48 protein-coding genes and 1 riboswitch (2 of these 49 cut by a window edge) are annotated in these 57,671 nt (G+C 42.5%); of the genes, 21 read left to right on the top strand and 27 right to left on the bottom strand.

Translation table 11 applies throughout. The annotated features are described in order from the left end of the window. Window positions 1–573 carry the start of a TonB-dependent receptor gene (locus DBR43_RS16385; RefSeq protein ID WP_124582696.1) on the bottom strand. It extends 1,488 nt beyond the left edge of the window, so 573 of the gene's 2,061 nt are visible here — the first part of the coding sequence; it begins with the start codon at window positions 571–573; the stop codon falls past the left edge of the window. A gap of 97 nt (window positions 574–670) precedes the next feature. After that, window positions 671–876, bottom strand: a riboswitch (cobalamin riboswitch). Between the two features lie 114 nt (window positions 877–990). Here DBR43_RS16385 and DBR43_RS16390 point away from each other — a divergent pair. Further along, window positions 991–2,244 (top strand): serine hydrolase, encoded by a 1,254-nt coding sequence (locus tag DBR43_RS16390; protein WP_233603004.1) that lies wholly within the window; start codon window positions 991–993, stop codon window positions 2,242–2,244. Window positions 2,245–2,587: 343 nt separating this feature from the next. On the opposite strand, the gene DBR43_RS16395 is transcribed toward DBR43_RS16390, so the two are convergent. Then, a complete protein-coding gene (locus tag DBR43_RS16395) occupies window positions 2,588–3,466 on the bottom strand; it encodes a polyphosphate kinase 2 family protein (protein ID WP_124582698.1) in 879 nt (292 codons plus the stop codon). A 188-nt stretch (window positions 3,467–3,654) separates the two neighbouring features. Continuing rightward, entirely contained in the window at window positions 3,655–3,846 is a 192-nt protein-coding gene (locus DBR43_RS16400) for a hypothetical protein (RefSeq protein ID WP_124582700.1), read from the bottom strand. Window positions 3,847–4,128: 282 nt separating this feature from the next. On the opposite strand from DBR43_RS16400, the gene DBR43_RS16405 reads away from it, so the two are divergent. Together DBR43_RS16405 and DBR43_RS16410 are read left to right on the top strand one after the other, a co-directional pair. Beyond that, window positions 4,129–6,597, top strand: coding sequence for a transglycosylase domain-containing protein (locus DBR43_RS16405; RefSeq protein WP_124582702.1), 2,469 nt, complete (start codon window positions 4,129–4,131; stop codon window positions 6,595–6,597). A 191-nt stretch (window positions 6,598–6,788) separates the two neighbouring features. Then, window positions 6,789–9,977: a basic secretory protein-like protein gene (locus tag DBR43_RS16410; RefSeq protein ID WP_124582703.1), complete on the top strand. Its 3,189-nt coding sequence runs from the start codon at window positions 6,789–6,791 to the stop codon at window positions 9,975–9,977. A 53-nt stretch (window positions 9,978–10,030) separates the two neighbouring features. Here DBR43_RS16410 and DBR43_RS16415 read toward each other — a convergent pair whose 3' ends face one another. Continuing rightward, window positions 10,031–10,378, bottom strand: coding sequence for a GIY-YIG nuclease family protein (locus DBR43_RS16415; protein WP_124582705.1), 348 nt, complete (start codon window positions 10,376–10,378; stop codon window positions 10,031–10,033). A 134-nt stretch (window positions 10,379–10,512) separates the two neighbouring features. Between DBR43_RS16415 and DBR43_RS16420 the strand changes: the two genes are divergently transcribed. From DBR43_RS16420 to bioD, 3 genes are all read left to right on the top strand, one after another. Next, window positions 10,513–11,289 carry an XRE family transcriptional regulator gene (locus tag DBR43_RS16420; RefSeq protein WP_124582707.1) on the top strand — a complete coding sequence of 259 codons (777 nt, stop codon included), beginning with the start codon at window positions 10,513–10,515 and terminating at the stop codon, window positions 11,287–11,289. Window positions 11,290–11,387: 98 nt separating this feature from the next. Then, on the top strand, window positions 11,388–12,521 hold the full coding sequence (locus DBR43_RS16425; protein ID WP_124582710.1) for an aminotransferase class I/II-fold pyridoxal phosphate-dependent enzyme: 1,134 nt from the start codon (window positions 11,388–11,390) through the stop codon (window positions 12,519–12,521). Beyond that, complete coding sequence (gene bioD / locus DBR43_RS16430; protein ID WP_124582711.1) at window positions 12,514–13,125, top strand: dethiobiotin synthase; 612 nt, start codon at window positions 12,514–12,516, stop codon at window positions 13,123–13,125. The genes DBR43_RS16425 and bioD overlap by 8 nt, the downstream gene beginning before the upstream one ends. A gap of 68 nt (window positions 13,126–13,193) precedes the next feature. Here bioD and rplT read toward each other — a convergent pair whose 3' ends face one another. The 8 genes from rplT to DBR43_RS16470 form a co-directional block, all read right to left on the bottom strand. Beyond that, on the bottom strand, window positions 13,194–13,538 hold the full coding sequence (rplT, locus tag DBR43_RS16435) for a 50S ribosomal protein L20 (protein WP_073229174.1): 345 nt from the start codon (window positions 13,536–13,538) through the stop codon (window positions 13,194–13,196). A 74-nt stretch (window positions 13,539–13,612) separates the two neighbouring features. Next, the gene (rpmI, locus tag DBR43_RS16440; protein ID WP_041887185.1) at window positions 13,613–13,813 is read right to left on the bottom strand and encodes a 50S ribosomal protein L35; all 201 of its coding nucleotides are present in this window, start codon (window positions 13,811–13,813) and stop codon (window positions 13,613–13,615) included. Between the two features lie 26 nt (window positions 13,814–13,839). Beyond that, window positions 13,840–14,409 (bottom strand): translation initiation factor IF-3, encoded by a 570-nt coding sequence (gene infC, locus DBR43_RS16445; RefSeq protein ID WP_008238148.1) that lies wholly within the window; start codon window positions 14,407–14,409, stop codon window positions 13,840–13,842. A gap of 13 nt (window positions 14,410–14,422) precedes the next feature. Then, on the bottom strand, window positions 14,423–16,348 hold the full coding sequence (gene thrS / locus DBR43_RS16450) for a threonine--tRNA ligase (RefSeq protein ID WP_124582714.1): 1,926 nt from the start codon (window positions 16,346–16,348) through the stop codon (window positions 14,423–14,425). A gap of 173 nt (window positions 16,349–16,521) precedes the next feature. Beyond that, a complete protein-coding gene (locus DBR43_RS16455) occupies window positions 16,522–17,250 on the bottom strand; it encodes a (Fe-S)-binding protein (protein ID WP_124582716.1) in 729 nt (242 codons plus the stop codon). Between the two features lie 34 nt (window positions 17,251–17,284). Next, entirely contained in the window at window positions 17,285–18,589 is a 1,305-nt protein-coding gene (locus DBR43_RS16460; protein ID WP_124582718.1) for an MFS transporter, read from the bottom strand. Between the two features lie 45 nt (window positions 18,590–18,634). After that, window positions 18,635–19,345 carry a head GIN domain-containing protein gene (locus DBR43_RS16465; RefSeq protein WP_124582720.1) on the bottom strand — a complete coding sequence of 237 codons (711 nt, stop codon included), beginning with the start codon at window positions 19,343–19,345 and terminating at the stop codon, window positions 18,635–18,637. A gap of 22 nt (window positions 19,346–19,367) precedes the next feature. Then, window positions 19,368–21,260: an ATP-dependent DNA helicase RecQ gene (locus DBR43_RS16470; RefSeq protein ID WP_124584863.1), complete on the bottom strand. Its 1,893-nt coding sequence runs from the start codon at window positions 21,258–21,260 to the stop codon at window positions 19,368–19,370. Window positions 21,261–21,336: 76 nt separating this feature from the next. Here DBR43_RS16470 and DBR43_RS16475 point away from each other — a divergent pair, with 76 nt between their 5' ends. Next, complete coding sequence (locus tag DBR43_RS16475) at window positions 21,337–24,591, top strand: amidohydrolase family protein (RefSeq protein WP_124582722.1); 3,255 nt, start codon at window positions 21,337–21,339, stop codon at window positions 24,589–24,591. 400 nt (window positions 24,592–24,991) lie between these two features. On the opposite strand, the gene DBR43_RS16480 is transcribed toward DBR43_RS16475, so the two are convergent. Together DBR43_RS16480 and DBR43_RS16485 are read right to left on the bottom strand one after the other, a co-directional pair. Next, window positions 24,992–25,612: a hypothetical protein gene (locus DBR43_RS16480; protein WP_124582724.1), complete on the bottom strand. Its 621-nt coding sequence runs from the start codon at window positions 25,610–25,612 to the stop codon at window positions 24,992–24,994. A 24-nt stretch (window positions 25,613–25,636) separates the two neighbouring features. Continuing rightward, the gene (locus tag DBR43_RS16485) at window positions 25,637–26,866 is read right to left on the bottom strand and encodes an NAD(P)/FAD-dependent oxidoreductase (protein WP_233603007.1); all 1,230 of its coding nucleotides are present in this window, start codon (window positions 26,864–26,866) and stop codon (window positions 25,637–25,639) included. Window positions 26,867–26,883: 17 nt separating this feature from the next. On the opposite strand from DBR43_RS16485, the gene DBR43_RS16490 reads away from it, so the two are divergent. Then, window positions 26,884–28,023, top strand: coding sequence for a 5-(carboxyamino)imidazole ribonucleotide synthase (locus DBR43_RS16490; protein ID WP_124582726.1), 1,140 nt, complete (start codon window positions 26,884–26,886; stop codon window positions 28,021–28,023). Further along, window positions 28,023–28,514 carry a 5-(carboxyamino)imidazole ribonucleotide mutase gene (gene purE, locus DBR43_RS16495; RefSeq protein WP_073229193.1) on the top strand — a complete coding sequence of 164 codons (492 nt, stop codon included), beginning with the start codon at window positions 28,023–28,025 and terminating at the stop codon, window positions 28,512–28,514. The genes DBR43_RS16490 and purE overlap by 1 nt, the downstream gene beginning before the upstream one ends. Here purE and DBR43_RS16500 read toward each other — a convergent pair. Further along, window positions 28,511–29,017 carry a YqgE/AlgH family protein gene (locus tag DBR43_RS16500; protein WP_233603009.1) on the bottom strand — a complete coding sequence of 169 codons (507 nt, stop codon included), beginning with the start codon at window positions 29,015–29,017 and terminating at the stop codon, window positions 28,511–28,513. The two genes, purE and DBR43_RS16500, sit on opposite strands and share 4 nt — an antisense overlap. A gap of 106 nt (window positions 29,018–29,123) precedes the next feature. On the opposite strand from DBR43_RS16500, the gene pdxH reads away from it, so the two are divergent. Genes pdxH through DBR43_RS16520 form a run of 4 tightly spaced genes read left to right on the top strand, consistent with a single transcriptional unit; the run spans window position 29,124 to window position 33,311 of the window. Continuing rightward, window positions 29,124–29,774 carry a pyridoxamine 5'-phosphate oxidase gene (gene pdxH, locus DBR43_RS16505; protein WP_124582730.1) on the top strand — a complete coding sequence of 217 codons (651 nt, stop codon included), beginning with the start codon at window positions 29,124–29,126 and terminating at the stop codon, window positions 29,772–29,774. A 26-nt stretch (window positions 29,775–29,800) separates the two neighbouring features. After that, window positions 29,801–30,691 carry a 3-hydroxybutyryl-CoA dehydrogenase gene (locus tag DBR43_RS16510; RefSeq protein WP_124582732.1) on the top strand — a complete coding sequence of 297 codons (891 nt, stop codon included), beginning with the start codon at window positions 29,801–29,803 and terminating at the stop codon, window positions 30,689–30,691. A 35-nt stretch (window positions 30,692–30,726) separates the two neighbouring features. Beyond that, complete coding sequence (ruvB, locus tag DBR43_RS16515) at window positions 30,727–31,749, top strand: Holliday junction branch migration DNA helicase RuvB (RefSeq protein ID WP_073229203.1); 1,023 nt, start codon at window positions 30,727–30,729, stop codon at window positions 31,747–31,749. A gap of 53 nt (window positions 31,750–31,802) precedes the next feature. After that, a complete protein-coding gene (locus DBR43_RS16520) occupies window positions 31,803–33,311 on the top strand; it encodes a bifunctional GNAT family N-acetyltransferase/carbon-nitrogen hydrolase family protein (RefSeq protein ID WP_124582734.1) in 1,509 nt (502 codons plus the stop codon). Between the two features lie 56 nt (window positions 33,312–33,367). Here the strand turns inward: DBR43_RS16520 and DBR43_RS16525 are convergent, their stop codons facing one another. Continuing rightward, window positions 33,368–33,580 carry a hypothetical protein gene (locus DBR43_RS16525; protein ID WP_124582735.1) on the bottom strand — a complete coding sequence of 71 codons (213 nt, stop codon included), beginning with the start codon at window positions 33,578–33,580 and terminating at the stop codon, window positions 33,368–33,370. An 81-nt stretch (window positions 33,581–33,661) separates the two neighbouring features. Here DBR43_RS16525 and queG point away from each other — a divergent pair, with 81 nt between their 5' ends. Next, window positions 33,662–34,603, top strand: a complete 942-nt coding sequence (gene queG / locus DBR43_RS16530; protein WP_124582737.1) for a tRNA epoxyqueuosine(34) reductase QueG — start codon at window positions 33,662–33,664, stop codon at window positions 34,601–34,603. A 48-nt stretch (window positions 34,604–34,651) separates the two neighbouring features. Here the strand turns inward: queG and DBR43_RS16535 are convergent, their stop codons facing one another. The 4 genes from DBR43_RS16535 to DBR43_RS16550 form a co-directional block, all read right to left on the bottom strand. Beyond that, the gene (locus DBR43_RS16535) at window positions 34,652–35,215 is read right to left on the bottom strand and encodes a TlpA family protein disulfide reductase (protein WP_233603011.1); all 564 of its coding nucleotides are present in this window, start codon (window positions 35,213–35,215) and stop codon (window positions 34,652–34,654) included. A 147-nt stretch (window positions 35,216–35,362) separates the two neighbouring features. Then, window positions 35,363–35,767, bottom strand: coding sequence for a hypothetical protein (locus tag DBR43_RS16540; protein WP_124582741.1), 405 nt, complete (start codon window positions 35,765–35,767; stop codon window positions 35,363–35,365). Between the two features lie 216 nt (window positions 35,768–35,983). Continuing rightward, complete coding sequence (locus tag DBR43_RS16545) at window positions 35,984–37,846, bottom strand: M1 family metallopeptidase (RefSeq protein ID WP_124582743.1); 1,863 nt, start codon at window positions 37,844–37,846, stop codon at window positions 35,984–35,986. A gap of 80 nt (window positions 37,847–37,926) precedes the next feature. After that, window positions 37,927–38,907: a 3'-5' exonuclease gene (locus DBR43_RS16550; protein WP_124582745.1), complete on the bottom strand. Its 981-nt coding sequence runs from the start codon at window positions 38,905–38,907 to the stop codon at window positions 37,927–37,929. 187 nt (window positions 38,908–39,094) lie between these two features. On the opposite strand from DBR43_RS16550, the gene DBR43_RS16555 reads away from it, so the two are divergent. Further along, window positions 39,095–41,068 carry a DUF3857 domain-containing protein gene (locus DBR43_RS16555; RefSeq protein ID WP_124582747.1) on the top strand — a complete coding sequence of 658 codons (1,974 nt, stop codon included), beginning with the start codon at window positions 39,095–39,097 and terminating at the stop codon, window positions 41,066–41,068. Between the two features lie 2 nt (window positions 41,069–41,070). After that, window positions 41,071–42,972 (top strand): DUF3857 domain-containing protein, encoded by a 1,902-nt coding sequence (locus tag DBR43_RS16560; protein WP_124582749.1) that lies wholly within the window; start codon window positions 41,071–41,073, stop codon window positions 42,970–42,972. Here the strand turns inward: DBR43_RS16560 and DBR43_RS33430 are convergent. The 6 genes from DBR43_RS33430 to mqnE all read right to left on the bottom strand — a co-directional run bounded on the left by DBR43_RS33430 (window position 42,969) and on the right by mqnE (window position 48,844). Beyond that, window positions 42,969–43,091 (bottom strand): hypothetical protein, encoded by a 123-nt coding sequence (locus DBR43_RS33430; RefSeq protein ID WP_255420971.1) that lies wholly within the window; start codon window positions 43,089–43,091, stop codon window positions 42,969–42,971. The genes DBR43_RS16560 and DBR43_RS33430 overlap by 4 nt on opposite strands. Window positions 43,092–43,094: 3 nt before the next feature. Then, a complete protein-coding gene (locus DBR43_RS16565) occupies window positions 43,095–43,616 on the bottom strand; it encodes a C40 family peptidase (RefSeq protein ID WP_233603013.1) in 522 nt (173 codons plus the stop codon). Continuing rightward, window positions 43,616–46,225: a DNA mismatch repair protein MutS gene (gene mutS / locus DBR43_RS16570; protein WP_124582751.1), complete on the bottom strand. Its 2,610-nt coding sequence runs from the start codon at window positions 46,223–46,225 to the stop codon at window positions 43,616–43,618. The genes DBR43_RS16565 and mutS overlap by 1 nt, the downstream gene beginning before the upstream one ends. Window positions 46,226–46,306: 81 nt before the next feature. Next, entirely contained in the window at window positions 46,307–47,032 is a 726-nt protein-coding gene (locus DBR43_RS16575; protein ID WP_124582753.1) for a menaquinone biosynthetic enzyme MqnA/MqnD family protein, read from the bottom strand. 7 nt (window positions 47,033–47,039) lie between these two features. Beyond that, window positions 47,040–47,651: a histidine phosphatase family protein gene (locus tag DBR43_RS16580; RefSeq protein ID WP_124582755.1), complete on the bottom strand. Its 612-nt coding sequence runs from the start codon at window positions 47,649–47,651 to the stop codon at window positions 47,040–47,042. After that, the gene (mqnE, locus tag DBR43_RS16585; RefSeq protein WP_124582757.1) at window positions 47,651–48,844 is read right to left on the bottom strand and encodes an aminofutalosine synthase MqnE; all 1,194 of its coding nucleotides are present in this window, start codon (window positions 48,842–48,844) and stop codon (window positions 47,651–47,653) included. Before mqnE ends, DBR43_RS16580 begins: the two co-directional genes overlap by 1 nt. Before the next feature lie 186 nt (window positions 48,845–49,030). On the opposite strand from mqnE, the gene DBR43_RS16590 reads away from it, so the two are divergent. Continuing rightward, window positions 49,031–49,639 carry a YdeI/OmpD-associated family protein gene (locus tag DBR43_RS16590; protein ID WP_124582759.1) on the top strand — a complete coding sequence of 203 codons (609 nt, stop codon included), beginning with the start codon at window positions 49,031–49,033 and terminating at the stop codon, window positions 49,637–49,639. Here DBR43_RS16590 and DBR43_RS16595 read toward each other — a convergent pair. Next, window positions 49,636–51,816: a S41 family peptidase gene (locus DBR43_RS16595; RefSeq protein WP_124582761.1), complete on the bottom strand. Its 2,181-nt coding sequence runs from the start codon at window positions 51,814–51,816 to the stop codon at window positions 49,636–49,638. The two genes, DBR43_RS16590 and DBR43_RS16595, sit on opposite strands and share 4 nt — an antisense overlap. 194 nt (window positions 51,817–52,010) lie before the next feature. Here DBR43_RS16595 and DBR43_RS16600 point away from each other — a divergent pair, with 194 nt between their 5' ends. The 4 genes from DBR43_RS16600 to DBR43_RS16615 all read left to right on the top strand — a co-directional run. Next, window positions 52,011–52,589 carry an RNA polymerase sigma-70 factor gene (locus DBR43_RS16600; protein WP_124582763.1) on the top strand — a complete coding sequence of 193 codons (579 nt, stop codon included), beginning with the start codon at window positions 52,011–52,013 and terminating at the stop codon, window positions 52,587–52,589. Between the two features lie 95 nt (window positions 52,590–52,684). After that, window positions 52,685–53,857, top strand: coding sequence for a FecR family protein (locus DBR43_RS16605; RefSeq protein WP_124582765.1), 1,173 nt, complete (start codon window positions 52,685–52,687; stop codon window positions 53,855–53,857). A gap of 217 nt (window positions 53,858–54,074) precedes the next feature. Beyond that, a complete protein-coding gene (locus tag DBR43_RS16610) occupies window positions 54,075–57,449 on the top strand; it encodes a TonB-dependent receptor (protein ID WP_124582767.1) in 3,375 nt (1,124 codons plus the stop codon). A gap of 25 nt (window positions 57,450–57,474) precedes the next feature. Next, a protein-coding gene (locus tag DBR43_RS16615; RefSeq protein ID WP_124582769.1) for a RagB/SusD family nutrient uptake outer membrane protein crosses the window boundary here: on the top strand, window positions 57,475–57,671 show its beginning. Its footprint extends 1,441 nt past the window's final position; 197 of the gene's 1,638 nt are visible here — the first part of the coding sequence; the start codon lies at window positions 57,475–57,477; its stop codon lies beyond the right edge, outside the window.

A 57,671-nucleotide genomic window follows, 5' to 3' on the forward strand; every position in this document is an offset into this window, starting at 1 on the left:
ATTGGTCCGTCCATCCTCAAAACTTGGTTGTCTGGATTTCAGGTATAAGGAACTTGCCGATGCAAAGCCCTTTGCAGGTTGAAAGATTGTGCTTTTCTGTCCATTATATAATTCGATCTCTTCGATATTGTCCAAAGAAAATTTCCCAAGATCGACCTGTCCGTTCTGTGCATTTCCAAGATGTACCCCGTCGTAAAATACGGCTGTATGGTTACTGCCCATACTACGGACATTGATCGTTTTCAAGCCGCCAATCCCTCCATAGTCCTTAAGCTGTACTCCAGAAAAGAAACGCACCGCATCTGCAACAGAAAGACTGTTCAGCTTTTCGAGTTCTGCACCGGAAAGAATTTGTAAGGGTGTTGAGGAAGTTTGCCTTCTGGTGATTTTTATGGTCCTGATCTGTACTTCTTTCAGTTCGTTGATCTTATTCAGTGAATCCTTTCTGGATAACTTTACCGTATCGGTCTGTGCCTTTAAATTTAAAGGCATAATTCCCCCAAGCCAGCTGATGGCCAGAAAAGTAAAAAAACAAGGGTTTATACCTTTAATGGTAAAATTGTTTCTTCTCATTTTTGTTGTGAGTTATTTACCCACAGCAAACAGTTAGATCAAGGAAATGAAATACAAAAAACAAGCACTCACTCCAAGCTTCAATCCCCGAAAGCTATGAAATATTACACTTATTGGCAGGTCTTCTGACTTACTCCCGGATATCCTACCTTCCCAATCCATCACCGGAAATTCCAGATCAGACAAGTGGCTTCGATTTGAATACCGTTATGGAGCTTACAGCTGCGGGACAGTTACGGAATCACGCCGTATTCCCTTTTAATCCCGGTGCTACCACCAGGAACCAAAAAGCGAGGCAAAGGTACTCAAATATCCAGCTAACAACAAACTTTTACAATTGATATACTATTTAGCATTTCCTTGCTATCTTAGGACTACCATTCTTTTAACAATAAGACAATTAACGATACGACAACGATGAAGACGAAAATCCCTACCCTACTCATCCTGATGTTCAGCCTCAATACCATGGCCCAACAAACAGACACTGTCCTCATTGAACAATTGATGCGCAACAATCCAGAACTCTTCTCCAAGATCCTCAACCACCCCCAGAAAAATCAAGTACAACTGTTATATACACAGGTAAACAGAAACAATAAGAACATCCCCAGCTTCAAAACCTATAGCTACAACCTCGACAACCACAGGTACTTCTACCCTGCCAGTACCGTAAAACTCGCCGCAGTGATCTTTGCCCTGGAGAAAATTAATGAACTGAAGCTAAAAGTAAAAGACCTGAGTTCCAAAAACACCATGCTTACAGATTCGGCCTATGCCGGACAAACAAAAGTAGCCAAAGACAGTACTTCCGCAGATGGCCTTCCTTCTGTAGAACATTATATTAAAAAGATCCTGTTGACCAGCGATAATGATGCGTTTAACCGCCTTTTTGAATTTATTGGCCGCGCAGAAATCAATGCAAAACTAAAAAAGTATGGCTTCAATGACAGCAGGATCCTAAACAGACTGGCCATCGGCGATTCAGGAGAACCTGCAAAGCACACCAACCCGATCAGGTTCTACCATAAAAACGCACTGATTTACACCCAGCAAGAACAATACGATCCTAAAGAATATCCCCTTCAGCTCACAAATACCATCATGGGGAAAGGTTATCTCGACAGCGCCGATAAACTGGTCAATAAACCTTTCAGTCTGGAAAACAAAAATGCCTTTAGCATCTCTGATCAGCAGGCCATGATGAGGAAACTGATCAGTCCCGAAGCATTCCCGGAAAATGAAAGGTTTAACCTAAGCCCTGAAGATTATAAACTCATCTACACCCAAATGAGTAAATTACCTACAGAAAGTATTTATCCTTCTTACAATCCTGTTGAATTCTGGCCATCCTATGCAAAAATGTTGTATTATGGCCGGGAAAAGGATGCGGTCATCGAACCCAACATCCGGATCTTTAACAAATATGGAGATTCTTATGGCTTCATCATTGACAATGCCTATATCGTAGACCTGAAAAACAAAGTAGAGTTCTTCCTCACTGCAGTGATCCATTCTAATGATGATGGCATTTATAATGACAATAAATATGAGTACGAAACTGTATGCTATCCTTTCATGGGAAATATAGGACGCATCATCTATCAATATGAACTGGAAAGGAAACGTGAGCGAAGTCCGGATTTGAGCAAATTCAAACTTGTTTACTAGTTCGTCTGTTAAGGGAAAAAGAAGCATTTTATTCAAAGGCTGAAATCTTCGCCCTGAAGGGGACAAATCTTTCTATGCCTTTTCATAATACGCATCTTTTTCCTGAAAACCCACAAGCTACCTGCCAAATGTTTAAAAAACTATGGCGATTAGCTAAACCAGGTATATTGTAACGCTTTTAACTGCCTGCTGCCAATAGCTTGTTGTATTTCCAATTGGCGGGTAAGCGTCATGCTATTCAGGAAAAAGATGCGGTCTGTGAGAGGGCATAGAAAGATTTGCCCCCTTCAGGGCGAAGATTTCAGCCATCGAACAGATTGCTTCTTTTTCCGTTTTTCTGTTTTTACGTTTTTAAAAGTTCTTCTTTGATTTCCTCCAGTTTTTTCATCTCTGCTTCCTCAAGAACCGGGAACTTAAGCTCCAACCGGTTAAAGTGTTCTTCCAGAATCTGGCTGATCGCCAATCTTGCGTGCCATTTTTTATCGGCAGGGATAATATACCATGGTGCCTGTTCCGTAGAAGTTTCTTCTATTGCCGTTTCATAGGCTTCCATATATTCCTTCCATCTACCCCGCTCTGTGATATCTGCGGATGAAAACTTCCAGTTTTTTGCAGGGTCATTGATGCGATCCAGGAAACGGGCCTTTTGTTCATCTTTGGAAACGTTTAAGAAAATTTTGATGATGGCAGTTCCATTGTCAGAGATGTGTTTCTCAAAGTTACGGATGCTTTCATATCTGCGTTTCCAGAATTTGTCGTCTATATTCCTGACGTCCTGATAGCCTGGAATATTTTCCTTCAGCACATACTCCGGATGAACTTTACAAACAAGTACATTTTCGTAGTGTGACCTGTTATGAATACCGATCCGGCCTCTTTCCGGTAATGCTTTATAATGACGCCATAAAAAATCATGCTCGTATTCTTCGGAAGTCGGGGTTTTGAAACTGTATACCTGGCATCCTTGTGGATTCAATCCAGACATTACATGCGAGATTGCGCTGTCTTTTCCTGCAGCATCCATTGCCTGAAAAAGAATAAGAACAGAATATGCATTTGCAGCGTAGAGCGTTTCCTGTAGTTTACTTAGCCTTTCCTTAATTTCTTCCAGCTCCTGCTTCCCATCTTCTTTTTCCTGATCGCCATCGTAACTGGTTTGGTAGTCTTTTAATACAACTTTCTTGCCCGGAACAGCCAGGTATTTTTCGATTTCTTTTTTCATTGTTTAAAGTTTATTGGTGCCGGAATGATATTGGAACACATTATAGCATATACCATTCCAATAATCCGTTAAGGATTATTGGAATGGTATATGCTATAATGTGTTCCAATAATCCGTTAAGGATTATTTAAAGATCAGTAATTATGGGAAATCAATCTACCATGCCAGGCAGAGCGGCATTGCTGCCATTAATAAATATTAGCATTTCCCAACCAGTCTTTAGGTGCAGATTCCGGATGATAACGATAGATAAGGATGACTACCAATAATAAAGCAGAAACAACAATTACCCCTAGCAGGGCATTTCCAGTTGATCTCTTTGATTTTGGCTGCGTAAAATTCAACAGCAGTTCTAAGATTACCCAAAGTAAATTCGCCATATCCAGTTATATTATTTGCACTAAAATAGTTAAGCTAAATCAATATTCCAATTTTGTTTCCCCATCAAATATTCTTCATCATTAAGGGTTACCACTTAATTTTTAGGCAGTTGTCAAGCTCCTTTACACCCTTTCTTTACGAGCCTGAACTTCTGCTTTATTCTCCGGGTCCTTTAATTTAAATATAGAATAAAATTTAAGTAAATTAATTACGTTAATTTGTACTGCAAGTTTTAACACAATTTAACACTAACTGTTTTACGTTTTTTTGATCTTTATCCCATGTTTAAAGAAATTCGCAATAAGTATATCCGTTACCCAAGCATATTCCTGTTTTGCATTATCATCTTCTTTTGCGCGTTACAGCTCAATTTCTTATGGTTATTTGGTTACTCCCCATCGTATAAAGACATAAAAGCCCCTACCCTTCGTGTGGGTTCTGAGCTGTATACTTCTGATGGAAAACTCATCGGCCGCTATTATAAAGAAAACCGGACTCCGGTAAGTTTCAATGAGATTGCACCCAGCGTCATCAAAGCATTGGTAGCCACCGAAGACGTTCGTTTCTATAGCCATATGGGGATAGATTTCCGTTCTTTGCTTTCCAGCGGACTCTCTACTGCTACCGGCGACAAGCGCGGAGCGAGTACCATTACACAGCAGCTTGCCAAAAACCTTTACCGTACCAGGTACAACAAATCACAAGGATTCATCAAACATATTCCTGTAGTCCGCACCATTGTTTCCAAGTTAAAGGAATGGATGACTGCCGTGAAGTTAGAGGCTAATTATCCTAAAGACGACATTATTACCATGTACCTTAATACCGTATCCTTTGGAAACAATGCTTATGGTATTAAGACCGCTGCAAGGGTTTATTTTGATAAGCAGGCCAATGAACTGGAAGTTCCGGAATCCGCATTACTTGTGGGCATGCTGAAAGGTACAAGCCTTTATAACCCGATAAAGAATCCTGCTAAAGCACTGGAACGCAGAAATGTGGCCCTGGCTCAGATGAACAAATACAATTACATCACTGCGGCAGAACTGAATACTTATAAAAATTTACCTATTAAACTTAAGGAAGGCCGCGTAGATGAAGGAAGTGATGGAGATTCTTACCTTAGAGCAGCTGTTGACAAGTATCTGGAGAAATGGGCCGATGACAATGACTACGACCTGTACGAAGACGGGTTGAAAATTTATACCACCATCGACTCCAAGCTTCAGAAATATGCAGAAGAAGCTGTTGCCGAACAAATGAAAACCATCCAGAGAAGATTCTACAGTGTTTGGGGGAAAGAAGATCCATGGGAAGATTCTGAAAAGAAAAAAGTAGACTATCCGGACCGTGCCATGCGCAAACTACCGATCTATGCCCTCCTGGAAAAAAAATACAGCAATACTCCGGATTCGGTGACTGCTTATTTTAATAAAAAGAAAAAGATGAAAATCTTCACCTGGAAAGGTGATCGCGATACCCTCTTCTCTACTATGGATTCTATCCGTTATTATGGAAAAATCATGAATACCGGAATGATGACGATGGACCCTTTTAGTGGTAAAATCAAGGTCTGGGTTGGTGGAATCGACCATAAGTTCTTTAAATACGATCACGTTAACCAGAGCAAAAGACAGGCAGGGTCTACCTTTAAGCCTTTCGCCTACCTTGCTGCATTGCAGGATGGCATGAGCCCATGTGATAAATTCACGGATAAGCCGGTTAAAATCAAATATGAAGAAAATGGCAAAACGGAATATTGGGAGCCTAAAAATGCAGACTGGAACTATAGCTATCGCGAAATGTCACTTCGCTGGGCAATGGGTAAATCAGTAAACACCATTACCGCACAGGTTACAGAAGCCGTTGGTGCAGAAAATGTAGTGAAATGGGCGCATGAATGTGGAATTGAAAGTCCGCTAAAATCAGTGCCATCGGTAAGTTTAGGTCCAAATGATGTTTCCGTATTTGAGATGGTAAGGGCCTATAGCACCTTCCTGAATGAAGGCGTAAGAACCGAACCGATTCTTGTTGAAAAAATCACCGATCAGGACGATAACATCATTGAAGAGTTTAAAGCGAAAACAAAAAAAGTACTTTCTGAAGAAATTGCATGGCTGATGCTTTACATGCTCAGAGGAGGAATGGAAGAACCGGGAGGAACCTCTCAGGCGCTGTGGGAATGGGACCTTTGGAAAAACAACAACCAGATTGGCGGAAAAACAGGAACCTCATCTGATTATGTAGATGCCTGGTATATGGGGGTTACAAAAGACCTGGTTACCGGTGTTTGGGTAGGATGTGATGAACGTACCGCACACTTCAAAAACGGGGAAACCGGAGAAGGATCAAGAACAGCCTTACCGATCTTCGCTAAGTTTATGGAGAAAGTGTACCATGACCCAAGTACAGGATATACTTACGGAGCATTCCCTAAATCAAAGGTGAAAATTACCAGAGAGATCAATTGTCCAAGTCCGAGGATTCGGGTAGACACGGCAGTCTCGGATAGCTTGTCAGTAGATTCTACAGCCTTAGCTACTCCTGCAGTAGAGGAACCGCAGCAACCGGTGCTGAAGGAAGAAGACATCATCAAAACTGAAGAAAAGAAGGCTCCTGAACCGGCCAAGCAACCTGCAGCTGAAGTTCCCTTAACCAGAAAGGAAAAAAGAGAACTGAGAAAGAAACAGCGGGAAGAAGAGAAGGAAAAAGAACGCATCAAAAAAGAGCAGGAAAAAAACAACCAATAACAGCAGACATACTGACGATGCCCCGCACCCCAAAAGGTCCGGGGCATTTGCTCAAAGCTTCCTGCTCAAATTGTTCCCCCGCTGTAGCGTATTGCCTCTCCCGGACGTTCTCCTTGAAATAACTGATGTCAGCCAGTAAACTTAATAAGACAATTTTGCGTAAATTTAAACACAACCAACATAATCACGCTATGAATCTGAGCTCTACTCTCTTTAGACGATTACTCCCTGTATTGATTATTCTCCTCGTATCTGCGACTGCTGTCCGTGCCCAGGTTTTCGGACAAAACATTGTAAGGTATAAGAATGAGAAATTCAAAGTCCTGCAAACACCTCATTTTGAGATCTATTATTACCTTAAAAATGAGAAACTAATCAAGAAGTTTGCACAGGATGCAGAGACCTGGTACAAAATGCATCAGGAAATTTTCAGAGATACCTTTTTAAGGAAGAACCCAATCATTCTGTACAACAACCACCCGGATTTCCAGACCACAACGGCGCTGAACGGAGAAATCGGAATTGGTACAGGTGGGGTAACAGAAGCTTTCAAGAATAGGGTAATCATGCCGGTTATGGAACTGAACAACCAAACCCGACATGTACTCGGACATGAGCTGGTTCATGCCTTCCAATACCACACTTTGCTCGAAAAGGATTCTATCGGGCTGGAAAGCATTAGCCAGACCCCATTGTGGATGGTCGAAGGGATGGCAGAATACCTTTCTATCGGAAAAGTAGACGCTTTTACCTCCATGTGGATGAGAGACGCCCTCCTGAACAGAGATATCCCCTCTTTAAAAGACCTGACCAACTCCAATAAATATTTTCCCTACCGATATGGACAAGCCTTCTGGACCTTTGTAGGTTCCGTTTATGGCGATACCACCATCGTTCCCTTATTTAAGGCAACCGCCAAATATGGGTATGAAAATGGATTGAGGTATACTTTTGGATATGACGACCGTACCCTTTCAGGCTTATGGAAAAACGCGATTGAAGCCCATTACCGCCCGATGTTAAAGTCAGACAGCTCACAGGTGAAAATTACGGGTACAAAAGTGATAGACAATAAGAATGCAGGAAATATGAATGTGGCCCCGGCAATCAGCCCGAATGGGCAATACCTTGCTTTCCTGTCTGAGAAAGACCTCTTTGGAATCGACCTCTTCCTTGCAGATGCAAAGACGGGGAAGATCATCCGAAAGCTCAGCAGTCAGATTTCCAACTCCCATATTGACGACTTTAACTTCCTGGAATCTGCAGGAACCTGGTCGCCGGACAGTAAACAATTTGCGTTCAGTATCTTCAGCAAAGGAAGAAACCAGCTGATGATCATTGATGTGGCCACAGGAAAAGTAAACCTCCGTGCGCCAATGGGCGAAGTGACGCAGTTTGGAAACCTGTCGTGGGCCGCCAATGGCGATGACATTGCCTTTTCAGGTATGGTGGAAGGCCAGAGTGACATCTTCTCTTACAACCTGAAAACAAAACAGGTGACTCAGATTACCAACGACAATTATTCCGATTATGCGCCGAATTATGCACCAGATGGAAAGAAGATCGTCTTCTCTTCCGACAGGGCTTCGATGTCTAAAAATGCGAATACCGCTGTTCATCCGATCAACCTGACGATCTATGACATCGAAACTAAAACCCTGACCGATGTTCCGGTATTTGCCGGTGCCAACAATTTAAATGCACAGTTCTCCGGAGATAGTAACAGGATTTTCTTCCTTTCCAACAGAGATGGTTTCAGAAATATGTACGAGTATAACCTTTCTGATAAAAAGGTAAAACAGCTGACCGACTATTTTACAGGGATCAGCGGAATCACGGAATTCTCTCCGGCGATGTCCGTTTCCAGAAATGACGATATTGTGTACAGTTATTACCGTTCACAACGCTATACTTTATACAATTCCCCACTGAGCAACTTCAGGTCAAAGGCCGTAGATGCAAATGAGGTAAATTTTGATGCGGCAGTCCTCCCTCCTATGGAGAATCTGGGCGTAGACATCGTGAACTCCAATCTTGCAAATTTTGAGCGTTTCGAAAAAACGATCACAGACTCTATGAGACTGGTTCCTTACAGACCTAAGTTCAAACTGGATTACCTGGCCAATAGTGGCGGAGTAGGCGTTTCTACCAGTCGCTTTGGAACAGGCGTACAGGGTGGTATTTCCGGACGTTTCAGTGATATTCTTGGTAAGAATCAAATCATTGCGAACCTTGCCATCAATGGAGAGATCTATGATTTCGGTGGTCTGGTAGGTTACATTAACCAGTCGAGCAGAATCAACTGGGGTGCAGCCATTTCCCATTCCCCATATGTATCAGGTTTCAGAGATGTAGCGGCCGAACAACTGGATGGGCGCAATGGAAAAGTCAACGTATTCAACGACCGCACCAATATCATTCGTACTTTTGAAGAACAGTTACAGGTATTTGGTGCCTATCCATTTAATAAAGTACACCGATTTGAATTGGGTGGTGCTTTCTCCCGTTATAGCTATCGCGTAGACCGTTTCAGCAATTATTATGAAGACCTTGGTGGCGGCATCAGCGGAGGTTATCTTGGATCAGATAAAAAACGGATTCCTACAGCACAAGCTTCCAGAGAACTGGGCTTTTCGCTAAATTCATTTACCATTATGCAGGCCAATGCCTCATTTGTAGGCGACAATTCCATTATGGGTATTACCTCTCCTCTGGATGGATTCAGGTACCGCGTGGGTGTTGAACAATATTTTGGCGATTATAAATTTTACGCCCTTTCCCTGGATGCCAGGAAGTATGTCCGACTGAAACCATTTACCATTGCTGCCAGAACATTCAACTATATGAGAATCGGTAAAGATGGAGAAAGACTTTATCCACTATTTATCGGGTATCCTTATTTCATCCGAGGCTACGAAGCGAATTCATTCTATAAAAGCCGCAACTCTACCAGCGGAGATTTTGACATTAACCAATTGTCAGGAAATAAAGTGGCCGTTTTCAATTTTGAGGTCCGCCTGCCCTTTACAGGTCCTAAGAAGTTAGCACAAATCCCTTCCAAGTTCCTGTTTACTGACCTTAACTTTTTCTTCGATGCAGGATTGGCCTGGAATCAGGGCAATAAGATCGTATTCAAAAGTCAGCCGAGCTACACCACACAACCTGGAAAAGATGCTCAGGGAAATCCAAAAGTAGATGCTGCAGGTGACCCTATTCTGGAACAGGTAACCAATGAGCGCGTCCCTGCGATCAGCTTTGGTGTATCCTTAAGGGTCAATGTATTTGGTTATTTTGTATTGGAACCTTACTATGCTTTTCCATTACAACGTAAAGACGTTAAAGCCGGTGTATTTGGGTTAACCTTTGCCCCAGGCTGGTAAAATCATTTGAACGGAACACCCCGGCAAACGGTTGGGGTGTCCCGGTTCAAAATCTATGATAGAATAAAGGGGAGATTCACCTGGTTCGTCAGCTTCTTGCTGCTGATGATGTGTTCAAAATCCAATCCGATCGTCAGATCAATCCAATTGGGGTTACAAGCCCTCACCATCCGCTCCTTCTGCATTCTGGTAAACCTGCTGATGACCTTAAACCGGCTCAATGCCTGAGCTTCAGTTTTGAACTCTTCGAAATAAACCAATCTGGTCAGCTGCTCGCCGCAATCAAAAAATAAACTAGGCATCTGCTTATAAAAATCAAGCGTCTTAATTAAATCAGAACTCATTCCAACATGTAAACTCTTGCGGTTTCTATCAGTTACGATATATACAAATTTCTTCATGACTAAAGGATTAAATGATATAAACTAATTTAGTTAGTACAGCTATTTGGTATTCGAATAAATATTACTAACTTTATTGGTACAATAATACTAACAATATTAGTAAAAACAAATAAATATTAAACTTTTATTTTATGTCAAATATTTCCTCCAACCTGAAATACCTAAGAAAGAAAAAAAGCCACACACAGCAGCAATTCGCTGATGCCATGGGTATTAAGAGATCGCTCATCGGAGCGTACGAAGAAGACAGGGCTGAGCCTAAATATGATTTGCTAAAAAAAATAGCAGAATATTTTGACCTCACGATAGATGAGTTTATTAACGAAAATATAAACGATAACTGGAAACCCAAGCCAAAAAGCCAGGGTTCCAACCTTAGAATTCTCAGCATTTCTGTGGATAAGGACGACAATGAGAACATAGAAATGGTTCCGGTGAAAGCCAGTGCCGGCTACCTGAACGGATTCTCTGATCCGGAATACATCAAGGACCTGCCTAAGTTTCAGCTCCCGCTCCCTTTCTTAAAACAGGGAACTTTCAGGGCTTTCGAAATCCTGGGAGATTCCATGTTGCCGATCCAGTCGGGAAGTATCATCCTTGCGGAATACCTGGACAACTGGAATGATGTGAAAACCGGAGAAACCTATATCGTCATCAGCAAAAACGAAGGTGTAGTTTATAAGAGAGCAGGAAACCGCTTTAAGGAAAACAAAGAATTGAAGCTGATCTCTGATAACAAGATCTACGATCCTTATACCATTGCTTCGGATGAAATTCTGGAAATATGGAAAGCCAAGGCTTTTATCTCTTCCACCCTTCCCGACCCTACACCTGAACCTTCCATTGAAACGCTGAGCAGCATGATGGCGCAAATGCAGAAATCGATCTCACAGCTCAACAAAAATTAAGGAGAAATACATCAGCTTAACCAACCGGAAACGGTGATTTGTCATAAAATCAAAATAAAGAAAGCAGGTTCCTCCTGCTTTCTTTATTTTTGACCCCTATGAACAAAGCAGCGCAGTTTATACAAGAGCGTTTACAAGCCAGAGCGGATAGCGGATCACTGAGAAAACTATCCAGACTCCATTTGCCTGTAGACTTTTGCTCCAACGATTATCTGGGCTTCTCCAGATCAGCTGTACTGAAAAACCACATAGAGGCCCTGCTCCTCCAAATTCCCAATCTGAGCACCGGATCAGGTGGTTCCAGGTTACTCAGCGGAAATCATGTCTTTACAGAGGAAACAGAAGCGATGATCGCCAAATTTCATGATGCAGAAAGCGGTCTGATTTTTAACTCCGGGTACGATGCCAACATTGGCCTGATTTCGAGCTTAGCACAGCGTGGAGACACCATCATCTCTGATGAACTCATTCATGCCAGTCTGATCGACGGGGCCCGCCTGAGCCATGCCAGCAGGTATACCTTCAAACACAATGACATAGCAGCACTGGAAGCCAAACTGAAACTGGCTACTGGAAACATTTATGTGCTCGTAGAAAGTGTTTATTCTATGGATGGGGATCTTGCTCCATTAGCAGCCATTAATGCCTGTTGTAAGCATTACGGCGCAAACCTGATTGTCGATGAAGCACATGCCTTAGGCATCTTCGGAAATTATGGAACAGGAAGGGTTCAGGAACTCGGACTGGAACAGGAAGTATTTGCCAGGGTTGTCACCTTTGGAAAAGCTTTAGGTTGTCATGGGGCAATTGTGCTCGGAAGTCCTGCCCTGCGCGAATACCTGATTAATTTTGCCAGGTCCTTTATCTATACCACTGCCGCGCCCCTGCATAGTATAGTCAGCATTCATGCCGCCTATCAATTGCTTGCAGAAACAGACCATACACCCATTATTACCGAAAGGATCAAACAGTATAGCCAGGCCGTGGAAATTGCCGGAATAGCACATAAACCAAGTGAAAGCAGTATTCAAACTGTTCTTTACAACAGTGGTATCAAAGCAAAATCTGCAGCAGAAAGCCTTCAGCAAAAAGGGCTGGATGTCCGTGCAATATTAAGCCCTACGGTTCCTAAAGGAAGTGAACGGCTAAGGATCTGCCTGCATACCTATAATAGTAATGAAGAAATTCAAACCCTGATCAGTCAGCTGGTCTTATTAAAACAACATGAATAAAACTTATTTTATCACCGGAATCGGAACAGGTATCGGAAAAACAATAGTGAGTGCCATCCTGACGGAAAAGCTACAGGCAGATTACTGGAAACCCATTCAATCCGGAGACCTGGACAATAGCGACAGCCTGTCTGTGGCACAACTCATCAGCAACCAGAAAACGGTGATCCATCCGGAGCAGTTCAAACTTACCCAACCGCTTTCCCCTCATTTATCCGCAAGAATAGATGGTATAACCCTATCTACGGCAGCAATTAAAGCTCCGGAAACCAGCAATCATTTGGTGATTGAAGGTGCAGGTGGTTTAATGGTTCCGATCAACGAACAGGAACTGATCCTTGACCTCATTAAAAGCTTATCTGCAAAAGTGATTGTCGTTTCCCAGAACTATCTGGGCAGTATCAACCATACCCTTCTTACCCTGGAAGTACTGAAATCAAAGGGAATCGAGGTAGAAGGCCTTATTTTCAATGGTCCGGCCAATGAAGAATCGGAGCGTTACATCACGACCTATTCCGGCATCCCCGTCCTGGGAAGAATTCCTCAACTGGAAAACCTGGATAAGGAAAGTGTACAAAAAGCCGGGGATAACCTTCTTTTCTAAGAAAAATACCGCGCATAAAAAAAGGGAGCTAATTGCTCCCTTTTTCTTTATTAAAATAATCTTACGATCTATTTTACTGCATCAATAACAGCTTTGAAAGCTTCAGGATGGTTCATTGCTAAATCAGCTAAAACTTTACGGTTTAAACCGATGTTTTTAGTAGCTAATTTACCGATCAGTTGAGAGTAAGAAATACCATGTTGACGTGCTCCAGCGTTGATACGTTGAATCCATAATCCACGGAATTCTCTTTTCTTAACTTTACGGTCACGGTATGCATATTGCAAACCTTTTTCTACCGTATTTTTAGCAATGGTGAAAACCTTACTTCTTGATCCCCAATAGCCTTTGGCCATATTAAGGACTTTTTTCCTTCTTCTTCTCGAAGCTACTGCGTTTACCGAACGTGGCATAGTGTGTTGTTTTTTGATAAACGGTGTTGCGTATTACAGCAAACTTACTACCGGGTACCTGGTTAAAAATTTAATTATTTACCGATGGCAAGCATACGCTTAACGTTGCCCATATCAGCTGCGGACACCATTGAAGTGTGACCCAAATTACGCTTACGTTTAGTCGACATCTTAGTTAAGATGTGGCTTTTGTAGGCATTCTTCCTTGCGATTTTACCTGTTCCAGTAAGCGAAAAACGCTTTTTAGCACTGGAATTGGTTTTCATTTTTGGCATAACCTGTGTTTATTTATGTAATTTATTTATTTTTTAGCAACTTTTGGAGCCAGCGTTAAAAACATACGCTTGCCCTCTAACTTAGGTAATAACTCCACTTTACCGATATCTTCAAGCGCCTGTGCAAATTTCAGTAAGAGAATCTCTCCCTGCTCTTTGTAAACAATTGCTCTACCTTTAAAGTGTACGTAAGCCCTAACCTTCTCCCCGTTCTCCAGGAAACTAACCGCGTGCTTCAGTTTGAACTGAAAATCGTGATCGTTGGTATTAGGACCGAAACGGATCTCCTTAATTACGGTCTGTTTTGCGTTTGCTTTAATCTCTTTCTGCTTTTTCTTTTGCTCGTAAACAAACTTACTGTAATCAATGATCCTACATACCGGAGGCACTGCATTTGGAGAAATCTCAACCAGATCCAATTCCAATTCGTCGGCAAGGGCTAAAGCTTTTGCCAAAGGATAGATCCCCGGTTCAACATTATCTCCAGCTAATCTAACCTCCTGAGCTCTGATAAACTGATTAATATTATGTTCTGCTTCTTTTTTCTTAAAAGGAGGACGTGGTCCCCTGTTAAATCCTGGTCTGCCTAATGCCAAATTTATATACTATTTAAATTGTTATTTCTTTGATTAATAATTCACTAAACTCCTGCTGAGTCATTTCTCCTAAATCTCCCTCACCATGTTTACGCACTGATACCTTTCCTTCTGCCATCTCTTTTTCACCGATAATCAGCATGTAAGGTATTTTTTTAACCTCTGCGTCTCTGATTTTCCGTCCGATTTTTTCATCCCGAAAGTCAATCAAACCGCGAATATCGGAATTATTTAGTTCATCTGAAACTTTTTTCGCATAATCTTCATATTTTTCGGAGATCGGCAGAATGATAAACTGTTCAGGCGAAAGCCATAATGGGAAATTACCTGCGCAATGTTCGATCAATACCGCGATAAAACGCTCCAGCGAGCCAAATGGGGCCCTATGGATCATCACCGGACGGTGTTTCAGGTTATCGCTTCCGGTATATTCCAGTTCAAAACGCTCCGGTAAATTGTAATCCACCTGAATTGTTCCCAACTGCCATTTCCTTCCCAAAGCATCCTTCACCATAAAGTCTAACTTCGGACCATAAAATGCCGCTTCACCGTATTCAACTACAGTAGGTAAACCTTTTTCTGCAGCAGCTTCAATGATCGCAGATTCAGCCAGATGCCAGTTCTCATCAGAACCAATATATTTCGATTTGTTCTCCGCATCTCTTAAAGACACCTGTGCAATGTAATCGTTGAAACCCAAAGATTTAAACACGTACAATACCAGGTCGATCACTTTCTTGAACTCTTCTTTTACCTGGTCCGGGCGACAGAATAAATGGGCATCATCCTGAGTAAACCCACGAACTCTTGTCAGCCCGTGAAGCTCTCCGCTCTGCTCATAACGATATACTGTTCCAAACTCTGCAAAACGCAAAGGAAGGTCTTTATAAGAACGTGGTTTAACTTTATAAATCTCACAATGGTGAGGACAGTTCATCGGTTTAAGGAAAAACTCCTCTCCCTCCTGCGGAGTTTTGATCGGTTGAAAAGCATCTTTACCATATTTCTCATAGTGACCTGAAGTAATGTACAGGTTCTTATGACCAATATGAGGGGTAACTACCTGCTCGTATCCGGCTTTACCTTGTGCTTTAGTTAAAAACTGAACCAGACGTTCACGCAATGCAGCACCTTTCGGTAACCACAATGGCAAGCCCATTCCTACTTTCTCAGAGAAAGCAAACAATTCCAGTTCCTTACCTAATTTACGGTGATCTCTTTTCTTCGCCTCTTCAATCATATGAAGGTACTCAGTCAGCTCACTTGCCTTAGGGAAAGTAACCCCATAAATACGGGTTAACTGTTTTTTTGTTTCATCACCACGCCAATAAGCACCAGCAACATTCATCAATTTAACGGCTTTAACAAAACCGGTATTTGGAATGTGTGGCCCACGACAAAGGTCAGTAAACTGTCCCTGGTTATAGAACGTAATTTTTCCATCTTCCAGACCTTCTAACAGGTCCAGCTTGTACTCATCGCCTTTTTCTGTAAAATACTTGATCGCATCCGCTTTAGAAACACTTTCCCGAACAAAAACTTCTTTCTGCTTGGCCAGTTCTAAAATCTTGGCTTCAATGGTCTTGAAATCATCCGATGAAAACTCTCTGTCGCCGAAATCTACATCATAATAGAAACCGGTTTCGATTGCAGGACCTATACCGAATTTTGTACCCGGATACAAAGCCTCCAATGCTTCCGCCATAATGTGTGCAGAAGAATGCCAGAAAGTAGCTTTACCAGCAGTATCATTCCAGGTTAACAACTTCACAGAAGCATCTCCTTCAATCGCTCTTGAAGAATCCCAGATTTCACCGTTAACTTCGGCTGCTAAAACGTTGCGCGCTAATCCCTCTGAAATAGAGAGTGCAATTTGATGGGCAGTTGTGCCCTTTTCGTACTGACGACTGGAGCCGTCAGGTAATGTAATGTTAATCATCTACAACTATGATTTTAGTGAATTAATTGATTTATAAACATTTACAATAACTTTTATTTTACGTGTAATAAAACATTACTGCAAACAACTAGAGATGCTCTCATCGTCTAAGAGCAAATATAGCGTTTATAGTTCAATATTTCTCCGGGTTATTCAGGTAATGCCGCCTAAAACTAATATTCTAACCATCCGTTCGCCAGAACATCCGCTAAATGCATTGTTTTTAAAGGGATGTTATTTTTATCGATATATCCCTGTAAATGCATCAGACAGGAAAGGTCTGTGGAAATCACATACTCCGCTCCCTGCTCCAGTGCGTTGTTTACCTTTTGCTCTGCCATCGCAGAAGAAATCGCATCGAATTTCACGGAAAATGTACCCCCGAAACCGCAGCACATATCGGTATCTTTCATTTCTACCATTTCCAGGCCATGAACTTTAGACAGCAATAGCCTCGGTTCTTCTTTGATCTTACATTCTCTCAGTCCGCTGCAGGAGTCATGATATACTGCTTTTCCATCCAGCTCTGCCCCGAAATAATCTCTTTTCAGCACATTGACCAGGAAATCTGAAAGCTCAAATATATTGGATTGTATATTTCTGCATTTATTATGAACAATGGTATTGGTAAACAAATCACTGAACCCATTCTTTACCATCCCGACACAGGAAGCCGAAGGGGCGACAATATAATCTGTTTCCGAAAAATCGTTCAGGAATTTCGTTCCTGTTTCTTTCGCCTGCTCCCAGTATCCCGCATTATACGCCGGTTGTCCGCAGCAAGTCTGGGCAGAATTATAAAACACCTCACAACCCGCTTTCTCTAATAGCTTTATCGTATTAAATGCTGTCTCAGGATATAACTGATCAACAAAGCAAGGAACAAATAATTCTATCTTCATGTGTATCTATTGGTCTTATTAAAATGTATGATGGTTAACCTTTAACCATTTTTGGTGCTACTTTCCTAAGGAGTAGCAAAAATATCAATCCTAAAACAAAAAACGCGCCCAATGCCAGTACAGAATTGCGCATGTCGCCCGTTTGCTCTTCAATATAGGCAAAACTAAAGAGTCCGATCACGACGGCCAGTTTTTCTGTTACGTCGTAAAAACTGAAAAATGATGTCGTATCTGGTGTATTTTCAGGAATAAATTTAGAATAAGTAGACCTGGACAACGACTGAACACCACCCATAATCAGGCCAACTACACCTGCGAGGGCATAAAACTCATACTCATTGCTCACAAAATAAGCGCAAGTGCAGGTCAGCACCCAAATCACAATGACCAGAATCAGTACCCGCACGTTACCGATCTTTTTCGCCATTTTAGACATGCCCATAGCACCCGGAATCGCAATCAGCTGAATGATCAGCACTACTGCGATCAGTTTCTCGCTTCCCAGATGCAGCAGCTTCTCACCAAATCCGGCCGCAGCCAGCATAATCGTCTGCACGCCCATGGAATAAAAGAAAAAAGCCAGCAGGAAGCGTTTCATGACTTGCATCCCTTTCAGTTGCCGCCATACTTTTCCCAGTTCTTCAAAGCCACTATGTACCAGATTTTTATTAATTGCCGTATAATTAGGACTCCCTGCAGGCAGGTGACGAAAAGGGATTTGTGCAAAACCAATCCACCAGATTCCGACCAGAAGAAAAGACAGCCTCGCCGGTAATGAGCCATCAGTAATGCCAAAAAGTTCAGGTTTCAGGACAAAGACAAAACAAATGATTTGCAGTAAAACACTACCCACATAACCATAAGCATAGCCCTTTGCACTCACCTGGTCCTGCTGGTCTTTGGTTGCAATTTCAGGTAGGTAAGCGTTATTGAACAACACCCCTCCGATATACCCCATTGCTGCAATAACGAAACAGATGATCCCCAGCTCCAGCGTTTCCAGCTTAAAGAAAAACAGCCCCATACAGGCAATCGCACCAATATAGGTGAAGAACTTCATAAAGATTTTCTTGTTCCCTCTATAATCCGCAGTAGCGGATAGAATGGGCAGCAAGATCACCATGATCAGGTAAGCCAGGGAAAGGGCATAATTCGATAAAGCCGTATTTGTAAACTTAAACCCAAAGAAAGTCACCTGATCGCCATGCGCCGAAGTCGTCGTAATAATGGTATAATAAGTAGGAAAAATAGTAGAGGTGATGACTAAGTTATAAGCAGAATTTGCCCAGTCAAAGAAGGCCCATGACTGAATAACTTTCTTGTCGTTTTTTTGTTCCATGTATTAAATAAGGCAACTAAAATAGCTAAAAAACGGCAATTACAGCTAGTTTACTTTCTCCAGCTTAGCAGCACCTGATTTTTTCTCATCCACATTCTTTGGATTTCCTTTATAATAAATTTCACTCGATCCAGAGGTCTTCACTTTCAAATCGTTCAATACATTGATATTGGCTTTTCCTGTTCCATCCACAGTGATGTCATAGATGCCTGCCACAAAGTCAAAGGCTTCCACTTTAGAGGTTCCGCTGGTTTTTAACACATGGGTTCCGGTCTGACCACTCAAAGTCAGCTTACCTACACCGTCAATTTTCGTGGTCACCTTACTGGCACTGATGTTTAATTTCACGTCAGAACTTCCACTCAGGTCCATTTTAAGGTCTTTTACGTATACAGGCCCTTCACCAATTACCCGCACCATTCCACTGGTATTCAGCTCCGTCAACTCACCAATCCCTGCATAAACCACAACAGAATCTGTTCCGCAATAGCTGCCATCTTCCAGTTTCAGCTCCAGTTCAGATCCGCTTACCCTCGACCTGATGTGGCCCATCACATTTGAATCTGCCTGAATCTTCACATTGTAGGTACTGTCCTGGGTCAAAACCAACTTAATTGTTCCGCTCACTTTGATTTTATCATAGCTTTTCAGCTCGACCACTTTACTCGTCTGAATTCCGGAATCTTTCACACATTCAGCAGTACATCCCGCCAATAAAACAGGGAAAGCGAGCACAATAAGGTTTAATTTCTTCATAGGTATATTGATTTGTTGCAATTTAAAGATAATAGTTTTTACCGTCAGTTTTAATTTTTCCGGCATCCAGCAATTCGCGGATCCGCTCCAGCTTTTGATTTTCATTGCCGGATTTGAGGCCGGTCACCAGGTCTTCGATCGTTTGTGTCTGCGTTTGCAGGAGCTTCATCAGCTCAAAGTCGATGCGGTCCGACAACTGGTCGAGATCATCCTCCTTCTTTTCCGCCAGACAAACATCACAAACGCCACATTTATCGGCATTAGGTTCATCGAAATACCTCAGCAACTGGACATTCCGGCATTCGGCATGTTCGGTATAGGCCAGCACCGCATTGATCTGATCCAATTGAATCTTTTTCCTCAGTTTGATGTATTTCACATCGATATCCATGTGGACAAAATCAACCCTGGGACGAATATATTGTAATTGCGGCTGGTCGGACTGCGGCAAATACGACAGTAATCCCTGTTCTTCCAGGTTGCTGATCATCTTCTTTGCCGTACTAAAGGACAAGCCTACTTTTTTGGCGATTTCATTTTCCTCAATTTTCACATATTGATCAAATGCCCCTCCATAAGACCTTAAAATGGCCTTGATCAATGGATCGTATCCTGCATTTTCTATTTGAAAGCGGTACACATCCTCATGCGAAGCTATAAACAATACCCTTGAGGGCAAAAAAATGTTTTCCGACAAAGTCAGATAGCCATCATGTTCTAAAAATTTCAGGGCAGCCATCGTTTTGATGACCCCCACATTAAACCTTTTACAAAAATCTGCCAGGTCAAAATTAAAGGTCAGCCCTTCTCCGGCACCAAAAGCCAGCTGGAAATAATTACCGAGGTAATGGTATGTTTTTTTAATGTCTTCTACTGTTGGGAAATGATCCGCATACTTGGCCTTTAGAGCCATCTGGTCGGATTTATTGGCCAGCAATACCGCGTAGGCCTTTTGTTCATCCCTTCCGGCACGCCCCGCCTCCTGATAATAGGCTTCCAGGCTTTCCGGCAAATCCAGGTGCACCACAAAACGGACATCCGCTTTATCGATCCCCATTCCGAAGGCATTCGTAGCCACCATTACCCTGATCTTATTCTTTTTCCAATCTTCCTGTTTCCGGAAACGTTCTTCTCTAGGTATTCCCGCATGATAAAAATCCGCAGCAATCTGGTTTCTCATCAGGAAAGATGCCACTTCTGCGGTCTCTCTCCTATTCCGGACGTAGACCAGACCTGTCCCCTTCACATTCCTGACAATATCGATCAGTTTTTTATATTTATCTTCTTTATCCAGTACCACATAACTCAGGTTCTTACGTTCAAAACTCTGAACAAATACCTTGGGCGCGGTAAATTTTAATTTCTCGATAATGTCTGCACGTACAAATTGGGTTGCCGTAGCAGTAAGCGCCAATACCGGCACTTTAGGGTGGATCTCCCTGATCTCTGCAATCTGCTGATAAGGAGGCCTAAAATCATACCCCCATTGCGAAATACAATGTGCCTCATCCACGGCAATCAGGTTCACATTCATATAAGAAATCCGAACCCGTACAATTTCTGATAATAATCGTTCCGGAGAGAGGTATAAAAACTTTATTTTCCCATAAATGCAGTTGTCGAGCAGGATGTCGATCTCTCTTTTTCCCATCCCTGCATAAATTGCGACTGCTTCAATCCCCTTCGCTTTCAGGTTTTCGACCTGATCTTTCATCAATGCGATCAGCGGGGAAATGACAATGCATATTCCTTCCTTTACCAATGCAGGTATCTGGAAACAAAGGGATTTACCTCCTCCTGTGGGTAGCAATGCCAGGGTATCATGGCCATTTAAAACGGAACTGATAATGTCTGACTGTAATGGTCTGAAAGAATCGAATCCCCAGTATCTTTTTAGTATCTCGGCTTCACTCATAAAAAGGTTACTCATCAAAACTATAAAAATGAACTGATATTATTAAATTGCGGGCTAATTTATACGACACGCCGCTATGAAGAAATTGTTACTCCCCCTATTTTTCCTGTCCATTTTTCATTCCGCATTTTCTCAGGAAAAGATTTCCCAGGAAAAGAAATGGGACATTGAAAAATACCAGGGTCCTACAAAAAATTTCAGTATCGATACTGATGAAGGAACCTGGATGAACCTCGATGTTAGCGGGGATGGTAAAGATATCGTTTTTGATTTGCTGGGCGATATTTACATTATGCCCATTACAGGTGGCTCAGCAGTCTTACTTAGCGGTGGTATCGCCTGGGACATTCAGCCCCGTTTCAGCCCGAATGGCAAATACATTTCCTATACCAGTGACAAGAATGGTGCAGATAACATCTGGATCATGAACCGCGATGGTTCCAATAAAAGACAGGTGACCAAAGAGAGCTTCCGCCTCCTGAACAATGCCACCTGGACCCCAAACAGTGAATACCTGGTAGCCAGAAAACATTTTACAGGATCCCGTTCCCTGGGTGCAGGAGAAATGTGGATGTACAGCATTTATGGTGGAGAAGGCGTACAGCTGACCAAGAGAAAAAATGACCAGCAGGATGCCGGAGAGCCCAATGTTAGTCCCAATGGCAGGTATCTTTATTTCAGTGAAGACATGGCACCGGGACCAAATTTCGAGTACAGTAAGGACCCGAATGGCTTGATCTATGCCATCCGTCAGCTGGACATGACCACCGGAAAGCTCAGCAACCTGATTGCGCAGCAAGGTGGCGCTGCAAGACCACAAATATCTCCTGATGGTAAACTGATGGCCTACATAAAACGTGTCCGCTTAAAGTCGGTAATGTATATTCAAAATTTGCGCACCGGCGAGGAATGGCCAGTTTATGAAGACCTTTCTCACGATCAGCAGGAAACCTGGGCTATCTTTGGGGTTTACCCAAACTATGCCTGGACTCCGGATGCCAAAAGCCTGGTCTTTTATGCGAAAGGAAAAATCAAGAAAATAGACCTGGCCACACTGACTACGAACGAAATCCCTTTCAGGGTAAACAGCAGTCAAACTGTTCAGCAGGCCTTGCACTTCCCTCATAATGTCTACAGCAGTGAGTTCAATGTAAAAATGATCCGTCAGCTCACCACCTCCGCAGATGGCAAAATGGTGGTTTTTAATGCTGCCGGATTTTTATATAAAAAAGAATTGCCCAACGGAACTCCGGAAAGGGTAAGCAATGGGATCGACTTCGAATTTGAGCCTAAAATCAGCAACGACGGAAAATATGTGATTTATACCACCTGGAATGATGAGCTAAAGGGAGCAATCAAAAGAACAGACCTGAAATCAGGAAAGACGATTAGCCTAACCGACGAAAAAGGGTTTTACTACTCCCCTTCCTATTCCAATAAAGGCGATAAAATTATTTTCAGAAAAGGCATCGGGAATGATGTGCTGGGGTATGCCTATGGCCGGGGAACAGGAATCTTTATCATGCCGGCCAATGGCGGCGCAAAAACCCTGGTTTCTGACAATGGTATTAAACCACAATTCAACACCGACGATACCCGCATTTATTTCCAGGGAAATGAAGGCGGGAAAAGGGCATTTAAAAGTGTCGACCTGAATGGCGGAAATGAAAGAACACATTATACTTCTACTTATGTGACGCAGTTTACCCCAAGTCCGGATGGCAAATGGATGGCCTTTACCGAGTTGTTTAATGTATACATCACCCCAATGGTAACAGTTGGAACTCCCCTGGAGCTTTCTTCTACCAACAAATCGATCCCTTTAACCAGGGTAACTGCTGATGGCGGTACTTATATCCACTGGAGCAATGACAGTCAGAAGCTCTTCTGGACTTTAGGAGAGCAATATTTCAGCAGAGAGATCAGCAGTGCATTTAATTTCACAGATTCAGGAAACCAGTCTGTCCGGAAACCGGATACCGCTGGTATTTCTATTGGACTGAAACTTAAAAGTGATGCACCAACCGGATTACTTGCCTTAAAAGGAGCCAGAATCGTGACCATGAAAGGTGATGAAGTGATTGAAGAAGGTACAATTCTGATCGAGAACAATAAAATTATTGCCATCGGAAAAGCCGCAGAAATGACCATTCCTGATCAGGCCAGAGTAATTGATGTAACGGGAAAAACCATTATGCCGGGCATTGTAGATGTGCATGCGCATTTAAGAACCAGTCCGGATGGGATTTCACCGCAACAGGACTGGTCGTACATGGCCAACCTCGCCTTTGGCGTAACCACTTCACATGATCCGTCTTCCAATACAGAAATGGTGTTCAGTCAGGCTGAAATGTTAAAAGCAGGAAGAATGGTAGGCCCGCGTTTATACTCTACGGGTTCAATCTTATACGGTGCAGACGGAGATTTCAAAGTCGTAATCAATAGCCTTGACGATGCCCTTTCCCACCTTAGAAGGTTAAAAGCAGTAGGTGCATTTTCAGTAAAATCATACAATCAGCCAAGAAGGGATCAGCGTCAGCAAATCCTGGAAGCAGCCAGACAATTAAAAATGGAAGTTGTACCCGAAGGAGGATCTACCTTTTTCACCAATATGAATATGGTAGCCGACGGACATACGGGAATTGAACACAGCATTCCTGTAGCACCGGTTTATAAGGATGTGACTTCTTTCTGGAACAATACAAATGTAGCCTATACGCCAACCTTAATCGTAAGTTATGGCAGCCAATGGGGAGAAAACTACTGGTATGACCGTACCAATGTATGGGAAAATGAAAGACTGATGGCATTTACGCCACGCGCAATTATTGATGCCCGTGCCAGAAGAAGGACAACTTCAGAATATGGAGATTACGGACATATCGAAGTGGCCAAAGCCGTTAGACAAATTGCAGACGGGGGAACAAAGGTTAACCTTGGTGCTCATGGACAAATTCAGGGATTAGGTGCACACTGGGAATTGTGGATGTTGGTACAGGGAGGAATGACTCCGCTACAAGCCATTCGCAGTGCGACTTTAAACGGTGCGGCATACCTTGGTATGGATAAGGAAATCGGTTCATTGGAAACTGGTAAACTGGCAGATCTTATCGTAATGGACGCCAACCCTTTGAATGACATCAGGAATTCTGAAAAGATCAAATATGTAGTGATCAATGGCAGAATCTATGATAGCCTCTCGATGAATGAAATCGGTAGCCGTGAAAAACTTCGCGGCAAGCTTTGGTTTGAAATGGGTAAAGGAATGATTTATAGCTTTCCAACAGGAATTGCTGAGACCTGGACCTATACCATTCCTAACTGCGATTAATCGAACTTAGAGAGAATGGCTATATGGAATTAAGCTGTTCTTAAAAAAAGAGCAAATTCTTCAAAGACTGAAATCTTTTGCACGCTGAAGGGCGGCAAAATCTTTCGATGTCTTTTCAGAACACGCTCTTTTTTTTTGAAATATTACACAGTATATTACTCCTGAACCAGCGAAAGCCAGAGCCCTCCAGACTTGCCTATCTTTTATTTTAATCATGTTTATAGGCATCATGCGATGGTGCGATAGCTGTTTTAAAATAAAAACCCCTCTGTTTTGAAGACATTCGAAGATTTGCCCTTCAGCAAAGATTCGGGGATGAAAAGCAGGGGGGTATTTTATTTTATTACCTTTTTTAGAAAGCTCTCCGGGCAAAAGAACACCTTAAAAAGGCAATGACCGATCAATACAAGTCATTAGAATAAGGCACAAAGTCCTGCAATTTTGGAAGGGGGCGAACCTTAATGATTTTCCTGTTCTTCGTTCCTTTTTGCTCCCGATCATCATATTCCACTGTTTCCAGGTAAATGCCTGTGGACAGGTTAAAGTCTGCAAAACTTACGCCCAGGGGATTCACAGTTCTGTAACTGTACCCTATCAATTCAAAATTCCCATTTTGATGACGGAATTTATGTATGAAGTATCCTCTGATCAACTGGCAGTGCAGATCAATCACCCCCCTTTTGATGGTAACCTTGGAAAACCCATACCCATCCCTGTATCCATCTTTACCATTAGGAAACTGTTCGTTAATCGCTTTATCAGTGCGGATGTTTAGTTGATGTCCTCCCCCCTTTTTGGCGAAAAAGATCTCCAGGCGATAAGGGGAAGTATCGGCGGTAGTATCCTGAGTAACGACTACAGAATCTGGCAGCAAATCTTTATTTAAGTCTCCCTTAGCTATAGAAACCACGACATTAAAATTCTCCTGTGCGGTAGCCTTAACAGAAGAAACAACTAAAGAAGACAGGATAAGCACCACTAAAAGACAAACGGTGCTGATCATTTTGTTATGCTTATCCATCGTGTTGTTCGTTTATTTATGGTATCAAATATTTTGAGCAATCACGTAACCGTTTGCCCAGGCCCATTGAAAATTATATCCGCCAAGCCATCCGGTTACATCGACGCATTCCCCGCCAAAAAATAAGCCGGGAATACGTTTACATTCCAGCGTTTTTGACGACAACTCGTTCGTATCAATTCCTCCGCGCATCACTTCCGCTTTATCGTAACCTTTATCGCCTGCGGGTTTTACTTTAAACAGGTGGATGGTTTTTTGGATGAGTTCCAGTTCGGTTTTTGTCAGCGAAGCCACTTGTTTTTCAACCGGCAGGAATTTACCCATGGCATCGGTAAATTTCTTCGGGTAAATCCGGTTAAATAAGGTCGACAACATCAGTTTGCCATTGGATCTCCGTTCTTCTTCGATCAGTTCCAGTATGTTTTGTCTGGGCAGCAAATCAATATTGATCTCCTCTCCTCTTTTCCAGTAGGAAGAAATTTGCAGGATTGCAGGGCCACTCAGTCCCCAGTGGGTAAATAAGATGTTCTCCTCAAAAGAGATCCTGTCGTTACTCACTTCGCAGAAAACCGAATTTCCGGACAGCTGCGCATACCAGTCTTCGTCTTTTCCCGTAATGGTTAAAGGAACCAGTGCCGGTGCGGTTTCAATAATCTTCAAATCGTGCTTTCTGGCAAAGCGCAATGCAAAATCTGTTGCGCCCATTTTGGGAATCGGTAAACCACCCGTGGCAATCACTAACTTTGGCGCTTTTAAGCTGCGCGATTTATTGCCTTTCTCAAAGCGGACCTCAAATCCGGCCGCTGTTTGCTCTATTTCACTGACCTGCGCATCACAGATGATCTGCTGGCCAAAGTCTTCACAAATATTGGTAAATGCCGCAACAATGTCTTTTGCATTCTTTCCGTCAGGAAAAAGTTGTCCCAATGTTTTCTCTTTTCCGGAGATCCCGTAAGTTTCAAAAAAGCTGATCGTATCTTCTACCGTCCATTGGGTAAATGCAGATTTGGAAAAGTGTTTGTTATTGGAAATGAACTGTTCATCAGTGGCAAACAGATTGGTATAGTTGCACCTGCCTCCACCGGAAATCAGAATTTTCGCTCCCGGCTTATCGCTTTTTTCCAACAATATTACCCTTTTCCCCAAATAGCCAGCCTGAACCGCACACATCAAACCGCAGGCTCCGGCGCCAATAATTATAGCATCTACATCCATCAATCCGTTTATATTGTTATTTTTGTGCAAAATAAGCATAACTTTTTCATATCGATATGGCAAAACAAATAAGTGATTTAAAATTAGGCATATTAGGTGGCGGACAATTGGGCAGGATGTTGATACAAGAAGCCATCAATTATAATTTAACCACTTTAATTTTAGATCCGGATCCAGACGCTCCATGTAAACACCTCGCAAACTACTTTGAATGTGGTTCTATCACTGACTTCGACACCGTTTATAACTTCGGCAAAAAGGCAGACATCATTACTATTGAAATAGAAAAGGTCAATATTGAAGCACTGGAACAACTGGAAAAAGAAGGCAAACAGGTTTATCCGCAATCGAGGGTGATCCGTTTGATTCAGGACAAAGGTGTTCAGAAACAATTTTTTAAAGAAAACAACATTCCTACTGCGCCATTCCAACTGGTAAATACCAAAGAAGACATGCGCAACAGTCATTTTCCATTTCCTTATATGCTGAAACAGCGTAAAGACGGTTATGATGGTAAAGGGGTAATGAAAATAAATAACCTGGCGGAGATCGACAATGCTTTTGATGCCCCATGTTTAATCGAACAACTGGTAGATTTCGAGAAAGAGGTAGCCATAATTGTTTCCAGAAACCCTAACGGAGATGTGAAAACATTCCCAATGGTGGAGATGGAATTCAATGCAGAAGCAAACCTTGTAGAGTTCCTGATTTCTCCTTCCACTTATCCTGTTGCAATCCAGCAGAAAGCAGAGACCATTGCAAAAAACATCGCTTCCTCGCTAAACATTACCGGATTGCTGGCAGTAGAGATGTTCGTCACCAAAAACGGAGATATCCTGGTGAATGAGCTTGCTCCACGCCCACACAATAGCGGTCACCAGACGATTGAAGGAAACTATGTTTCTCAGTTCGACCAGCATTTACGTGCGATCTTCAACCTTCCTTTAGGTGATACCCGTACCATCAACAATGCCGTAATGATCAATCTCCTTGGAGAAAAGAACCACAATGGTGTGGCGAAATACCAGGGATTAGAGAAGATCATGGCCATTGAAGGGGTATACGTGCACCTTTATGGTAAAAAATACACCAAGCCTTTCCGCAAAATGGGTCACATCACCATTGTAGACATCAACCGCGAGAAAGCAATTGAAAAAGCCAATTACATCAAAAACACACTAAAAGTTATTTCCTAATGAGCATACAAGTAGGCATTATTATGGGCAGCAAGTCTGACCTTCCTATCATGAAAGACGCAGCCGATATCCTAAAAGAATTCGATATCCAATTTGAAATGACCGTTGTGTCTGCTCACCGGACTCCGGAAAGAATGTTTGAATACGCAAAAAATGCAGCATCAAGAGGGTTAAAAGTGATCATCGCCGGCGCAGGTGGTGCAGCACATTTACCTGGAATGGTGGCTTCCATCACTACCTTACCCGTGATTGGTGTTCCTGTAAAATCATCCAACTCTATTGACGGATGGGATTCTATCCTTTCTATTCTTCAAATGCCAAATGGCATTCCTGTAGCTACTGTTGCCTTAAATGCAGCAAAAAATGCAGGTCTGCTCGCTGCACAGATCCTGGCGACCGCAAGCCCGGAGCTTTCTGCTAAAATGCAGGCTTACAAAGATGACCTGAAGAAAAAGATTGAAGAAAGCGCGATAGATCTAGAAAATTATTAATTAAGATTAGGATCCAGGGGAAAATTACTCACATGGGCGTATTTAGGCCCGAGGTTGATGATCACTTCCTTCCAGAGTTCCTCTTCATTGTTAGAGAATACCACATCAGCATGAAACTGATCGGAGACAATCCAGGTATTCTCTTTCATTTCGTTCTTTAGCTGAGGGCCCGACCAACCGGAATACCCGATAAAAAACTTGATGTCGGCCGGCTTAATGCTATGGTTGTTGATCAAAACCTTTAAAGTCTCAAAATTACCACCCCAACATACCCCTTTGGCAATTTCCTCACCATCTGTGATCAGGTCATGGCGTCTGTGGATAAAATGAATCGTATCTATTGCTACAGGTCCGCCGAGGTAAACCGGAAAATCATCACCGGTAAAGTCGGGCACTAAATCATTGAGCAGCAAAGTACTGCGCTGGTTCAGAATGAAACCTACGGTTCCCTCCTCCTGATGTTCGGTAAGAAAAACTACAGAACGCTTAAAATTAGGATCCATTAAGAATGGTTCTGAAATTAATAATTTACCTGCTGATGGCTCTAATCGACTTAACATTTCGGAAATTTAGCGATAAAATTAAATAAACTAAAACCTATTTTTGTACATGGAGCTGAATAAAGAAAATCTACAGAATTTAAGACAGGAATACCGCTCAGCAGAATTAGCCGAAACTGATGTGGAAAGTAATCCCATCCTGCAATTTAAAAAATGGTTTACCGAAGCCGTAGACGCACAAATCTACGAGCCCAATGTCATGACACTTGCTACGGCGAATTCCGATGGCAAGCCCTCGGCGCGCATCGTCCTGCTGAAAGGTTTTGACGAAGATGGTTTTGTGTTCTTCACGAATTACGACAGTGATAAAGGAAAGGACCTGGCGGAAAACCCTCAGGCTTCACTGGTATTTTTCTGGGCAGAACTGGAGAGACAGGTACGCATTGATGGTGTGGTAAGTAAAATTGATGCGGAAGAATCTACCGCCTATTTTCATTCCCGACCGGCAGGAAGTCAGATTGGTGCTTCTGCCTCGCCCCAAAGCAGTGTCATTCCAAACCGGGAATCCCTGGAAGAGAAAGTCGCACAGCTGAGTACCGAATATAAAGATAAAGAAATTCCACGCCCGCTTCATTGGGGAGGATATCTGGTGGAACCTACACATATTGAATTCTGGCAAGGCAGGCCGAGCAGGCTGCACGACCGTTTGAACTACCAGTTGGTGGATGGTTCATGGATTATCAATAGATTAGCACCATAATAATTGATTACCATAAAAAAACTTAAATGAAGAACATCGCAGTGATTGGCTCAGGAACAATGGGCAATGGAATCGCACATACTTTTGCGCAATTTGGCTATCAGGTAAACTTAATTGATGTCAACAATGAAGCTTTAGAGCGTGCCATCAGTACCATCGGAAAAAATCTGGACCGTCAGGTCGCTAAAGGCACCATTACTGAGGCCGATAAAGCGAATACCTTAAAAAACATCAGCAATTTCACGCAGCTTTCAGAAGGCGTAGCCAATGCAGACCTGATTGTGGAAGCGGCGACAGAAAATCTGGAGCTCAAGTTAAAGATCTTTAAAGACCTGGATACTTTTGCCAAACCGGAAGCGATTCTCGCCAGCAACACTTCCTCTATCTCGATCACCAAAATTGCTTCTGTGACCAACAGAGGAGATAAAGTGATTGGCATGCACTTCATGAACCCTGTTCCGGTAATGAAGCTCGTAGAGGTGATCAGAGGTTATGCGACAAGTGATGAGACGACTGCCATTGTCATGGACCTTTCGACCAAACTGAGCAAAGCTCCGGTAGAAGTGAACGATTACCCTGGTTTTGTAGCCAACAGAATTCTGATGCCCATGATCAATGAAGCCATTTATACTTTATATGAAAGTGTTGCAGGTGTGGAAGAGATCGATACTGTGATGAAACTGGGAATGGCACATCCGATGGGGCCGCTTCAACTGGCAGATTTCATTGGTCTGGACGTTTGTCTGGCCATCTTAAATGTGCTCCATGATGGATTCGGAAACCCTAAATATGCACCATGTCCTTTATTGGTCAATATGGTGACTGCCGGAAACAAAGGTGTGAAATCCGGAGAAGGATTTTACAACTATGCAAAAGGCATTAAAGAAGCTGTTGTAGCGTCCAAATTCAGCAAATAATATCAATTACAAGCCTTTTATACTAACTTTACCCCATGAACGAAAATCTTGATCCCAACTCAGAAAGCTTAACTCCCTTTGAACGTGATATTGAAAAAGTATTGCGCCCTCAGGAATTTGAAGACTTTACGGGTCAGGAAAAGATCATGGAGAACCTGAAGATCTTTGTAAAGGCTGCAAAGTTACGCGGAGAACCTTTGGACCATGTTTTACTTCATGGTCCTCCGGGACTTGGCAAGACTACCCTCTCCTACATCATTGCCAATGAAATGGGAGTCGGAATTAAAGTCACCTCCGGACCGGTTTTAGACAAACCCGGAGACCTGGCCGGATTGCTCACCAATCTGGAACCTGGCGACATCCTGTTCATTGATGAGATCCACCGTCTGAGCCCACTGGTTGAAGAATACCTGTATTCCGCAATGGAGGATTTCAAGATCGATATCATGCTGGAAAGCGGCCCAAATGCCCGTTCGGTACAAATCTCTCTGAACCCCTTTACACTTGTTGGTGCCACTACCAGGTCAGGATTGTTAACGGCTCCATTAAGGGCCAGGTTTGGGATCAACTCACGACTGGCCTATTACGATGCAAAACTGCTGACGACAATTGTTTTAAGGTCCTCAGACATCCTGAAAACCCCAATCACCGAAGAAGGTGCTTACGAGATTGCCCGCAGAAGCAGAGGGACTCCCCGTATTGCCAATGCACTGTTGAGAAGAACCCGGGATTTTGCGCAGATCAAAGGAAACGGCCAGATCGATACAGAAATCGCGAGGTATGCTTTAAGAGCCCTAAACGTAGATGAACATGGACTTGATGAAATGGACAACAAGATCCTGGTAACGATCATTGATAAATTCAAAGGGGGCCCGGTAGGTCTGAAAACCATTGCCACTGCCGTTGGTGAGGATGAAGGGACAATTGAAGAGGTTTATGAGCCATTCCTGATACAGGAAGGATTCCTGATGCGTACTTCGCGCGGAAGGGAAGTAACCGAAGCTGCTTATAAACATCTGCAAAAGAACTTCCCCGGACAAACAGGGAAACTATTTTAACCATTCTGATCATTTAGGCATCATTTCTGTTCCTATCAGCTAAATTAACTGATATGAACATAGAAACAAGAAAACTCACCTTAGCGGATTACAATGATTTAAAAGAATCGATGCAACAGGCCTATGATACCCTGGGCGGACAGATATGGAGCAAGAGCAGCATTGAAAGATTACTTAAATTATTTCCCGAAGGTCAGCTCTGCATTGCAGTAGACGATAAAGTGGTGGCTTGTTCCTTATCGATCATCGTAGATTATGATGAGTATGGCGATAAACATACCTATAAAAATATTACCGGCGATTACTCCTTCTCTACCCACGATTCTGAGGGAGATGTACTGTATGGAATAGAAATATTTGTCAGCCCCGAATTCAGGGGATTAAGACTGGGCAGAAGGTTGTATGAAGCCAGAAAAGAGCTTTGCGAAAGCCTTAACCTGAAGAGCATCATTGCCGGAGGGAGAATCCCACGCTACCATGAGTATGCGGAAACACTCAGTCCAAGACAATATATCGATAAGGTAAAAGCAAAGGAAATCTTCGATCCGACCCTGACCTTCCAGATCTCCAATGATTTTCACGTCAGGAAAGTACTTAAAAATTACCTGCCCGGAGATCATGAATCCAAGGATTATGCAACCCTTCTGGAATGGAACAACATTTACTATCAGGGCATAGATGCTTCGGCACGATCCGCAAAAACCATCAGAATCGGACTTGTACAATGGCAAATGCGACTGTTCCCCGATATTGAAGCTTTTTATGAACAGGTGGAGTTCTTTGTAGACGCTGTGAGTGGATACAAATCAGATTTCATCATGTTCCCTGAATTTTTTAACACGCCTTTATTACAACCTTATAACCACCTTCCGGAAATGGAGGCTATGCGCAAACTCGCAGAGCAGACGGAAGAGATCGTGAATAAGATCCAGGAATATGCAGTTTCCTACAACGTAAATGTGATTTCGGGAAGTATGCCGATTATAGAGAACAACAAACTTTACAACGCGACTTATCTATGTCATAGAAGCGGTAAAACGGAAGAATACCGTAAAATCCACATCACCCCTAACGAGCAGAAATACTATGGAATGGTGGGTGGTGATAAAATCCAGGTCTTTGACACAGATTGCGGAAAGATCGGAATCCTGATTTGTTATGATGTGGAATTCCCCGAACTGAGCCGGATTTATGCCGACCAGGGCATGCAAATCCTCTTCGTACCCTTCCTTACAGATACACAGAATGGCTATACCAGGGTAAGAAGATGTGCACAGGCCAGGGCAATTGAAAACGAATGTTATGTGGCCATCGCAGGATGTGTGGGCAATTTACCGAAGGTGAACAACATGGACATCCAGTTTGCACAATCGGCCGTGTTTACCCCTTCCGACTTTGCCTTTCCTACCAATGCGGTAAAAGCAGAAACAACGCCAAATACAGAAATGATGCTGGTAGTGGATGTAGACCTTCACCTACTAGATGAACTCCATCACTTCGGAACCGTAAAAATCCTGAAAGATCGACGTAAAGATCTTTATGAAGTGAGGTTACTCAAATAAAACTTCATCGGAATGCTGTTACTTTATGGTAGCAGCATTCCGATTTATTCCTTTAATCAGGGATGTCTGAAAAACAGCCAGTAGATTAACAATGCGATAACCAATATTGGAATGATCCATTTCAATATCGGGCCGGCTCCATTTTTATCATATTCATTTACCGCCTGAGGTGAAGGTCCCGGATTATCCTGATGTTTAGCATAATTGGTTTCTATTGGCACATGCGGTTTTAGTGGATCCTCTTTGTGTTGTGGATTGTTGTCTTCCATGATTTCCAATTTTTGTTCCTTTGTAATAACAACAGCCCATCTTCTAAAAGGTTTTCCCGCTAAATCCTATCTTTGTAGCCGATGTTGAACAATTCCGCGAAATATAGCACAATGATTAAAGCCGAAGCCCTGAGGCTGGGCTTCATGCAATGCGGAATTGCCAAAGCAGGATTCCTGGAAGAAGAAGCACCGAGGTTAGAGAAATGGCTGGAAAATAACCACCATGGGGAAATGGCATATATGGAAAAACATTTCGATAAAAGGCTGGACCCAAGGCTATTGGTAGAAGACTCCAAATCTGTCATCTCACTTACGCTGAACTATTTTCCGGAAGAAAGACAGGCAGATCCTGATGCACCCAAAATATCGAAGTATGCTTATGGTACTGATTATCACCTGGTGATCAAGGATAAGCTCTTTCAACTGCTTAACTTTATTTCGGAAGAGATCGGGGAAGTCAGCGGGCGTGCTTTTGTAGATTCCGCTCCCGTGATGGACCGGGCATGGGCAAAACGCGCAGGTATTGGCTGGATTGGTAAAAACAGCAACCTGATCAATAAAAAAAGTGGCTCTTTCTTTTTCCTCGCGGAGCTCATTATAGATCTTGACCTGGAATACGATAACCCTTTTGAAACAGACCATTGCGGAACCTGCACCAAATGTATTGACGCCTGCCCTACCGACGCGATCTTATCCCCTTTTATTATAGATGCGAAAAAATGTATTTCTTATCTGACCATAGAGCTGAGAGAAGAAATTCCACAGTCCTTTAATGATAAGATGGAAAACTGGATGTTTGGCTGTGATATTTGTCAGGATGTATGTCCCTGGAACCGATTTTCAGTACCCCATTCAGAACCTAAGTTTCAGCCCAATGAAAACCTGCTGCAAATGAAAAAGGAAGATTGGCTGGACATTACTGAAGATGTGTTTAAAGCCATATTTAAGAACTCTGCGGTGAAGCGTACCAAGTTTAAAGGGCTGACCAGAAACATTGATTTCATCAAAACTGTTCCTAAATAAAAAGGTGCTCAGGAATTTATCCCAAGCACCTGCTATGTTTGATTAAATTTATTTTAACAGCTTGTCAATAAACCCGGTAATCTCCGGATCGCTGTAATCTGCGGCCCCTAAGTGATGAAATGCCAGTCTACCTGACTTATCCAGGATCACTGTCGTTGGCATTGAACCTGCAAAATATTCCTTTGGAACTTCACTTTCCGGTAAATAAACAGGAAGTGTGTATCCGTTCTTTTTCATAAAATCGCTGGCTTGCTTATATTTTCCGTCTACGTCAACCATGATAAAGACCACTTGCTCATTGTCCTTATATTTGGTATACAAAGCCTGAATCGATGGCATTTCGGCGATACATGGAGGACACCAGGTAGCCCAGAAGTTAACAAAAACAACTTTTCCTTTTAACTCCGCAAGGCTGATGGATTTTCCTTTCCCATCTGCAAAGGTTACCTGATCGCCGCCAGGTACAGCAACTGCAACATTTGGTTCCGGTTCTGAGCTTTTGGGTATTGCAGGTGCCTGAACCAAGCCGATTTTCATGAGGTTTTGAATGACCCAACCTTTAGCCTCAGGGCTAAATATAATGGTGAGTACAAATAGTACAGCGACTGCCATACCGATGTTTGAAATTGTAAACCAGCTCTTTTTGTTTGTATGGTTATCTTGATTTTTTATTGAGGTCATGGGTATATTTATGAGATTATTACTGAATTTATTCGCCTCGCTAAAGATTGGAGGACAACTAATTGTAGGAATGAAATCCTATAGGAGCAATAACCCATGCTGCAGGAAAATAGGTGTTTTTGTCCGGCGAAACCAATAATATGGAATCGGAAGCTGAGCAAATCTTTTCTCGGCGACTAACAGAGAAATCAAAAATCCAGGTAAGATGAAAAACAAAAACGGCAGTACACTGGCTGTACTTGCCTGAGTCCTGGATTTCAGCTGCACTGCTCTTAAACTGTTCTGCATTTTGCAATCAGCAATTCCGACTTCCCGTTTGACCAAAAAAGGAATAACGGTTTTAGTCGTTCCTGCAGAAACTGACTGTTCAAAAACGGAAGCAGAGAAAAAGTAGATGATGCCTTGTTTCAAAGCACATGAAGATGGCAGGCATAAGGTCAGCAATAAAAAAAAAGCCAGGATACGTCTGAATAATCTGTTCATGAGGTACAAAAATAAAGATTTAAACCATAAACTCAGGGTTTTCGTTATGGATTTACGGTTTTGACATATAAGCGACACGCATAGATGCCCATACAGATCAGTGTCTGAATTAGCCAGGTTTTCCTTTTTCAGGATCGACACCTTTTAGAGAATTAAATGATAAAAAAAAGAGGATAACTATAAGCCATCCTCTTAAAATAAAATATCTATTTGAAACTATAAACTCAGCACATTATCCGATTTATCTTTATCCGGTACATGAGCACTTCCCAACTCTACCTTCTTTAAATTTTTCTTTCCTGCAACCCTAATGCTAATCTTTTGATCCCCATTCTCCCAAACAGCAATACTTTGATGAATTTTCATCTGTGAATTGTCTTCGAATGTCAGTAAAAGATCTACAGGTAAAGGTTTATTGCTTTTATTTTCAATCACGATTTCATACTCTTCTCCTACTTTAGTCGCAGAAACAATTCCCATATCTGTTACGCCTTCTTCAAAGAACCAACGTTTCCAGAACCAATCCATGTTTTTACCGGATCCTTCATTCATACTGTAAAAGAAATCAAAAGGCATCGGGTGTTTTCCCTGCCATTGTTCTATGTAATGGTGTAAAGCCTTATTGAACAATTCATCACCCAGGTAATCCTTTACGAAGAGATAACCCAGAGCCGGCTTAGGATAAGAATTGGTAAATGAGCCTACACCTTTAAGCTCGGTGCTTAAGGTAACAATTGGAACATCATCTTTAGAGCCTGAAGACATTCCCGTTGGTGCTATGCCATACTCATCGACCATTGTCGTATCAATCATAGGCCCGATCAGCCATTCTCCGATTGTTGCCCAACCTTCATCCATCCAGGCATATTTCGTTTCATTCGTTCCCATATAAAAAGGGAACATCGTATGAAAGATCTCATGAACCGTCAGCGTGATCGCATCCTGTCTTTTTTCTACCGGATTGTCATTTACCATCATTGGGTATTCCATCTGGTCAAGGCCATCAAAAATGGTCTCATGCGCATAGGGATACGGCCATTTAGGGAAAGTAAAGCTCATCGCATGAACCGTTTTACGGGCAAAATCAATCACCTCATAATAGTCCTTATGAATTGGATTAAAGGCAGCATCTACCCTTGTCCTTCTTCCAGTCAGAGAATCTACCACCAGACTGCTGGACTTCCACAAGTAATGATCACTCGTTGCGAATACAAAATCCGTTACATTTTTAGCCTCAAATTTCCAGGTATTATAAGCCTGATCGGCAGTAACGGCTTTATTCTCCAAATCTTTGTCATCAATTACATCAATTACCGCATCTTCTTTTTCTGCTTTGGCCAGTCGCTCTGCGATGTCTTTTTTCAACACCTGCTTTGCATTCAGCAGATCGCCGGTAGCCCAGACTACAAAGTTTTTAGGAACCGTGATCTCTCCCTTGAAATTGCAGAAATCGTTATAAAACTCTACATCTCCTGTATAAGGGTATTTGTTCCATCCATCCACATCATCATACACCGCAATACGGGGGAAGAAATAAGCCACGAAATGAGAACCCTCATCCACCTGGCCCGTTCTCATATGAGATCCTTTATTGAGCTCATATTTGTATTCTATTCTCAACTTAATGTGTTTTCCCGGAGCGAGTGCAGCGATCGTCGCCTGCATATTCGTTCCTTCAATTGTCATCGCCTGCTGCTCAAGCTTCCGCCCGTCGGCCTGCATAGAAAGAATGCTTACCCCTTCATTCAGGTCCCGGTCATTGAACTTGGTTTTTCTTTCCACGCCCTGCTTGTACAGGTTTGGGTAAAGCTTAAACCACAGCTTTTTCAGCGTATCCGGGCTATTGTTATAATAAACAACATCTACCAGGCCTTTCAGTTCCCTGCTGGAAGGGTTAAAATTAACCTTCAAATCATAATTGGCGGTATTCTGCCAGTATTTAGGACCCGGTTTTCCGGTCACGGCCCTCGTTCCTTTCACATACGCAGCCTGAATTTCAGCAGGGACAGGCAACTGTTGTTGTGCAGCAACCAGACCGGACCAGCAAATGGATACCAGCAAAAATGAGATCTTCTTCATAAGTATATTTTGTTTTAACAAAAAAAGAGGTTGCCGGAAATTAATCCAGACAGCCTCTTTATATTTTTTAAGGATTGATGTTATTTTCCAAATTTCATTTTCAGTTGCTCTAACATATCATTCGTCACATCAACAGCAGGTTTCGACTTTTTTTGAGGCGCAGCTGATGGATTAGGTTTAGCAGCTGGATTAGGGTTCGGCTTTGGCTTATTCGCCACAGCTTGCTGCTGTTGCTTTTCCTGCTTTAGCTGTTCCTTTTTTTTGTTCCATCGGGTCCAGATCTCTTCCAGTTTTTTCTTGGTATAAAGCGGGAAATCCCCCTGTTTCATCCATGCATAATAACTTGGCTCTGTATCGAATACCTGTTCTACCGTTTTACCTTTATGTTTACCAAAGTTAAAGATCTCCTGATCCTGCTCATTGAAAACCATTCTTCCGGCAAAATCTACCGGTTTATTCATATTGGTAAAAGTATGCAGGGCATCTACATCATTCTTTACCGGTTTAGAGATCTTACCTTGTTTATCTTCAAACTCAGTATCGCTGTAACGCTCAATCTGAGCAAGCAATACATGGTAAGTAGCGGTAATATCTGCTTCGGCAGAATGCGCATTAACAATGTCTTTATTACAATAAAACTTATAAGCAGCACGTAAAGTGCGTTGTTCCATCTGGTGAAAAATATTCTGAACATCGACAAATTTCCTGTCAGACATGTCAAAATCTACTCCTGCTCTTAAAAATTCTTCCAGTAATACCGGAATATCGAATCTGTTGGAATTGTAGCCCGCAAGGTCTGCATCGCCAATGAATGCTGCAAGTTCAGCAGCTACATCTTTAAAAGCAGGCTCATTCGCGATGTCCTTATCATAGATCCCGTGAATTAGGGAAGATGCCAGAGGAATCGGCATTTCAGGGTTAATGCGCATTGTTTTGATCAGCTCCGACCCATCGGGCATCGCTTTTAAAATGGCAATTTCAACAATACGATCTGCACCTACATTTACACCTGTAGTTTCCAGATCAAAAAAAGCAAGAGGGCGGTTTAAATTTAATTTCATTAGTATATGTTGCTATTTTTAAAGGTTTGAATCCCCGGGAATTCATTTCATAACACTTTTGTAGCTTTTCAAAAGTCGTAAAAATCATCCATTAAACCTGAACTTATTTAGTATTGTATAAAATAGTGCCGACTCTTTTTTTTTATTCGGAAGTACCTTACCTTCGCGGTTAATTAGTTACGCTCTTATGAAATACTTTTGCCTCATATTATTTTTCACTGTTTATTCGCTGAAATCCACAGCTCAGGACTTCAAATTTGCACAGACAAGTCACGACGATGTCGCTTTAAAAAATACGGTTTTAGACAGTAATGCCAATGCCATCGTACTGCGGGAATTTGGAACCACAAGGATGGACTATAATGAGGAAGACAACAAAATAGCCATTGAATACCTGTACCATGTACGCATCAAAATATTTAACAAACAAGGTTTTGAAAGTGGAAACATCATCATTCCACAACGCATCAGTGAAGACCAGGAGGATTCTGTAACTGACATTAGGGCTGTTACCATAAATTATGTAGACGGTATTTTTACACAAACTGAACTTGATCCTCAAAAAATATTCAGGGAGAAAAAAAACAAATACCATTCGGTTACAAAGTTTACCATGCCTAATCTGATGGATGGAAGCATTATTGAATACACTTACCGAATGAGAATCCCAAGAATCTTTAACTTTAAATCCTGGGAATTTCAATCCAACATTCCTAAACTTCACAGTGAATATATTGCCATCATTCCAGGGCTTTATAACTATAATGTCTCGTTGAGAGGCGCATTAAAACTTAGCTCGAGCAATGCCGAACTCGAAAGAGATTGCCTGCGGATTGTGGGAGCCAAGTATGAGTGCTCGAAAATGACTTATATCATGAAGAATGTTCCTGCCTTTATCGAGGAAGATTATATGACGGCAGCAGTCAACTTTAAATCGGCCATTAACTTTGAGCTGTCCGACTATCACCTGTTGTATGGGGGAAAAAAGAATGTCACTAAAACATGGACGGATATCGATTCCGAACTTATTTCCGAAAAGGCTTTCGGATCTCAGATGAAGAAAAAAGATGCTTTTAAAGAGTTAATGCCTGCAATACTGAAAAACACGACCGACGACCTGAGTAAGGCGCAGGCCATATACGCTTACATTAGTAAGAACATCAAGTCAAATGGCTTCATAGGCATTTATAGCGAAACTGCTGTAAAAAAAGCACTGGAAACGCATAGCGGAAATACCGGCGACATTAACCTTTCGCTTATTGCAGCCCTTAGTGCGGCTAACCTTGATGCAGAGGCCGTGATCCTTTCTACCCGTGAATACGGTTTAGTAAACACTCTTTATCCAGTCATCAGTGATTTCAACTATGTTGTGGCGAAAGTCAATATCGGGGAGAAAAGTTATTTATTGGATGCCTCCAGCCCACTTTTACCTTTCGGCCTTCTACCTTTACACTGTATCAATGGTCAGGGCAGGGTAATCAATCTTAAAAAACCGTCTTACTGGTATGACCTGAATGCCAGTCAGCAGGACTACACCCGATATAATTTGACTGCGACCTTAACTAAGGACGGAAAAATCAAAGGAGAATTGCTGACTTATACTTCCGGATATGCCGCAGTAAAAAAGCGAAGAGACATTCTTGCGGCTAACTCTATAGAAGAATATGTAGAAAAACTCGATGAAAAAATGCCGAAGATCAGCTTCGGGAAGTATGAGATTCAAAATGTAGATAGCCTGAACCTTCCTTTAGTAGAAAAATATGAAATAGAAGCAGACTCTTATAGCGGCACATCCGCTTCGCAAATTTTCTTCAGCCCTTTCTTTCTGGACAACATCAGCAAAAACCCCTTCAATCTGAATGAAAGAACCTATCCTGTAGATTTAGGAAGTAGCAAAGAAACCAGGTGGAGCATTCAGCTCACTGTTCCGGAAGATTTTGTTCTGGCAGAGCAACCTAAAGACCTCAATATCTCCTTACCTGAAAACGGTGGCAGGTACATGAGCAGCACCAACTTCGAAAACCATGTCGTTAATTTCAATCAGTTATTGCAACTGAACAAACCAATTTATCCATCAGCGCAATACCTTTCCCTGAAAGCTTTTTACAGCAGGATCATTCAGACACAAAAAACAGACATCATCTTTAAAAAAGCGAAATAATTATGATCAGGAGTCTATTCCTATGCTTGTTGACATTTGCCGCTATCCCTTGTTTTTCCCAGCTGGAATATGCAGCTGATAAAGTACCTTCCAGCCTGAGGAGCAGGGCGAATGCCGTGATCCGGGAAATGGAAACTACCGTTGATATGCGTGCAGCAGATCAGGTGGTCATAAACGTTAAAAAGATCGTTACCGTTTGGAATAAAAATGGTGATCCAAGAGCAGACCTGACCATTTATTACGATAAGAGCAGCAGTATTCAGCGCATCAGGGGGCAGGTACTGGATGCCTTTGGAAATGTAAATGCCAAATTTACACAGAGTGATTTTACAGACCATAGTGCCGTTAGTGATGGAAGTATGTTTATCGATTACCGCTTAAAACATTTTTCGCCCATTGTGACCACCTACCCTTATACGGTGATCTATGAATATGAAATCAAAAACAAACAGAACCTGATCATCCCCGACTGGTATGCCAATCCTTATTCCGACCAGTCTGTAGAAAAGAACAAGTATACCTTTATCTGCAAACCCAATGAAGAGATCAGGATCAGGGAGTACAACTATAAGGACAAACCCGAGGTCCTGAAAACAGAAAAAGCAACAAGCTATACCTGGCAGATCAGTAATAAACCCGCTTTTAAAGCTGAACCCTTTGCTCCTGACCCGGATCTTTACCAGACCTATGTAAAAGTTGCCGCCAGAAATTTCAGCTATTATGGTTATAAAGGAAGCTATCAGAATTGGGAAGAGCTCGGCAAATGGGTATACAATGACCTGATCAAAGGCAGGCAAAACCTTCCGGAGCAAACCACTACCGAAATTAAAGAGCTCGTGAAAGGGATAGACAATGACCGTGCAAAAGCAAAAAAGATCTATGAATATATGCAGAAGAAAACCCGGTACATCAGTGTACAGATTGGAATCGGAGGTTTTCAGCCGACGCCGGCTGCAGAAGTTCAGCAGCTCTCTTACGGAGATTGTAAAGCATTGGTCAACTATACCCAAAGCCTGTTAAAGGCTGCAGACATTCCTTCTTTGTACTGTGTGGTAAATGCTGGAAGAAACAAAAAAAGCATGGACCCGGATTTTGCGAGTATGGAACAGGGCAATCATATCATCCTCGCGGTTCCGCTGAAAACAGATACCGTATGGCTGGAATGCACCAGTTCCGACAGTCCTTTTGGTTTTCTTGGTGATTTCACCGACGACCGCACCGTTCTTGCCTGTACTCCTGAGGGAGGAAAACTGCTAAAAACACCTGCATTGAACAGCGACATGAATTTATTGGTCAGAAAGGCACAGCTAAACGTCGATGCCGAAGGAACAGTGAGCGGAAAACTAAATACTACTTTCAGCGGCGCTCAGTACGACAATTATCAGAACATGTTCGCACAACCATATACCGAACAACTGAAATTATTGAAAGACAAATACGATATCGACAACATCAATTTCAAAGATTTTAAACTCGTTCAGGACAAAGGTACACCACCGCATACCCTGGAATCGGTTAAACTGGACATACAGAAATATGCCGCAAAAAGTAATGACCTGTTTTATCTGGAATTAAATGCTTTTAATAAGACCCGTACCGTTCCTGAAGTAAAGAACAGAACTTTACCCGTCTATATCAACAGGGGTTTTACCGATGAAGATGAGCTCAGTTATGAGCTTCCTGAAGGTTTCAGAATGGAGGCCAAACCAGAAAACAAAAGGATCAGCAGTCCTTTTGGCAGCTATAGCTCTGAGCTTAAAATTGAAGGAAAAACATTGACCTATAAGAGAAAATTCCAGCTAAAGGACGGCAATTATCCCGCAGCACAATATCAGGAGTTCAGCAATTTCATGTCCACTGTAAACCAGGCAGACCATGATAAAGTGGTGTATAAGCTAAACTAGCTGAGGATCAGAATACCTAGTCCGATGCCGATGATCATGATCAGGTACATCAGGATTTCAGTTGTTGCAAACTTCTTGTATTTCGTCCAGAAGGAATCTTCTTGTTTTGGTGCCGGCATATCTTAATTTTTTATAGAACCTGCTTTCACCATTGTCCTTTGGTAAGCAGGTAAGCTCAGGTCATCTACCACTACGCCACGAGTAGTGGAGGCATGAACAAAGAAATTGTTATTGAGGTAAATTCCTACGTGATCTACTGCCCCACCGCCGAAAGAGAAAAAGATCAGGTCTCCTTCTTTAAGCTGACTAATGTTCTTGGTCCTGATCACTGCTGCCTGATCACTTGACCTTCTTGGCAGTTCGTTTCCGTAGATGTTCTTTTGCAGTAAAAATGCGAAACCCGAGCAGTCAATCCCTCTTTTATCCAGGCCACCTAAGCGGTACCTTACGCCCGTCCAGTCGTTAATGAAACGGTACAAAGGTTTACTCTTCAAATTTGACATGGCCATCGCTGTCCTTGCCGCAGTAGAAGTGCTGACTGTCTTCTTTCTGGAGCTACAAGCCACCAGTACCATCAGCACCATTAAAAAAAGTAACGATTTAAATCTTCCTTTGAGAACGGTGTGATTGGCTTTCCTCATCATTATTCTTTTATTATCCTTTGTATTTCATCCAGTTTAAGCAAGGCTTCAACCGGGGTCAGGACATTTACATCCAGGTTATTCAGGGTGTCCCTTATTTTTAACAATACCGGATCATCAATCGCAAACATATGCAATTGATAAGCCTGATTTTGTACTTTTTTAATGCTGTCTTTGATGCTCTGACCTTCAGTCCTGTCGATCTCCAGTTTTTTAAGGATCTCATTCGCCCTGTTGATCAGCTTAGGCGGCATTCCGGCCATCTTGGCCACATGAATACCGAAACTATGCTCACTACCACCAGGAACCAGCTTTCTAAGGAAAATCACCTTATTGCCCACCTCTTTAATCGAAACATTAAAGTTCTTGATGCGGCTCATGGTATTGGCCAGCTCATTCAGCTCGTGGTAATGCGTTGCGAAAAGTGTTTTTGGTTTTGCAGTAGGGTGCGTATGCAGGAATTCTGCAATTGCCCAGGCAATGGAAATTCCATCATAGGTACTCGTTCCACGGCCAATCTCATCCAGCAGGATCAGACTGTTGTCTGAAATGTTATTCAGGATGCTCGCCGTTTCATTCATCTCTACCATGAACGTACTCTCTCCTGAAGAAAGGTTATCCGAGGCACCCACACGGGTAAAGATCTTATCTACCAGACCAAGCGTTGCTGCTTTTGCAGGAACAAAACAACCCATTTGTGCCATCAGTACGATCAGTCCTGTTTGTCTCAGAATCGCCGACTTACCCGACATGTTGGGTCCTGTGATGATGATGATCTGCTGGGTTTCATTGTCCAGAAACACATCATTGGTGATGTATTCTTCCCCTACCGGTAATCTTTTTTCGATTACAGGATGTCTTCCACCCTTGATGTCCAGGTTTTTGGTCTTATTCACCACCGGTTTCACATAGTGATTTTTAACCGCCAGTTGTGCAAAACACAACAAGACATCCAGCTGTGCAATAGAGAAAGCATTCAGTTGAATTTGTTTGATATAAGCACTCACCAGGGCCATCAGCTCTCCATACAGGCGGATCTCGATCTGCATGATCTTTTCTTCCGCACCCAGGATCTGCTCTTCATATTCCTTCAGTTCAGGCGTAATGTAACGCTCTGCACTCACCAGCGTTTGCTTCCTGATCCAGTCGGCAGGCACTTTATCTTTATGCGTATGCGTAACTTCAAGGTAATATCCGAAAACATTATTGAAAGCTACTTTAAGAGAAGGAATGCCGGTAATGGCCGCTTCTCTTTTTTGAATTTCTATTAAATAGTCTTTTCCGCCGAAGGAGATTTTACGCAGGCGGTCCAACTCTTCATTGATGCCATCGGCGATTACATTTCCTTTGATCAGCAATGCCGGAGGATCCTGTTGCAACTCTCTTTCCAGCTTTTCCCGAATGCTTAAGCAAGGGTCCAGCTGACCGGCAAGTGCCATTAAGAAAGGGTTGTTCGAGGCTGTAGCAATTTCCTTTACCGACTCAATATGATACAAGGCCTTTTTAAGCTGACACAATTCTCTTGGGCCCACTTTCAACAAGCCTACTTTAGAGATCAGGCGTTCCAGATCACCGATCTGTTTGATGTGGTTTAAGAACTCTTCCACCAATGCTTCATCTTTTACCAGGAACTCTACCATTCCAAGGCGCTCCTGGATCGGCTTCAGCTCTTTCAGCGGCATGATGATCCAGCGGTGCAGCAAACGTGCACCCATTGGCGTAGAAGTATGGTCAAGCACCTGAAACAGCGTTACCGCATTGTCGTTGGCAGAGCTGACCAGCTCCAGGTTCCGGATCGTGAAGCGATCCAGCCACATGTATTTATCTTCCTCTAAACGGGAAATCGAAGTGATGTGTTTGAGATTGCGGTGTTCTGTTTCATTCAGATAATGAAGCACTACTCCTGCTGCGATGATCCCGATCTGTAGTTTATCTACCCCAAAACCTTTTAAAGAGTTCACTTCAAAATGTTTGGTCAGGGTTTCCGTCGCATAATCAGTGGTAAATGCCCAGTCGTCCAGATGAAAGGTGTAAAATTTATCTCCGAAAAGTTCCAGGAATTCCTTCCTTTTACTTTTTTGAAAGATCACTTCATTGGGTTTAAAACCCTGCAAAAGTTTGTCGATATATTCTGCATTTCCCTGAGCTACATAAAACTCACCTGTAGAAATATCCAGGAAAGAAACGCCCATTCCTGCTTTATCAAAATAGACGGAAGCCAGGTAGTTGTTCGACTTCTGGCTCAGGATGTTATCGTTATAAGCGACCCCCGGGGTAACCAGTTCCGTTACGCCACGTTTTACAATTGTCTTGGTTGTTTTGGGGTCTTCCAGCTGGTCACAGATGGCAACCCTTTGTCCGGCGCGAACCAGTTTCGACAAGTAATTGTCTAAAGAATGATGAGGAAATCCTGCCAGTTCAATATGTCCTCCAGGACCATTTCCCCTTCTTGTCAATACAATTCCCAGAATCTGAGAAGTCTTTACCGCATCTTCACCAAATGTTTCATAGAAGTCGCCCACTCTGAACAATAGTAATGCACCCGGGTACTTTGCTTTAATCGCATTGTACTGTTGCATTAAAGGTGTTTCTTTAGTCTTATCTTTAGCCAAAATGTATTTTAATTTACAAAACCGTAAAGATAGCATCTGAATGCTTAATCCATACGGTTTGTGGAAAATTTTAATAAAAACCTATAACTGTTCAATATAGGATAAGAACAGGCTTAAAGCTTCGCGCTTTTTATCTGTCAGTTCAAAATCCAGTTTATGCATCAGGTAGTCGTCCAGGTCGAAATTCGTGACTACCGGCAGTTCTTTCAGCAATTCCTGACGATGGGAAAGGCCAAAAGCCAAAGCTTCGTTGAACTCAGCGATAAATGTTTCGGGAATGGTTTTGTTGGCTACCCAGGCTGCATATACAAAGGGCAATCCGGTAAATTTCATCCATTCCTCTCCCATATCATAGGCATAAGAATGGTCAGACTTTTTACCGAAGGTACGATCGCCAATCAGGACCATTGCATCCGTTTCTGCTTCCGGATCGGTCGTATAGCTCACATCCTGTTTCCAGTGAAATTTCAGCAGCACCTTTGCCAGGTTATTGGAAGTCCGGGAATGGCTGTCGAGCCTCACCGTCCTGATTTCCTGAAAGGGAACTTTACTAAAAACAAACACAGAATTTACGGCGCCTACCGAACCGATACAGTAATCGGCAACGATGTTTGCATTGGGCACCATTGGAATGGCAGCAACAGGAATCAGGCCGATATCTACCTGGTTGCTGATCAATTTTGCCGCACAATCTGTAGGGATATCTAAACTTAAATCTATTTTAGTCAGCAGTTCCGAATGCTCAATTCCATAGATAAAAGGCTTGGTATTGGTATAGGAAACTGCAGAAATCTTAATCTTACTCAAAGGGGAACTATTTTAAATGATCCGTATTGTTAAACCCGGTGATGACATACTGATCTCCGGTCATTTCAACTTTATAAAGGGTGGTATTCAGGTGAGGAAATTCCGTCATTTCGCTCAATGGCCTTCCGGTTAATAAACACAGGAATAAGCGCATGGCACGGCCATGCATACAGATTAAAACGGTTTTTTCATCTTTAGCACTTCTGATCACTTCCAAAGCCTCTTTCTGACGAATCACCACATCTGCCGGGCTTTCGCCACCTTCAAAACGGGCATCATAATCTCCTGACTGCCACTTCTCCATAATGCTTTTAAAAGCAGCCATGGCATTTTCATCATTTGGCTGCCCTTCCCAGGTACCCCAGGCCAGCTCATCCAGGCCCGACAACTGTGTCCATGGCAATCCGGCATCAATAAAGCCTTTTACCGTTTGGTGGGTTCTTTTCAGTTCAGACGTATAAACCTTATCGAAGGCTACATCTTTATATTTGGCATAAAATGCATCGGCCTGAGCTCTTCCTGTATCGTTCAGATCGCTGTTGATCCCTCTTCCCTGCACAATACCCTGTTTGTTTAGTTCGGTTTCACCATGTCTGATGATGTATAGTTCTTTATCCATTAATTGATGACGGGCAATTTATAATATTGTGGTTTTGCCGCTCCTTCGAATACGAAATCCGTGTAATCGGTCACCACGTTGTAAAGTGTATCTCTTTCTATTGGCTTGCGATTCACCTGTTTGATCAGGTTCACCAGCTCCTCCGTATTCATTGCAGGATGTTGTTCTTCCGCCCCGGCCATAGAGTAGATTTTGGTGGTATCATCTAAGGTACCATCGATATCATCTACGCCAAAGTTTAGAGAAAGTTGTGCGGTCTGTCTGCTGATCATTGCCCAATAGGCTTTGATATGGTCGAAATTGTCCAGGTAAATCCGGGCAATCGCATAATTTCTTAAATCTTCGATGACTGAAACCTCCGGCACATGGTCCATCTGGTTGTTTTGGTTTCTGAACTTCAACGGAATAAAGGCCTGAAATCCGCCTGATTTATCCTGTTGCTGGCGCAGTCTTTCCATATGGTCTACGCGGTGCCAGAATTGTTCGATATGACCATACAGCATCGTCGCATTGGTTTTCATGCCCAGCTTATGTGCCTGTTCATGAATGTCCAGCCATTGTTCCGCATTACATTTATCATGGGCAATCTTTTCCCTTACTTCCGGGTGAAAGATCTCTGCACCACCTCCCGGCATAGAATCCAGTCCGGCTTCCTGCAGATATTTCATCCCTTCATAATGCGATAGTTTTGCCTTTTTGAAGATATAGTAATACTCTACCGGTGTCAGTGCTTTGATGTGTAAATCCGGGCGATGTGCTTTTGCACGTCTGAAGAAATCGCTGTAAAAATCAAGGTTTTGTTTAGGGACTACACCTCCGGTGATGTGAACCTCTGTAACCGGTTCATTGTCGTACTTTTTAAGCACGTCCATCATTCCGTCTACACTCATTTCCCATCCTTCCTCACGCTGTTTAATCAGTCGGGAGTAAGAACAGAACTTGCAGTCGTACACACAAACGTTGGTCGGCTCAATATGAAAATTGCGGTTGAAATAGGTTTTATCACCATGTTTTTGCTCCCTGATGTAGTTCGCTAAAACTCCCAGGTAGCCCAGTTCGGCATGTTCATAAAGGTAAACCCCTTCATCGAAGGAAATCCTTTCCTGGTTCTGAACTTTATTGGCAATGGCTTTAAGTTCTGCAGACAGATTCGTGTCGTTTAAAAGTAAAGCCAGCTTTGAATTAGCATCCATGTAGTATGATATAATGATGAACAAAAGTAGTATAAAATCAGCAGATACCCGTTTTTTTAACAGGTTTTAGCTGTCAGCATTGTGTAAAAGAGCATTAGGATAAAAAATGAAGGCTTATGATAAAGGAATTTAAATTTTCACTATTTTTAATGTATGCCATATGTATGGTCCCTTATAAGATACGCCATGGAAAAATACGACCCTAGAGTAGACGCTTATATTGAGCAGGCTGCAGCCTTTGCCCAGCCGATCTTAACGCACATCAGGAAGCTCGTTCATCTGGCCTGTCCGGAATTGATAGAAACCATGAAATGGAGCTTTCCTCATTTTGATTATAAGGGAACGGTCTGTAGTATGGCTGCGTTCAAGAGTCATTGTGCTTTTGGTTTCTGGAAAAGCAAGCTCCTTCCCGACCCGCATCACCTGTTGGGCGACGATAAGGAGCAGGCCATGGGGCAGCTGGGCCGGATTACCTCCATAGCAGACCTGCCCGAAGAAAGCATTTTCATTACCTATGTTCAAAATGCGGTCATCCTGAACAAGGAAGGGATTAAGCTGGAGAAAAAACCTGCCGCAGTAAAAACGGAACTCGTAATTCCCGATTATTTTGCCCGAAGTCTGGCGGAAGCTCCGGCAGCACAGGAGCATTTTGACAAGTTTAGTTATTCTCAAAAAAAGGAATACCTGGAATGGGTTGTGGAAGCAAAAACAGAAGAAACAAGACAAAAAAGACTCGCTACCGCTCTGGAATGGATTGCCGAAGGCAAGTCCAGAAACTGGAAATACCAACGTTAATTCTTAGCAAATGCTAAAGCCCTATCCAATACTTCGTCCCTCCCACTCTTCAAACCAGCGGGGGTAGAACGTACAATGATATCAGGTATTATTCCTTTGTAATGACTTTTAGTGCCATCCGCATTGGTCACTTTTGCTCCTGTAAAAAAGACCCGGAAGTCATTAAACAGGTTAATGGTCTGCACATCTCCATTCGTACCCGAGCTTGCCTTGCCAATAATTGTCCCCAGTTTTAAGCCCTTAACATAACCTAAAATACTCTCCGACTGACTCTGTGCGCAGGCATCGGAGAGGAAGATGATCTTGCCATTAAAGTAGGGAAGCTCAGGCCCCAGATTCCATCCGGAACTTTCGAAATCTTTTCTGCTGTTATCTGAAGTTATTTTTGGAATATGCATCCATCTGCTGTGCTCCGAACATTTAAGCAAATGGCCAAAAAGTGCCCGAATGTCCTCTTTTGGATAGCCCCTCATATCAAAGATGATTGACTTAGCGAATGGTAAGCTGGATAAGGACCTGTTGATATTTTTCATTACGGAATCTCCTGTGAGGTTGAAATAATAGATCTTGTCTGAAAGTTGACCGTCTTTGGGAACATATGCGGGCAGCGCTATCGGACGATACTCCTGGGATGGACTCAACCTGGGCAATTTGAAAGCAGAACGAACGCCATTATTACTGACGATCAGCTTCACCGAATCTGATAAACCGTCAAATAACCCCAGGAGAGATTTGTAAGTCCGCCATTGCGGAGAACCTGAAACAAGCCTGAACTTAGCGTAAAATGTTTTCTGCGCTGACTCCCCGTCGATCGAGTCAATGATACTGCCCACTGGTATATATTTTAACGAGGAATCTAAAACACGTTTGACATAGATTTTGTGGTCAATCATTTCCGATTCTATATTAACCGATTTCTCTTCCATCCTATCTGAACCGGAATAACTAACTCCCATATGACCATCGTTTAATTTTGCGGACATCAACCCTAGTGTTTCTAAAAAATCCTGATTGTTATTATCCTTTATAGTTCTGGCAAATAAGAATGAAAACAACTTATCGGGATTAGTCTTCGTATCCTCCCAATAGGGAAAAGCAAATTTCAAGACTGATAGCGTGATGACCAAATTCGCAAGCCGGGATTCCTGAGGATATTCCTTTGACTTATCCAACCAATAATCCCGTGTCTTTTTTTTGAACGCCATTAGTGACACGGAGTCTACTTCAGGATAAGTAGCAGTCTCTGTGGCATAAAGCGTACCTGGAATGGAGGCATATATTTTTTTACCGAGTTTTACTGAAGTTATCTTTGAAACGGAGGCAGGTTTAGTAACATAAAACGCTTTGTCCTCTGCAATATTTAAAATGATGTTCAAGGAGGCATTCCTGGCGTCGAATGGCTCTTTAAAATCAAATATTTTCCTGCCATCTCCGGAAAAAACCTGAATGTTTGGTTTATTTATGCTAACAACCCTATATTTTGGAACTCTCAGCGTAAAATTAATGTTCTTTTCCCCTTTTGGTAGATTTCCCTGAAATCTGTATCGGATCGTTTTTTGGGTAACACTATTCGTATTAGATTTATTCTTCAGTCGCTCAGCACCATCAAAAGCGGCAATAAACAAATTGTTTTGGTTACAATCAGTTGTGTCTCCCCTTACCTCCACAGTAAATTCATAACGACCATTAATTGTGCCGTCTAATTTTATGGTAGATAAAGGATAGTCGATATAGTTTGTCTCAACGGCATCTCTATTATTTCTTTGACTTTTATAGATTGCTGAGCCATTAGGTAAAGCCAACCCACGATGTACCCAGTTTACAAGCTTATATTCCGATAGCTTTTCCGGTACGATCTTACTTAAGGCCTTATGTTTTGGTATAGGAACGCTATCAATAATGACGGTGGGGGCAATTGGTAACATCAATGCTTTTAGTTCGCGAATAAGCTGCTGGTCATTCTGAGCAGACATTACCTGATGAACACCATATAATGAAAAGAAAAACCAGTTCACCTTTGTTACTTCGTCTGAAGGATGGAAGAAGCGAACATAACCGTACAGTTCCGAAAATGCTTTTAAATTTCTTTCTTTTTGTTTAAGCGTTTGCGCTGAGCCGACACTATAAGTCGTAATTAATAAGAAGAAAAAAAAAGATTTAAGTCTGCCTGGTCTCATACAACTGAAATTAGGTATTGTATGGGAAGCACAAATATTATTTAACCTTATTTAACAAAAATTGAATACACGGGTTAGCAAGATTGGGACTTAAATCTCCTTAGTCAAAAGGAAAAGCTCTGTAACAAATCAGGCCATATCGCTCATTTATACCAAAATAAAAATGATTTATATTTACATTCGCCCCGGGATATATGGGGGTTTACGTTAATTTTTCTGATCAGGAACTGCTGGAAGAACTCCGGCTGGGCAATAGAGTTGCGTTTACGGAACTCTTTAACCGCTATTGGAAGAAATTGCTGGCCATCTCCTATACCTATACCAAAGACCATTCTTCTGCCGAAGAAATTGTTCAGGAAGTCTTCATTGGACTCTGGAACAGAAAGGACCAGCTGGAGATCAAAGCCCTTGGCCCCTATCTTGCCACGGCAGTCAAATTTTCCGTCTTCAAAAGCATTCATCAGCAAAAAAGAAGAGAAGAGCTCGCCATGTTAAACTACCAGACCGAGCTTGTGGCCCTTGATGAAGAAAAGATCCATGCGAAATTTCTTCAGGAATATATTGACGGCCTGGTGGAACAACTCCCTGAGAAATGCAGGCTTGTTTTTAAATACAGCCGCAATGATGGCCTGTCCATTCCCGAGATTGCCGCTGAGATGGACATCGCCGAAAAAACCGTGGAAGCCCACCTGACCAAAGCATTGAAGACCATCAAAAAAGACCTGAACAGCTCCGGAACCTTCCTCATAGCCCTCTCCCTGCTGATCAAATAGGAAAATTTGCTTTTTTTAAATTTATTTTAAAAAGCACTAAGGGTAAACCCTGTTCCCAAAGTACATCCTGGTAATTAGCCCAGTTGCGCATTACTATGAAAAACGAAAATCCTTCCTTATTAATTCAAAAATACATCAATGGGACTGCCAGTCCGGAAGAGCGCGAACAGCTCCTGAACTGGTATCGCTCACAGCAGCCTGAAACCGTGGAATGGCCTTCGGCAAGGGAAACCGAAGAAAAGCAGGTATACGATCGCATGCTTTCTAATATTGACCGGCACATTGATGCCTCATACCCGCAACCGGTACCATTGTCAAAATGGTACTATATCGCTGCTGCCGCCGCAATATTCATGGTCGGTTCTTTTGCAACTGTTCTCTATCTCGACAAAGCAGCGCCCGAAAAAGTACAGGTACTGACCTATAAAAATGACGTTAAGCCGGGTGGAAACAAAGCCATCCTGAAACTGGCTGATGGCTCTGAACTCGTTTTAGATGGCGCAACGAAAGCTACTTTCGCGCATCAGGAGGGTTTAAATATCGCCCGCATCAGCGATGGACAGCTCGCGTTCGACAAACAACCGAAAGGTGCACAAACCGAATCCGGAACACCGAAATACAATACCATCAGCACCCCTAAAGGCGGACAATACCGCATCATTCTTCCTGACGGCACCAAAGTCTGGCTCAATGCCATTTCTTCTATCCGCTTTCCAAGCTATTTCAGTGCGGGAGAAAGAAGAGTAGAAATCACCGGGGAAGCCTATTTTGAAGTCAGCAAAAATAAACAGATGCCTTTCCGTGTGATTTCAGGACAACAGGTACTGGAAGTACTCGGCACTAAATTTAACATCAATGCTTATACAAATGAGCCTCAAATCAATACCACACTAGCCGAAGGCAGCATCCGGTTGAACAGGATCAACACCTCCGAATCGAGCATCCTTAAACCCGGTGAGCAGGCCCAGTTAAAAACCGGCAACAGCAGGCTTGCTGCAAAAATCGTAGCTGCTGACCTCGACGAGGCGCTCGCATGGAAAAACGATGCTTTTGTATTTAACGATATGCCCATCACCGAAATTATGCAGCAAATAGAACGCTGGTATGATGTGGAATTGGTCTATAGCGGAGCGAAACCCGATCTGCGTTTTACGGGGATCATCCCGAGAAACAGCAATCTATCCACCTTCCTGAGGGTACTGGAAGGCAGCGGAGGCCTGAAGTTTGGCATTGAACATAAAAAGGTATTCATTCAAAGTACCAGATAGCCGGAAATAAAAACACAACAGATAAACAAGAACAAATTACCACCACAAAATCAACAAACCACATGAAACCTGCCACCTAAACCACCATTGCAGGTAAGTCAGAAAATAACCAACCCGGTTCGCGGCCGGGAAGGTCAATGCTCAGGCTTGCCCTAAAGAGTATCCGGTAATTACCGGGATTGCAAATCTTCATCTTAAACCCAAACATTTCAAATTTATGAAAGTACGACTACATTCTAAAGTCAGAAAAAAAGTATTCATCATCATGAAACTAACCATTATTATCCTGATTACCTTAGGTATTCAGGTAAGTTCGGCTTCTTTTGGCCAGAGAGTAACCATCTCCAGACAAAATACCGGCTTAAAAACCATCCTGCAAGACCTGAGAAAGCAGACGGGCTATTATTTTATTTTTAATAATGAGGTGATCCGGAATTCCAGATCCCTTTCCCTCGATCTTAAAAATGTAACGCTGAACGAAGCATTAACCGAAATCTTCAAATATCAGCCACTGACTTACAGTATTGAAAAGAACATTATTGTAGTTAAGGAGCGGCTTAAACAGCTGACAGCCGAAGCGATTGCCGCTAAAATGATCACCATCGAAGGCCGGGTAACCGACGAAAAAAACCTTCCTTTGCCCGGTGTCACCATCGTGGTAAAAGAAGGCAAAGGCATTGCCATCACCAATACTGAGGGTTTTTATAAGATTAGGGCAGAAGAAGACCATACCCTGCTCTTCTCCTACCTTGGTTTCAAAAGAGAAGAAGTATCCATCAACAAAAGGACGCAAATCAACGTGACCATGACTGTTAGCTTTAAAGAGCTGAACGAAACGGTTGTGGTAGGATATGGTACTCAACAAAAGAAGTTAGTGACCGGCGCCATCGGTGTGATCAAAGGAGAAGACCTTGCCCAATCACCGGCCGTAAACATTTCCAATACCTTAATGGGCCGTGTAACAGGTCTTTCGACCTCTATGAATGCTTCCGGGGCTCCTGACCGTGATCGTTCTTCCATCAAGATCCGCGGTATGGGTGAAGCCCTGATCGTCATCGACGGTGTGGCCAGAGATCCCGGTGTAGCGAGTCTGGAGATAGACAAGCTGGATTACAATTCTATAGAAAACATCAGTGTCTTGAAAGACGCTTCGGCTTCTGTATATGGTGCCAGAGGTGCCAATGGGGTAATTTTAATTACCACCAAACGTGGTAAGGCCAATAAAATATCGATGAATTACAACGCGAATTTAGGGATTCAGCAATCTACACGTACCCCAAAATTCCTGGATTCTTATAACTATGCATTGCTGAACAATGAGATGTACGACAATGATAAGGCCGAGAAAGGTTCTTCTCCAAGAACAAAATATACCGACGAGGAAATCCAGAAGTTTAAAGACGGATCAGATCCGGACCGTTATCCAAATACGAACTGGTATAAGGAAGTACTGAAAAGTTCTGCACTTACCCAGAAACACAACCTCAGCCTGAATGGCGGTGGAAACAATTCCCGTTATTTCATCAGTGGTACCTATACTGGTCAGGATGGATTGATCAGTACGGCTGGCATGAAACGCTATGGTGCAGTGAGTAATTTTGACCTTGATGTCACTTCCAATACCACCGTATCTGTTGGTTTGAATTATATCAATGAAAACGTAAAAGGTCCGGCAGCTTATACAGAAACCATTTTCAACAGAATGGCAACACTGGGATCGGTCACTCCTGCCCGCTTTGCCAATGGCCTTTACAACTTTGCCGGTTTTGCAGGTAATCCGCTAACCGATGCCATGGAAGAAAGTGGTTACAATAAGGTCAACAGAAACATTTTCAGTGGTTCCTTAAAAATAGCGCAGCAAATTCCGTTTGTAAAGGGGCTTTCTGCGACAGGCCTTGTCACCATCGACAAAAACAACTCCCTGACAAAAGGTTTCACAGCTCCTTTTCCTCAGTACTCCTTATCCGCAACCAAAGAGGAATATATTCAGCAAAATAAAACAGAAAAAGCTTCCTTAAATCAGGAATTCAGTCAAAACAGTAACCTCAACGTTCAGGTATCCCTGAATTACAAAAGGCTTTTTGGTAAACATTCCATCAGTGCACTTGCCCTGTATGAGCAAAATGAATCCAAAGCGGAGAACATGAGTGGATCGCGAAGCAATTTCCCTGTTTCTACCATCGATCAGCTGTTTCTTGGTGATGTAAATTCTCAGAAAATCACTGGGTATTCTTCGGAAAACGCCCGTCAGAGTGCTATTGCCCGTTTAGTATACAACTACAACAGCCGCTATATTATAGAAAGTAATTTCAGGTATGACGGTTCTCCTTATTACCCGAAAGGCAAAAGAAGGGCTTTATTTCCCTCGCTGGCAGTAGCATGGGTCATGTCTGAAGAAAACTTTATCAAAGACAACTTCAAATTCATTGATGAGCTGAAGATCCGTTCTTCCTACGGTAAATTAGGAAATGACGGTGGTTCCTTATATACCTATTTCTACAACTATGCGTTTTTCCCGGCAGGTTATGTATTTGGCACTTCCAACGGCATTGCTCCTTATACCAGGATCACCAATTCCTCGGTACCCAACACCAATATCACCTGGGAGAAAGTAAACTCTTTTGATATCGGAATCGATGCTACCTTATGGAAAGGCTTGTTAGGTTTCGAAGCCGACTATTACAATAAATACAAATACGACATTCTGCGTTCAAAAGGTTACGATGTACCTAGCACCTTCGGGCTTACCGCTCCGTTGGAAAACTTTGGTAAAGAGCGTTATTACGGATTTGAATTTGCCCTTTCTCATCAAAACAAGATCGGGCAGGTGAGTTATTCTGCCAGGTTAAACATGACCTATACTAAAAGCAACGTGATCGACTATGGTGAAAACGAAACCATGCTGCCTGGTTTACGTCAGGAAGGTCGCCCGGTAGGAGTTTCCAGAATCCTGAAAGCCGATGGCATTTTCAAAGATCAGCAGGATGTGGACAGCTGGCCAAAATACCTGGTTAGTCCGGGAGGAACGCCGGTAAGTGGTAAACCTGGCGACATCAGGTATGTCGATTTAAACGGAGATGGCGTAGTAGAGCTTTACAGCGGCAGCCCTGACCGTGGCGTACAAACCAAATACATCGTCCCTCCTACTGTTTACGGATTGTCTTTAGGTATGAAATGGAAAAATTTCACTGCAGATGCTTTCTTCCAGGCTTCCACGTCAGTATACATCAATTATTCTCCGGCAACGGACTTGAATAACTTCTACGAACAGCACATGGACAGGTGGACTCCGACTCATCAGAATGCAAGTTATCCGCGTTTGCTGTCCAATTACGAAGCCAACAGGTATCCTTCCACATTTTATGTAAAAAATGGAAATTACATCAAGCTTCGTACGGCACAAGTGTCTTATTCGCTTCCAAAAGATCTGATCAACAGGGCTGGAATCTCTTCATTGACACTAACTGCACAAGGGCAGAATTTATTCACCATCAGCAACAACAGAAGGTTTGATCCGGAAATTTCCGGAGGATTTGCAGACTCTTATCCACCGCAAAGAATCTTCTCTTTTGGTTTACGTTTAGGCCTTTAATTTATTCATCAAATCATCAACGAAAATGAACCTTCATATTTCAAAATATACACTTGCAATTTTATTCACAGGCATGCTCAGCCTCAGCTCCTGTCAGAAAGATTTTCTGGACAGAAAGCCAATGAACCTGATTTCAGAAGCCGATTTATGGAATGATCCGGATCTGATTAAAATGTCATTAAATGAGTTTTACACCTTCATGAACACCGGATTTACCACCAC

The sequence above is a fragment of the Pedobacter sp. KBW06 genome, assembly GCF_003852525.1.
Lineage (GTDB): Bacteria > Bacteroidota > Bacteroidia > Sphingobacteriales > Sphingobacteriaceae > Pedobacter.

Excerpts from the sequence above, each read along its gene's own strand:
- DBR43_RS16405 (WP_124582702.1), top strand. The coding sequence starts at position 4,129 with ATGTTTAAAGAAATTCGCAATAAGTATATCCGTTACCCAAGCATATTC.
- DBR43_RS16395 (WP_124582698.1), bottom strand. The coding sequence starts at position 3,466 with ATGAAAAAAGAAATCGAAAAATACCTGGCTGTTCCGGGCAAGAAAGTT.
- DBR43_RS16410 (WP_124582703.1), top strand. The coding sequence starts at position 6,789 with ATGAATCTGAGCTCTACTCTCTTTAGACGATTACTCCCTGTATTGATT.
- DBR43_RS16490 (WP_124582726.1), top strand. The coding sequence starts at position 26,884 with ATGGCAAAACAAATAAGTGATTTAAAATTAGGCATATTAGGTGGCGGA.
- DBR43_RS16425 (WP_124582710.1), top strand. The coding sequence starts at position 11,388 with ATGAACAAAGCAGCGCAGTTTATACAAGAGCGTTTACAAGCCAGAGCG.
- ruvB (WP_073229203.1), top strand. The coding sequence starts at position 30,727 with ATGAACGAAAATCTTGATCCCAACTCAGAAAGCTTAACTCCCTTTGAA.
- DBR43_RS16400 (WP_124582700.1), bottom strand. The coding sequence starts at position 3,846 with ATGGCGAATTTACTTTGGGTAATCTTAGAACTGCTGTTGAATTTTACG.
- purE (WP_073229193.1), top strand. The coding sequence starts at position 28,023 with ATGAGCATACAAGTAGGCATTATTATGGGCAGCAAGTCTGACCTTCCT.
- DBR43_RS16500 (WP_233603009.1), bottom strand. The coding sequence starts at position 29,017 with ATGGATCCTAATTTTAAGCGTTCTGTAGTTTTTCTTACCGAACATCAG.
- DBR43_RS16415 (WP_124582705.1), bottom strand. The coding sequence starts at position 10,378 with ATGAAGAAATTTGTATATATCGTAACTGATAGAAACCGCAAGAGTTTA.
- DBR43_RS16580 (WP_124582755.1), bottom strand. The coding sequence starts at position 47,651 with ATGGATAAAGAACTATACATCATCAGACATGGTGAAACCGAACTAAAC.
- DBR43_RS16480 (WP_124582724.1), bottom strand. The coding sequence starts at position 25,612 with ATGGATAAGCATAACAAAATGATCAGCACCGTTTGTCTTTTAGTGGTG.
- DBR43_RS16525 (WP_124582735.1), bottom strand. The coding sequence starts at position 33,580 with ATGGAAGACAACAATCCACAACACAAAGAGGATCCACTAAAACCGCAT.
- rplT (WP_073229174.1), bottom strand. The coding sequence starts at position 13,538 with ATGCCACGTTCGGTAAACGCAGTAGCTTCGAGAAGAAGAAGGAAAAAA.
- DBR43_RS16475 (WP_124582722.1), top strand. The coding sequence starts at position 21,337 with ATGAAGAAATTGTTACTCCCCCTATTTTTCCTGTCCATTTTTCATTCC.
- pdxH (WP_124582730.1), top strand. The coding sequence starts at position 29,124 with ATGGAGCTGAATAAAGAAAATCTACAGAATTTAAGACAGGAATACCGC.
- DBR43_RS16605 (WP_124582765.1), top strand. The coding sequence starts at position 52,685 with ATGAAAAACGAAAATCCTTCCTTATTAATTCAAAAATACATCAATGGG.
- DBR43_RS16555 (WP_124582747.1), top strand. The coding sequence starts at position 39,095 with ATGAAATACTTTTGCCTCATATTATTTTTCACTGTTTATTCGCTGAAA.
- rpmI (WP_041887185.1), bottom strand. The coding sequence starts at position 13,813 with ATGCCAAAAATGAAAACCAATTCCAGTGCTAAAAAGCGTTTTTCGCTT.
- DBR43_RS16460 (WP_124582718.1), bottom strand. The coding sequence starts at position 18,589 with ATGGAACAAAAAAACGACAAGAAAGTTATTCAGTCATGGGCCTTCTTT.
- mqnE (WP_124582757.1), bottom strand. The coding sequence starts at position 48,844 with ATGGATGCTAATTCAAAGCTGGCTTTACTTTTAAACGACACGAATCTG.
- DBR43_RS16540 (WP_124582741.1), bottom strand. The coding sequence starts at position 35,767 with ATGAACAGATTATTCAGACGTATCCTGGCTTTTTTTTTATTGCTGACC.
- DBR43_RS16600 (WP_124582763.1), top strand. The coding sequence starts at position 52,011 with ATGGGGGTTTACGTTAATTTTTCTGATCAGGAACTGCTGGAAGAACTC.
- DBR43_RS16590 (WP_124582759.1), top strand. The coding sequence starts at position 49,031 with ATGGAAAAATACGACCCTAGAGTAGACGCTTATATTGAGCAGGCTGCA.
- DBR43_RS16470 (WP_124584863.1), bottom strand. The coding sequence starts at position 21,260 with ATGAGTGAAGCCGAGATACTAAAAAGATACTGGGGATTCGATTCTTTC.
- DBR43_RS16520 (WP_124582734.1), top strand. The coding sequence starts at position 31,803 with ATGAACATAGAAACAAGAAAACTCACCTTAGCGGATTACAATGATTTA.
- DBR43_RS16535 (WP_233603011.1), bottom strand. The coding sequence starts at position 35,215 with ATGGCAGTCGCTGTACTATTTGTACTCACCATTATATTTAGCCCTGAG.
- DBR43_RS16595 (WP_124582761.1), bottom strand. The coding sequence starts at position 51,816 with ATGAGACCAGGCAGACTTAAATCTTTTTTTTTCTTCTTATTAATTACG.
- DBR43_RS16390 (WP_233603004.1), top strand. The coding sequence starts at position 991 with ATGAAGACGAAAATCCCTACCCTACTCATCCTGATGTTCAGCCTCAAT.
- DBR43_RS16510 (WP_124582732.1), top strand. The coding sequence starts at position 29,801 with ATGAAGAACATCGCAGTGATTGGCTCAGGAACAATGGGCAATGGAATC.
- DBR43_RS33430 (WP_255420971.1), bottom strand. The coding sequence starts at position 43,091 with ATGCCGGCACCAAAACAAGAAGATTCCTTCTGGACGAAATACAAGAAG.
- queG (WP_124582737.1), top strand. The coding sequence starts at position 33,662 with ATGTTGAACAATTCCGCGAAATATAGCACAATGATTAAAGCCGAAGCC.
- DBR43_RS16485 (WP_233603007.1), bottom strand. The coding sequence starts at position 26,866 with ATGCTTATTTTGCACAAAAATAACAATATAAACGGATTGATGGATGTA.
- DBR43_RS16455 (WP_124582716.1), bottom strand. The coding sequence starts at position 17,250 with ATGAAGATAGAATTATTTGTTCCTTGCTTTGTTGATCAGTTATATCCT.
- DBR43_RS16565 (WP_233603013.1), bottom strand. The coding sequence starts at position 43,616 with ATGATGAGGAAAGCCAATCACACCGTTCTCAAAGGAAGATTTAAATCG.
- DBR43_RS16560 (WP_124582749.1), top strand. The coding sequence starts at position 41,071 with ATGATCAGGAGTCTATTCCTATGCTTGTTGACATTTGCCGCTATCCCT.
- DBR43_RS16610 (WP_124582767.1), top strand. The coding sequence starts at position 54,075 with ATGAAAGTACGACTACATTCTAAAGTCAGAAAAAAAGTATTCATCATC.
- bioD (WP_124582711.1), top strand. The coding sequence starts at position 12,514 with ATGAATAAAACTTATTTTATCACCGGAATCGGAACAGGTATCGGAAAA.
- DBR43_RS16550 (WP_124582745.1), bottom strand. The coding sequence starts at position 38,907 with ATGAAATTAAATTTAAACCGCCCTCTTGCTTTTTTTGATCTGGAAACT.
- DBR43_RS16465 (WP_124582720.1), bottom strand. The coding sequence starts at position 19,345 with ATGAAGAAATTAAACCTTATTGTGCTCGCTTTCCCTGTTTTATTGGCG.
- DBR43_RS16420 (WP_124582707.1), top strand. The coding sequence starts at position 10,513 with ATGTCAAATATTTCCTCCAACCTGAAATACCTAAGAAAGAAAAAAAGC.
- thrS (WP_124582714.1), bottom strand. The coding sequence starts at position 16,348 with ATGATTAACATTACATTACCTGACGGCTCCAGTCGTCAGTACGAAAAG.
- DBR43_RS16545 (WP_124582743.1), bottom strand. The coding sequence starts at position 37,846 with ATGAAGAAGATCTCATTTTTGCTGGTATCCATTTGCTGGTCCGGTCTG.